General features: G+C 74.8%; 42 protein-coding genes. 30 read left to right on the top strand and 12 right to left on the bottom strand.

Annotation, left to right across the window (positions count from 1 at the left end; all coding sequences use genetic code 11):
• Nucleotides 1-60: 60 nt before the first annotated feature.
• Complete coding sequence (locus G6556_RS02115) at nt 61-912, bottom strand: helix-turn-helix domain-containing protein (RefSeq protein WP_166938172.1); 852 nt, start codon at nt 910-912, stop codon at nt 61-63.
• 101 nt (nt 913-1,013) lie between these two features.
• On the opposite strand from G6556_RS02115, the gene G6556_RS02110 reads away from it, so the two are divergent.
• Complete coding sequence (locus G6556_RS02110) at nt 1,014-1,778, top strand: SDR family NAD(P)-dependent oxidoreductase (protein WP_166938170.1); 765 nt, start codon at nt 1,014-1,016, stop codon at nt 1,776-1,778.
• Between the two features lie 86 nt (nt 1,779-1,864).
• Here G6556_RS02110 and xseA read toward each other — a convergent pair whose 3' ends face one another.
• Entirely contained in the window at nt 1,865-3,181 is a 1,317-nt protein-coding gene (gene xseA / locus G6556_RS02105; protein WP_166938168.1) for an exodeoxyribonuclease VII large subunit, read from the bottom strand.
• Nucleotides 3,182-3,353: 172 nt separating this feature from the next.
• Between xseA and G6556_RS02100 the strand changes: the two genes are divergently transcribed.
• Entirely contained in the window at nt 3,354-4,394 is a 1,041-nt protein-coding gene (locus tag G6556_RS02100) for a 4-hydroxy-3-methylbut-2-enyl diphosphate reductase (protein WP_166938167.1), read from the top strand.
• Nucleotides 4,395-4,469: 75 nt separating this feature from the next.
• On the opposite strand, the gene G6556_RS02095 is transcribed toward G6556_RS02100, so the two are convergent.
• The gene (locus tag G6556_RS02095; protein ID WP_166938165.1) at nt 4,470-5,855 is read right to left on the bottom strand and encodes a DNA recombination protein RmuC; all 1,386 of its coding nucleotides are present in this window, start codon (nt 5,853-5,855) and stop codon (nt 4,470-4,472) included.
• A 51-nt stretch (nt 5,856-5,906) separates the two neighbouring features.
• Between G6556_RS02095 and G6556_RS02090 the strand changes: the two genes are divergently transcribed.
• The 6 genes from G6556_RS02090 (at nt 5,907) to G6556_RS02065 (ending at nt 11,181) form a co-directional block, all read left to right on the top strand.
• On the top strand, nt 5,907-6,674 hold the full coding sequence (locus G6556_RS02090; protein WP_166938163.1) for an ABC transporter ATP-binding protein: 768 nt from the start codon (nt 5,907-5,909) through the stop codon (nt 6,672-6,674).
• A complete protein-coding gene (locus tag G6556_RS02085) occupies nt 6,650-8,215 on the top strand; it encodes a hypothetical protein (protein WP_166938160.1) in 1,566 nt (521 codons plus the stop codon). The genes G6556_RS02090 and G6556_RS02085 overlap by 25 nt, the downstream gene beginning before the upstream one ends.
• Nucleotides 8,216-8,243: 28 nt before the next feature.
• Nucleotides 8,244-9,329 carry a redox-regulated ATPase YchF gene (ychF, locus tag G6556_RS02080; protein WP_166938159.1) on the top strand — a complete coding sequence of 362 codons (1,086 nt, stop codon included), beginning with the start codon at nt 8,244-8,246 and terminating at the stop codon, nt 9,327-9,329.
• 69 nt (nt 9,330-9,398) lie between these two features.
• Entirely contained in the window at nt 9,399-9,632 is a 234-nt protein-coding gene (locus G6556_RS02075) for a toxin-antitoxin system (RefSeq protein WP_166938157.1), read from the top strand.
• Nucleotides 9,629-10,048, top strand: coding sequence for a type II toxin-antitoxin system VapC family toxin (locus G6556_RS02070; protein ID WP_166938155.1), 420 nt, complete (start codon nt 9,629-9,631; stop codon nt 10,046-10,048). Before G6556_RS02075 ends, G6556_RS02070 begins: the two co-directional genes overlap by 4 nt.
• Nucleotides 10,045-11,181, top strand: coding sequence for a methyltransferase (locus G6556_RS02065; protein ID WP_166938178.1), 1,137 nt, complete (start codon nt 10,045-10,047; stop codon nt 11,179-11,181). The genes G6556_RS02070 and G6556_RS02065 overlap by 4 nt, the downstream gene beginning before the upstream one ends.
• Before the next feature lie 36 nt (nt 11,182-11,217).
• Here G6556_RS02065 and G6556_RS02060 read toward each other — a convergent pair whose 3' ends face one another.
• Nucleotides 11,218-12,009: an SDR family oxidoreductase gene (locus G6556_RS02060; protein WP_166938153.1), complete on the bottom strand. Its 792-nt coding sequence runs from the start codon at nt 12,007-12,009 to the stop codon at nt 11,218-11,220.
• 106 nt (nt 12,010-12,115) lie between these two features.
• Here G6556_RS02060 and G6556_RS02055 point away from each other — a divergent pair, with 106 nt between their 5' ends.
• Complete coding sequence (locus G6556_RS02055) at nt 12,116-12,625, top strand: MarR family transcriptional regulator (RefSeq protein WP_166938151.1); 510 nt, start codon at nt 12,116-12,118, stop codon at nt 12,623-12,625.
• Between the two features lie 4 nt (nt 12,626-12,629).
• Here G6556_RS02055 and G6556_RS02050 read toward each other — a convergent pair whose 3' ends face one another.
• The 4 genes from G6556_RS02050 to G6556_RS02035 all read right to left on the bottom strand — a co-directional run bounded on the left by G6556_RS02050 (nt 12,630) and on the right by G6556_RS02035 (nt 15,993).
• Entirely contained in the window at nt 12,630-13,073 is a 444-nt protein-coding gene (locus tag G6556_RS02050) for a DUF1801 domain-containing protein (RefSeq protein ID WP_166938149.1), read from the bottom strand.
• An 89-nt stretch (nt 13,074-13,162) separates the two neighbouring features.
• A complete protein-coding gene (locus G6556_RS02045; RefSeq protein WP_166938147.1) occupies nt 13,163-13,624 on the bottom strand; it encodes a hypothetical protein in 462 nt (153 codons plus the stop codon).
• Nucleotides 13,621-15,225, bottom strand: a complete 1,605-nt coding sequence (locus G6556_RS02040) for an APC family permease (RefSeq protein ID WP_166938145.1) — start codon at nt 15,223-15,225, stop codon at nt 13,621-13,623. Before G6556_RS02040 ends, G6556_RS02045 begins: the two co-directional genes overlap by 4 nt.
• Nucleotides 15,226-15,324: 99 nt before the next feature.
• Entirely contained in the window at nt 15,325-15,993 is a 669-nt protein-coding gene (locus tag G6556_RS02035; RefSeq protein WP_166938143.1) for a hemerythrin domain-containing protein, read from the bottom strand.
• Between the two features lie 110 nt (nt 15,994-16,103).
• Here G6556_RS02035 and G6556_RS19055 point away from each other — a divergent pair, with 110 nt between their 5' ends.
• From G6556_RS19055 to G6556_RS02010, 5 genes are all read left to right on the top strand, one after another.
• The gene (locus G6556_RS19055) at nt 16,104-16,640 is read left to right on the top strand and encodes a CGNR zinc finger domain-containing protein (protein WP_205692889.1); all 537 of its coding nucleotides are present in this window, start codon (nt 16,104-16,106) and stop codon (nt 16,638-16,640) included.
• 101 nt (nt 16,641-16,741) lie between these two features.
• Nucleotides 16,742-17,158: a VOC family protein gene (locus tag G6556_RS02025; RefSeq protein WP_166938141.1), complete on the top strand. Its 417-nt coding sequence runs from the start codon at nt 16,742-16,744 to the stop codon at nt 17,156-17,158.
• 495 nt (nt 17,159-17,653) lie between these two features.
• Complete coding sequence (locus G6556_RS02020) at nt 17,654-19,504, top strand: ABC transporter family substrate-binding protein (RefSeq protein WP_166938139.1); 1,851 nt, start codon at nt 17,654-17,656, stop codon at nt 19,502-19,504.
• Nucleotides 19,505-19,710: 206 nt separating this feature from the next.
• A complete protein-coding gene (locus G6556_RS02015; protein ID WP_166938137.1) occupies nt 19,711-21,327 on the top strand; it encodes an ABC transporter permease in 1,617 nt (538 codons plus the stop codon).
• Nucleotides 21,324-22,397 (top strand): ABC transporter permease, encoded by a 1,074-nt coding sequence (locus G6556_RS02010; protein WP_166938135.1) that lies wholly within the window; start codon nt 21,324-21,326, stop codon nt 22,395-22,397. The genes G6556_RS02015 and G6556_RS02010 overlap by 4 nt, the downstream gene beginning before the upstream one ends.
• Before the next feature lie 4 nt (nt 22,398-22,401).
• Here the strand turns inward: G6556_RS02010 and G6556_RS02005 are convergent, their stop codons facing one another.
• Nucleotides 22,402-23,016: a PH domain-containing protein gene (locus G6556_RS02005; protein WP_166938133.1), complete on the bottom strand. Its 615-nt coding sequence runs from the start codon at nt 23,014-23,016 to the stop codon at nt 22,402-22,404.
• A gap of 93 nt (nt 23,017-23,109) precedes the next feature.
• Between G6556_RS02005 and G6556_RS02000 the strand changes: the two genes are divergently transcribed.
• From G6556_RS02000 to G6556_RS01975, 6 genes are all read left to right on the top strand, one after another.
• A complete protein-coding gene (locus G6556_RS02000) occupies nt 23,110-25,026 on the top strand; it encodes an ABC transporter ATP-binding protein (protein WP_166938131.1) in 1,917 nt (638 codons plus the stop codon).
• Between the two features lie 139 nt (nt 25,027-25,165).
• Entirely contained in the window at nt 25,166-27,103 is a 1,938-nt protein-coding gene (gene typA / locus G6556_RS01995; protein WP_166938129.1) for a translational GTPase TypA, read from the top strand.
• A 10-nt stretch (nt 27,104-27,113) separates the two neighbouring features.
• The gene (locus G6556_RS01990; protein ID WP_166938127.1) at nt 27,114-28,166 is read left to right on the top strand and encodes a PIG-L family deacetylase; all 1,053 of its coding nucleotides are present in this window, start codon (nt 27,114-27,116) and stop codon (nt 28,164-28,166) included.
• Between the two features lie 100 nt (nt 28,167-28,266).
• Complete coding sequence (locus tag G6556_RS01985) at nt 28,267-28,656, top strand: hypothetical protein (protein WP_166938125.1); 390 nt, start codon at nt 28,267-28,269, stop codon at nt 28,654-28,656.
• On the top strand, nt 28,653-29,189 hold the full coding sequence (locus G6556_RS01980; RefSeq protein WP_346774669.1) for a flavin reductase family protein: 537 nt from the start codon (nt 28,653-28,655) through the stop codon (nt 29,187-29,189). Before G6556_RS01985 ends, G6556_RS01980 begins: the two co-directional genes overlap by 4 nt.
• Before the next feature lie 249 nt (nt 29,190-29,438).
• Nucleotides 29,439-31,229: a VanW family protein gene (locus G6556_RS01975; RefSeq protein WP_166938123.1), complete on the top strand. Its 1,791-nt coding sequence runs from the start codon at nt 29,439-29,441 to the stop codon at nt 31,227-31,229.
• 9 nt (nt 31,230-31,238) lie between these two features.
• Here G6556_RS01975 and G6556_RS01970 read toward each other — a convergent pair whose 3' ends face one another.
• Nucleotides 31,239-31,532 carry a hypothetical protein gene (locus G6556_RS01970; protein ID WP_166938100.1) on the bottom strand — a complete coding sequence of 98 codons (294 nt, stop codon included), beginning with the start codon at nt 31,530-31,532 and terminating at the stop codon, nt 31,239-31,241.
• Between the two features lie 126 nt (nt 31,533-31,658).
• Here G6556_RS01970 and fdxA point away from each other — a divergent pair, with 126 nt between their 5' ends.
• From fdxA to G6556_RS19845, 5 genes are all read left to right on the top strand, one after another.
• Complete coding sequence (fdxA, locus tag G6556_RS01965; RefSeq protein ID WP_166938121.1) at nt 31,659-31,985, top strand: ferredoxin; 327 nt, start codon at nt 31,659-31,661, stop codon at nt 31,983-31,985.
• 4 nt (nt 31,986-31,989) lie between these two features.
• The gene (gene dapC / locus G6556_RS01960) at nt 31,990-33,147 is read left to right on the top strand and encodes a succinyldiaminopimelate transaminase (protein ID WP_166938119.1); all 1,158 of its coding nucleotides are present in this window, start codon (nt 31,990-31,992) and stop codon (nt 33,145-33,147) included.
• Between the two features lie 237 nt (nt 33,148-33,384).
• Entirely contained in the window at nt 33,385-34,683 is a 1,299-nt protein-coding gene (locus G6556_RS01955) for a citrate synthase (protein ID WP_166938118.1), read from the top strand.
• 90 nt (nt 34,684-34,773) lie between these two features.
• A complete protein-coding gene (locus tag G6556_RS01950; RefSeq protein ID WP_166938116.1) occupies nt 34,774-35,388 on the top strand; it encodes a PAS domain-containing protein in 615 nt (204 codons plus the stop codon).
• Nucleotides 35,385-36,305 (top strand): methyl-accepting chemotaxis protein, encoded by a 921-nt coding sequence (locus G6556_RS19845; protein ID WP_166938114.1) that lies wholly within the window; start codon nt 35,385-35,387, stop codon nt 36,303-36,305. Before G6556_RS01950 ends, G6556_RS19845 begins: the two co-directional genes overlap by 4 nt.
• Nucleotides 36,306-36,320: 15 nt before the next feature.
• Here G6556_RS19845 and G6556_RS01940 read toward each other — a convergent pair whose 3' ends face one another.
• Both G6556_RS01940 and dapD read right to left on the bottom strand, forming a co-directional pair.
• Complete coding sequence (locus G6556_RS01940; RefSeq protein ID WP_166938112.1) at nt 36,321-37,241, bottom strand: hypothetical protein; 921 nt, start codon at nt 37,239-37,241, stop codon at nt 36,321-36,323.
• Between the two features lie 4 nt (nt 37,242-37,245).
• Nucleotides 37,246-38,196: a 2,3,4,5-tetrahydropyridine-2,6-dicarboxylate N-succinyltransferase gene (gene dapD / locus G6556_RS01935; protein WP_166938110.1), complete on the bottom strand. Its 951-nt coding sequence runs from the start codon at nt 38,194-38,196 to the stop codon at nt 37,246-37,248.
• Between the two features lie 59 nt (nt 38,197-38,255).
• On the opposite strand from dapD, the gene dapE reads away from it, so the two are divergent.
• The 5 genes from dapE to G6556_RS01910 all read left to right on the top strand — a co-directional run bounded on the left by dapE (nt 38,256) and on the right by G6556_RS01910 (nt 42,880).
• Nucleotides 38,256-39,359, top strand: a complete 1,104-nt coding sequence (gene dapE, locus G6556_RS01930) for a succinyl-diaminopimelate desuccinylase (RefSeq protein ID WP_166938108.1) — start codon at nt 38,256-38,258, stop codon at nt 39,357-39,359.
• Between the two features lie 81 nt (nt 39,360-39,440).
• Nucleotides 39,441-40,292: a TIGR00730 family Rossman fold protein gene (locus tag G6556_RS01925; protein WP_166938106.1), complete on the top strand. Its 852-nt coding sequence runs from the start codon at nt 39,441-39,443 to the stop codon at nt 40,290-40,292.
• Nucleotides 40,282-41,226, top strand: a complete 945-nt coding sequence (folP, locus tag G6556_RS01920) for a dihydropteroate synthase (protein ID WP_166938104.1) — start codon at nt 40,282-40,284, stop codon at nt 41,224-41,226. The genes G6556_RS01925 and folP overlap by 11 nt, the downstream gene beginning before the upstream one ends.
• A complete protein-coding gene (locus tag G6556_RS01915) occupies nt 41,223-42,506 on the top strand; it encodes a hypothetical protein (RefSeq protein WP_166938102.1) in 1,284 nt (427 codons plus the stop codon). Before folP ends, G6556_RS01915 begins: the two co-directional genes overlap by 4 nt.
• Nucleotides 42,507-42,712: 206 nt before the next feature.
• Nucleotides 42,713-42,880: a DUF3117 domain-containing protein gene (locus G6556_RS01910; protein WP_082812748.1), complete on the top strand. Its 168-nt coding sequence runs from the start codon at nt 42,713-42,715 to the stop codon at nt 42,878-42,880.
• The last annotated feature ends 50 nt before the right edge of the window (nt 42,881-42,930 follow it).

The following is a 42,930-nucleotide window of genomic DNA, read 5'->3' as shown; positions in this document are numbered from 1 at the left end:
GGACGGGGGAGGTGTCGCTCACGAGCACCATCTAACCAACGACCGCCGACCCCGCGCCGCTCAGCCCTCCCGCGCCGCGAACTCCTGCGTCCCGAGCACGCCCAGCAGCCGCAGCCGGCCCTCCGCCTCGCTGCGCGGCGCGGCCGTGAGCACGAGCAGCGTCTGCGCGCCGTCCTCGGTGAACAGCGCCTGGCAGTCGACCTCGATCGGCCCGACCCGGGGGTGCACCAGCGTCTTGTGGTCCTCGAACCGCCGGGACACCTCGTGCGCCTCCCAGATCGCGACGAACTCCGGGCTGCGGGCGGACAGCGCGCGCACCAGCTCGGCCGCCCGGGACCGCGGGCCCTCCGCCCCGAGCGTCGCGCGCAGCGAGGCGACCTGCGCGCGGCTCTGCCGGTCGCGGTCCTCCTCCGGGTACATCAGCCGCTCGGTCGCCGGGTGCGCGAACCAGCGGTAGATCGCGCTGCGCTCCCACCCGGTCAGCTGCTCGACGGGGCCGAACAGGGCGCGGGCGAGGTCGTTCTGCACCAGGGTCCGGCCGAGCCCGTCGAGGATCAGCGCCGGGGAGTCCGTGATCCGGTCCAGCACCCGGAGCAGGCCCGGGGCGACGTAGTCCTCGCGGGCGGCCCGGTCGGGCGCGCTGTGGCCGGCGACCCGGTACAGGTAGTCGCGCTCGTCGGGCGTGAGCCGCAGCGCCCGGGCGAGCGAGCCGAGCATCTGGGTGCTCGGCTGCGGGCCGCGCCGCTGCTCCAGCCGGGTGTAGTAGTCCGTCGACATGACGGCCAGCTGCGCGACCTCCTCGCGGCGCAGGCCGGGCGCCCGCCGCCGCGCGCCCGGCGGCAGCCCGACGTCGTCCGGGCGCAGCGCCTCCCGGTGCCGGAGCAGGAAGTCGGCCAGCGCGTCGCGATCCACCCGAGCAGTATCGGCGGGCGCGACCCGGCGGAACCAGGGATCGGCGGTCCCCCGACAACCGCTCTCTGGCGGGGCCGCGCGGGCCGCCGAAGACTCGGGGCATGCGAATCACAGGGAACACCGTCTTCATCCCCGGCGCGACGAGCGGCATCGGCCTGGCGCTCGCCGTCGCCCTGCACGAGCGCGGGAACGAGGTGATCGTCGGCGGCCGGCGCACCGAGCTGCTGGACCGCGTGACGGCCGAGCACCCGGGCATCCACGCCTACCGGATCGACACCGCGGACGCCGAGGACGTCGCCGAGGTCGCGAAGCGGGTGATCGCCGAGCACCCCGAGGTGAACGTCCTGGTCCCGATGGCCGGCATCATGCGCGTCGAGGACTGGACCGACCCGGCCGGGTTCCTCGACACCGCGGAGCAGACCGTGACCACCAACGTGCTCGGTCCGATCCGGCTGATCGCGGCGTTCGTCGAGCACCTGCAGACCCGCCCGGACGCGACGATCCTCACCGTGTCGTCGGGGCTCGCGTTCGCCCCGCTCCAGGTCACCCCGACCTACAACGCGAGCAAGGCGTTCATCCACATGCTCAGCGAGTCGGTCCGGCTGCAGCTGGCGGGCACGAGCGTGCGCGTGGTCGAGCTCGAGCCGCCGTCGGTGCAGACGGACCTCATGCCGGGGCACCGGGAGAACGCCGACGCCATGCCGCTCGACGCGTTCGTCGCGGAGGTCATGGCGCTGCTGGAGGCGCAGCCCGACGCGACCGAGATCCAGGTCGAGCGCGTGAAGTTCCTCCGGTACGGCGAGGCCCGCGGGGACTACCCGCAGGTGGTGGCGGCGCTGAACGCGCGGGACCCGCACGGGAAGTGACGCCGGGTCGCGGGCGCGCGGTGCGCCGCCGTGCGCCCGCGCCGCGCGGCCCGCGACCTGCGGCCGGGTGCGTGGGCGCGCGCCCGTCAGGCGTCCGCGTCGTCCTCGGCGGCCGGGCGCTTGCGGGCGGGTGCGACCGCCAGCACCGTCGCCATGAGCTCGCCGCGGGACACCCGGATCCGCAGCGAGTCCTTCGCCGCGACCTCGGTCGCCTCGCGCACCACCCGCCCGTCGGACGTCTGCACCACGGCGTAGCCGCGGTCCAGCGTCGCGGCGGGGGACAGCGCCCGGACCTGCGCGGCCAGCGCGCGGGTCGAGGTCACCGCGCCGGCGAGCGCGTGGTCGAGGCTGCGCCGGGCGTGGTCCCGGGCGCGCAGCACCTCGGCCTCGCGGGTGTCGACCATCGTGTGCGGTCGCGCGAGCACGGGGCGGCTGCGCACCTGCTCCAGCCCGGCGGCCTCGCGCGCCACCCGGTGCTCGACGGCCGACCGGATGCGGGCGCGGGCCTGGGTCACCCGGGCGCGCTCCTCGCCGACGTCCGGCACGATCCGCTTCGCCGCGTCCGTCGGGGTGGACGCGCGGTAGTCGGCGACCAGGTCCAGCAGCGGGGTGTCGGTCTCGTGGCCGATCGCGGACACCAGCGGCGTGCGGCAGGCGGCGGCCGCCCGGACCATCGCCTCGTTGCTGAACGGCAGCAGGTCCTCGACCGAGCCACCGCCGCGCGCGACCACGATCACCTCGACCCGCGGGTCCGCGTCGAGCTCCGCGATCGCCCGGCTGACCTGGGGCACCGCGCCGACGCCCTGCACCGCGACCTCGCGGATCACGAACTCGACCTGCGGCCAGCGCGCGCGGGCGTTCACCACCACGTCGTGCTCCGCCTTGGACTCCCGCCCGCACACCAGGCCGACGACCCGGGGGAGGAACGGCAGCGGCACCCGGCGGTCCGCGTCGAACAGGCCCTCCGCGGCCAGCACCCGCTTGAGGTGCTCGATCCGGGCCAGCAGCTCGCCCACGCCGACCGCGCGCACCTCGTCGGCGTTCAGCTGCAGCGTGCCGCGCTTGGTCCAGAACGTCGGGCGCGCGTGCACCACGACGTGCGCGCCCTCGGCGAGCGGGGCAGCGGCACCCGACAGCACGCCCGCGGGCATGGACACCGGCAGCGACATGTCCGTGTCCGTGTCCCGCAGCGTGAGGAAGGCGATGTTCGCGCCGGGGCGGCGGTTGAGCTGCACGACCTGGCCCTCGACCCACAGGGGCGACATCTTCGCGACGTAGTCGGCGATCTTCACCGAGAGCAGCCGCACCGGCCACGGGCGCTCGGCGGTGGTCTCGTTCGCGCGGGCGGGCAGCTCGGCGGGCGCGCCCGGGGCCGGGGTCGTGGGGGAGGACTGCTGCTGCACGGGCCCACCCTGCCACGCGCGCCCGACACCGGGCGGCGGCCGACCGCCGCGGCGCTGCGCCGAGTTCGGTGGCCCCCGCCGAGTTCGGTGCTCACAGCCGCCGAACTCGGCTGGACCCACCGAACCGGCCGTGGGGCGCACCCGCGCCGGGCGCGCGACCTACGATGGGCCCGTGACCGTCGGCACCGAGCACGGCGCGGCCCCCGCGGGCCGGCGCGTGCTGCTGGCCGCCCCGCGCGGGTACTGCGCCGGCGTGGACCGCGCGGTCGTCGCCGTCGAGCAGGCCCTGGAGCACTACGGCGCGCCGGTGTACGTCCGCAAGGAGATCGTGCACAACCGGCACGTCGTGGACACCCTCGCGGCGCGCGGCGCGGTGTTCGTCGACGAGACCGACGAGGTCCCCGAGGGCGCCCGGGTGGTGTTCTCCGCGCACGGGGTGTCCCCGGCGGTGCGGGCCGCGGCGGAGGCCCGGTCGCTGCGGACGATCGACGCGACCTGCCCCCTGGTGACCAAGGTGCACAAGGAGGCGGTGCGGTTCGCGGCGGCCGACCTCGACATCCTGCTGATCGGGCACACCGGCCACGAGGAGGTCGAGGGCACCCAGGGCGAGGCGCCCGCCCACGTCCAGGTGGTCGACTCCCCAGACGCGGTCGCCGACGTGGTGGTCCGGGACGAGAGCCGGGTGGTGTGGATCTCGCAGACCACGCTGTCGGTGGACGAGACGATGGAGACGGTGCGCCGGCTGCGCGAGCGGTTCCCGCTGCTCCAGGACCCGCCGAGCGACGACATCTGCTACGCCACCCAGAACCGGCAGGTCGCGGTCAAGAAGCTCGCGCCGGAGTGCGACGTGGTGATCACCGTCGGCTCGGCGAACTCGTCGAACTCGGTGCGGCTGGCCGAGGTCGCGCTCGAGTACGGCGCCCGCGCGTCGTACCGGGTGGACACCGCCGCGCAGGTGGACCCGGCCTGGCTCGTCGGCGCGCGGACCGTCGGCGTCACCTCGGGCGCCTCGGTGCCGGAGATCCTGGTGCGGGACGTCCTGGACCTGCTGGCGGCGCACGGGTTCGGCGACGTCGAGGAGGTGCGGACCGCGACCGAGGACCTCATGTTCTCGCTGCCCCGCGAGCTCCGTGCCGACCTGCGCGCGGCCGGTGGGGACGACCCGCGCCCGCGCCGCGGCGACCGCCCCGACCTGGCCGTCCGCCCGGTCTGACGGCTCCGGCCCACGTCGGCTCGGCGCCTGACTCGTCAGACCGCACCCGGCCGCCCCAGACCGCGGCCGGACGCCTCAGACCGCGCCCGGCCCCGCCTCCGGCGGACGCACGTCCCCGAGCACCGCGTCGTCCAGCGCCCCGAGCGCGTCGGCCGCCCGCCGCCCCGTCCCGGGCGCGGTGGGCCCGTCCGGCCCCAGCCCCACGACCTGCTGCGTCTCCCACGCCACGAGCTCGGGCGCGGTCACGACGGACAGCCGCCGCTCGACCGACGGCGGCGTCTCCAGCCCGCCGTCCACGACCCGCAGGTCGGCGAACTTCCGCGCGCTCACCAGCACCCGCGACTCCAGCGACGCGACCGACTGGTTGTACGCCGTGGCGGCCGAGTCGATGGCCCGGCCGACCTTGGACAGGTGCCCGCCGAGCGTCGCGATCCGGCCGTGCAGCTCCTTGCCCAGGTCGAGCACCGCCTGCGCGTTGCTGGCCAGCGCGTCCTGCCGCCAGGCGTAGGCGACGGTGCGCAGCAGCGCGAGCAGCGTCATCGGCGTCGCGATGACGACGTCCTTCTCGAACGCGCGCTCCACGATCGCCGGGTCCACGTCGATCGCCGCGTGCAGGAACGCCTCCGCCGGCACGAACATGACGACGAACTCCGGCGACGGGCTGAACTGGTCCCAGTACCGCTTGGCCGCGAGCTGGTCGACGTGCGCGCGCAGGTGCCGGGCGTGCGCGGCGAGCCGGCGCTCGCGCTCGGCCGGGTCGGTCGCCTCGGCGGCCTCGAGGAACCCGAGGAACGGCACCTTCGCGTCGACCACGACCCGCTTGCCGCCGGCGAGGTGCACGACCATGTCCGGTCGCAGCAGGCCGTCGTCGGTGCGCACCTGGTCCTGCTCGGCGAAGTCGACGTGCGGCAGCATCCCCGCGGCCTCGACCACGCGGCGCAGCTGCACCTCGCCCCACCGGCCGCGGACCTGGGACGCGCGCAGCGAGGTGACGAGCTGGGCGGTCTGCTCCCGGAGCCGGCCGGCCTCCTCGTGCATCTGCCGCACCTGCTCGCCCAGCGCGGCGTCGTGCTGCGCCCGGCTCTGCTCCGCGGTGCGCAGCTCGGCCCGCACCGCGTCGAGGGTGCGGGCCAGCGGATCGACCATCGCGCGGACCGCCTGCTCCCGCTGCGCGAGGTCGCCGGACTGCTCCTGGTGCCGCGCCGCGAGGCTCTGGTGGGCGAGGGCGAGGAACTGCTCGCTGCTCTGCGCGAGCGCGTCGGCGGCCAGCGCGCGGAACCGCTCCGCCTGCCGGTCCGCGTCGACGCTCCCGCCGCCGAGCTCCGCGGCCGTGCGCCACCGCGCGGCCTCCACCTCCGCCCGGCGCAGCCGCGCGCCGGACCGCCCGGCGGCGAGGAGCCAGCCGAGGGCGAGCCCCGCGAGGAGCGCCCCGGCGAGGGCGAGCACGATTCCGGTGTCCATGACCCGCAGATTGCCAGGCGCCACCGACACGCACGCCCCTATGCTGGGTCGATGGAGCCGATGTCCGCTTTGTCCATCCAAGGGCTGTGGAAGAGGTTCGGCACGAAGATCGCCGTGGCGGGCGTCGACCTGGAGGTCCCCGCCGGGTCCTTCTACGGCCTCGTCGGACCGAACGGCGCCGGCAAGACCACCACGCTGTCGATGGCGACCGGGCTGCTGCGCCCGGACTTCGGCCGGGTGCTCGTGCGGGGGCAGGACCTGTGGGCGGACCCGCCCGCGGTCAAGGCCGGGCTCGGCGTGCTGCCCGACGGCGTGCGGCTGTTCGACCGGCTGACCGGCGCGCAGCTCGTCACCTACGCGGGGCTGCTGCGCGGCCTGGACCGGGACACCGTCCGGGACCGCACCGCCGACCTGCTGCGCACCTTCGACCTCACCGCCGACGCCGACACCCTGGTGGTCGACTACTCGGCGGGCATGACCAAGAAGATCGGCCTAGCGTGCGCCCTCGTGCACGCCCCGCGCGTCCTGGTGCTGGACGAGCCCTTCGAGGCCGTCGACCCGGTGTCCGCCGCGAACATCCGGGACATCCTGTCGGCCTACGCCGCGGGCGGCGGCACCGTCGTCGTCTCCTCGCACGTGATGGACCTGGTGCAGCGGATGTGCGACCACGTCGCCGTGATCGCCGGCGGGCACGTGCTCGCCCAGGGCACCGTCGACCAGGTCCGCGGCGACGCCTCGCTCGAGGACCGGTTCGTCGAGCTGGTCGGCGGGCGGCGCACGGAGGGGGCGCTCGCGTGGTTGCGCACCTCGTCCGACTGAAGCTCACGCTGCTGCGCAACGGCCTGCGGCGCAGCGTGTGGAAGGTCGTCGCGCTCCTGCTGTCCGTCCTGTACGCGCTGTTCCTGCTGGGGCTCGCGGTCGTGGGCCTGGTGGCGCTCGGCGCGCACGACGACCCGGAGCTGTCCCGCACCGTCGTCGTGCTCGCCGGCGCGCTGCTGGTGGCGGGCTGGTGGCTGCTGCCGCTGGTCGCGTTCGGCGTGGACAGCACCCTCGACCCCGAACGGTTCCAGCTGTTCGCGATCCGGCGCCGGCACCTGCTGACCGGGCTCACGCTCGCCGGCCTGGTGGGCGTCCCCGGCGCCGCGACCCTCGTGCTCGGCGGCGCGTCCGCCCTGGCGTGGTGGCGGGAGCCCGCGGCCCTGCTGGCCGGGCTGGTCGGCGGCGCGCTGGGCGTCGCCGCCTGCGTCATCGGCTCCCGCGCGTTCACGACCATGCTCGCGCCGCTGGTCGGCGGCCGCCGGTTCCGCGAGGTCGCGGCCGTCCTCGCGATCGTCCCGCTCATGCTGCTCGGCCCCCTCCTGCTGGGCGCGACCGCCGGGCTGCAGGCGGTCGCCGACGCGCTGCCCGAGGTCGGGGTCGTCGTCGGGTGGACGCCGCTCGGGGCGCCGTGGGCGCTCGCGGCCGACGTCCAGGACGGCGCCTGGCTCGCCGCCCTGGGCAAGCTCGCCGTCTCGGGCGCGACGCTCGCGGTGCTCGTCGGCGTCTGGGACCGCGCCCTCTCGGCGGCCCTCGTGCGGTCGCCCGGCGGCGCGGGCCACGTCGCGCGCAGCGAGGGGCTCGGCTTCTTCGCCCGGTTCCCGGCGACCCCCACCGGCGCGGTCGCCGCGCGCAGCCTCACCTACTGGCTCCGGGACCCGCGGTACGCCGCGGCGGTCGCCGTCGTGCCGGTCATGGTGCTGCTGCTGTGGTTCGTCGGCCGGGGTGGCGGGCTGCTGCTCGGCGCCGGCGTCGTGGTCGCGTTCGTCATGGGCTGGTCGCTGTCCGCCGACATCTCCTACGACGACACCGCGTTCTGGACCCACGTGGCCGCGCCGGTCGACGGCCGGGTGGACCGCGCGGGCCGCGCGCTCGCCGGGATGCTCGTCGGCGGCGCCGTCGTGCTCGCCACCGACCTGCTCGTGCTCGGCGTCTCCGGCCGCTGGGACGCCACGGTGCCCGTCCTCGGCATGTCGCTCGGCGTGCTGGCCGTCGGCGTGGGCGCGTCGTCGATCTACTCGGCCCGCCTCGTCTACCCGGTGCCGAAGCCGGGGGACAACCCGTTCTCCACGCCGCAGGGCTCCTCGCTCGCGGTGATGCTCACGCAGTCGCTGGGGATGCTGCTGCTGCTCGTCGTGTGCCTGCCGGCGGTCGGGCTCGGCATCGCCGCAGTCGTGACCGGGCACCCGCTGCTGCAGGTGCTCACGCTGCTCGTCGGCCTCGGCTCGGGCGCCGCCGCGCTGGTCGTGGGCGTGCGGGTCGGCGGCGGGCTGTACGACCGGCGCGCGCCGGAGCTGCTGCAGACCATCCGCTCGTTCGCCTGAGGCGGCTCGCCCCCTAGGATGGTCGCCCGTGGCACTCACCATCGGCATCGTCGGCCTGCCCAACGTCGGCAAGAGCACGCTCTTCAACGCCCTGACCCGCGCGCAGGTGCTCGCGGCGAACTACCCGTTCGCCACGATCGAGCCCAACGTCGGCGTCGTGCCGCTGCCGGACCCGCGGCTGGACACGCTCGCGGAGATCTTCGGCAGCGAGAAGATCCTCCCGGCGACGGTGTCGTTCGTCGACATCGCCGGCATAGTCAAGGGCGCCAGCGAGGGCGAGGGCCTGGGCAACAAGTTCCTCGCCAACATCCGCGAGGCCGACGCCATCTGCCAGGTGACCCGCGCGTTCGCCGACCCCGACGTCGTGCACGTCGACGGCCGCGTGTCGCCCAAGGACGACATCGAGACGATCAACACCGAGCTGGTCCTCGCTGACCTGCAGACGCTCGAGAAGGTCGTCCCGCGCCTGGAGAAGGAGGTGCGCATCAAGAAGGCGGACCCCGCCGAGCTCGCCGCCGCGCAGGCCGCGCAGGCCGTGCTGGAGTCCGGCCAGACGCTGTTCCAGGGCGCGAAGGCCGCGGGTCTCGACCTGGCCGACCTCGCCTCGCTGCAGCTGATGACGGCCAAGCCGTTCATCTACGTGTTCAACACCGACGACGCCGGCCTCGCCGACACCGCGATGCAGGACGAGCTGCGCGCCTTCGTCGCGCCGGCGGACGCGATCTTCCTCGACGCCAAGTTCGAGTCCGACCTGGTCGAGCTCGAGCCCGACGAGGCCAAGGAGATGCTCGCCGAGAACGGCCAGGAGGAGGCGGGGCTCGACCAGCTGGCCCGCGTCGGGTTCCACACCCTCGGCCTGCAGACCTACCTGACCGCCGGCCCGAAGGAGTCGAGGGCCTGGACGATCCACCAGGGGTGGACCGCGCCGCAGGCGGCCGGGGTCATCCACACGGACTTCCAGAAGGGCTTCATCAAGGCCGAGGTCATCTCGTTCGACGACCTGGTCGAGGCCGGCTCGGTCGCGGCCGCCCGCTCCGCCGGCAAGGCGCGCATCGAGGGCAAGGAGTACGTGATGGCCGACGGCGACGTGGTGGAGTTCCGCTTCAACGTGTGACCGGCCGGTCGGGCGCGGCGTCCCCGGACTGCTAGCATCAGCGATAGCAGTCCCGGGGAGGTCGCCAGCATGTCCGCCATCGTCGTCCGCGGGCTCGACGAGTCCGTGAAGCAGCAGCTCGCCGCCCAGGCCAAGGAGCACGGCCGCTCCATGGAGGCCGAGGCGCGCGACATCCTCACCCGGGCCGCGCGCCGGCCGCACATCGGCGTGGCCCTGCTCCGGGCGGCTCGGCAGGTCGGCGGGGTCGACGACCTCGTCGTGCCGGAGCGCACGGACGACGCCCGGGCGGTGGACTTCGGGTGATCGTGCTCGACACGAACGTCGTCTCGGAGGTCTTCCGCCCCGTCCCCGAGCCCCGGGTCGTGACCTGGCTCGAGGGTCTCACCGGGGAGGTCGCGGTCGCCGCCGTCACCCTCGCCGAGCTCCTCGCCGGTGTGCGGCGGCTGCCGGACGAGCAGCGCCGGTCCGCGCTCGCCGAGCAGGTCCACCTGGCCCTCGAGCCCTACCGAGCGACGCGCGCGATCCTCCCGTTCGACGTCGCGGCCGCGGAGCAGTACGCGGAGGTGCTCGCCGCCCGCGAGCGCGCGGGCCGGCCGATCCACACCGCCGACGCCCAGATCGCGGCGATCTGCCGGGTGCACGACGCGACGTGCGCGACGCGCAACGTCAAGGACTTCGACGGGACGGGGGTCGACGTCGTCGACCCGTGGACCGCATGACCGCCGACCTGCTCGCCGCGCTGCGCTGCGACCCCGAGATCCCCGCGCCGGACCTGGTGGCCGTCGACGCCGCCGACCGGCTGGTCCTCGACGAGGCCGCGCCGCTGCTGGAGGACGCCGCGCCGGGGACGGTCGTGGTGCTCGGCGACCGGTACGGGGCGGTGACGCTCGGCGCGGTCGACCGGTTCGGCCTGACCGGGGTCCGGGCGCACACCGACCGGCTCACCGGCGAGCTGGCGCTGGCGGAGAACGCGGCCCGGCTGGGCGGCGCGGACGCGTTCCGGTCGTCCGCCGGCCTGGACCCGGAGCTGGTCGCCGGTGCCCGGGTCGTGCTGCTCCTGCTGCCGCGCTCGCTGGACGCGCTGGACGAGGTCGCCGGGCTGGTCGCGAGGCACGCCGACCCGGCGGTCGCGGTCGTGGCCGGCGGCCGGGAGAAGCACATGTCCCGGGCGATGAACGAGGTCCTCGCCCGGCACTTCGCGCGGGTGCGGGCCAGCCGCGGCCGGCAGAAGGCCCGGGTGCTGCACGCGGCCGGGCCCCGCGCGGCGGACGGCGCCGCCGACCCCGCCTGGCCCGTCTCAGCGCGGCACGCGGACCTCGGCCTGACGGTGTGCGCGCACGGCGCCGCGTTCGCCGGCGCGCGGGTCGACATCGGCACCCGGTTCCTGGTCGAGCACCTGCCCGATGCCGTGCCCGAGGCCCGCACCGCCGTGGACCTGGGCTGCGGCACCGGGGTGCTCGCGTCCGCGCTCGCCGCGGCCCGCCCGGGCGTCGAGGTCGTCGCGACCGACGAGTCGGCGGCGGCCGTCGCCTCCGCCCGGGCGACCGTCGCGGCGAACGGGCTGGGGGAGCGGGTCCGCGTGCAGCGGGCGCGGGGGACCGCCGGGATCGCCGACGCGAGCGCCGACCTCGTGCTGCTCAACCCGCCGTTCCACGTCGGGGCCGCGGTGCACGACGGCGTGGCACGCGGGCTGTTCGCCGAGGCGGCGCGGGTGCTGCGCCCGGGCGGCGAGCTGTGGTGCGTGTGGAACTCCGGGCTGGGCCACCGGCCGGCGCTGCAGGCGGCGGTGGGGCCGACCCGGCAGGTGGCGCGGAACCCGAAGTTCACGATCACGGCGTCCCGCCGGGCCTGACCGGGCCGCGCGAACGGCCTGCGCGCCCGGCCCCGCTCACAGCAGCGTCGTCAGCACGCCCCCGTCGGCGCGCACCGCGGCACCGTTGGTCGCCGACGACAGCGGGCTCGCCAGGTACACCGCGAGCCGCGCGATCTCCTCGGGCTCGATGAACCGCTGCAGCAGCGACGTCGTCCGGGCGGCGGCGAGCGTGTCCTTGAGGTCCCCGGCCGGCACGCCCTGCGCCCGCGCGATCTGCTCGACCGTGCCCGCGACACCGTCGGACCAGGTCGGCCCGCCGAGGATCGTGTTGACCGTGACCGCGGTGCCCCGGGTGGTCTTCGCGAGGCCGTTGGCGAGGGCCAGCGCCCCGGCCTTCGTCACGCCGTAGTGCACCATGTCCGCCGGCACGTCCACCCCGGACTCGCTGCTGACGAACAGCACCCGGCCCCGGCCGCGCGCGAGCATCGGCGGCAGCAGCCGGCGCGCGAGCCGGACCCCGCTCATCAGGTTGACGTCGAGGTAGCGGTGCCAGTCGGCGTCGGTGATCTCCCCGAACGGTGCCACCTCGAACACGCCCACGTTGTTCACCAGCACGTCGACGTCGCCGAGCCGGTCGAGCAGCCGGTCGACCTGGTCGGCATCCGCGACGTCGGCGGCGATCCCGGACACGACCGCGCCCGGGGCCGCGGCCCGCAGCCGGGACTCCGCGTCCCGCACCCGACCCTCGTCCCGCCCGTGCACGACGACCTCGGCGCCCTCGGCGAGCAACGCCGCGGCGATCGCGTAGCCGATGCCCTGCGTCGAGCCGCTCACGAAGGCGCGGCTCCCGGTCAGCTGCAGGTCCATGGTGTCCTCCCCGTGCCGCCGCACGGTGCGGCGATCACTTGCTCAGGAAAGTCACCGTAGGCGCGGGTCGCTTTCCTGGGCAAGTCATCACGGCTAGGCTGCGGGCATGACGGACGATGCCGCGACCCCCGACGAGCTCGCCGGCGACGACCTCGCGACCTGGTCCGCCCTCGCGACCGTCCTCGAGTGGCTCCCGCCCGCCCTGGACGCGCAGCTGCAGCGGGACGCGGGGATCACGCACTTCGAGTACGGCGTCCTCTACGCGCTCAGCCGGGCCGACGGCGGCACGCTGCGGATGAGCGTGCTGGCCGACTACGCCAACAGCACCCTGTCCCGGCTGTCCCGCGCGGCGGCCCGGCTGGAGGCGCGCGGCTGGCTGCGCCGCGAGCCGGACCCGGCCGACGGGCGGTACACGCTCGCCCTGCTCACCGACGACGGCCGGGCGGCGGTCGCCGCGGCGACGCCCGGGCACGTCGGGACGGTGCGCCGCCTGGTGCTCGACCGGCTGACGGCGGCGCAGGCGCGGCAGCTGCGGGAGATCAGCCTCCGGATCGGACGCGCGGTCCGGGAGGAGGGCGGCTGGCGGCCGCCGGCGCCGAGGACGGGGGAGGGCTAGGCCCTCACCCCTCGCCCGCAGCCCGCCGCACCAGGTCCCGGATCGCCGCCTCCTCGGCGTCGCCGACCCGGGTCAGCGCGTACGCCGTCGGCCACATCGCGCCGTCGTCCAGCCGCGCGTCGTCGTTGAACCCGAGGGTCGCGTACCGGGCCTTGAACTTCGACGCCGGCTGGAAGAACAGCACCGCCTTCGACGCCCCGTACGCCGGCATCCCGTACCAGGTGCGCGGGGTCAGCCCGGGCGCGACCTCGCGGACGATCGCGTGGATCCGTTCGGCCATCGCGCGGTCGTCGTCGGGCAGCTCGGCGATCTTCGCGAGCACCTCGGCCTCGGGGTCGCCGGCCGCCTTGCCGCGCCTGCGGGCGGAGCGCACCTCGGCGGCGCGCTCCTGCATCGCGGCGCGCTCCTCGGCGGTGAAGTTCGCGGTGGTCTCGCGGGTCTCGGCCATGCTCGGTGCCTCCTGGTCGGCGGGGTGGTGCGGTGCTGCGCCCACCGTAGGAGCCCGGGCCGGGGCGGTGCTTCTCCGATCCTGACGGGTCAATACCCCGTCCCGCCGTCGTCCGAATCCGCGAGCTGCAGGTCGTCGACGATCGCCTGCACGTCCTCCAGGTGCTCCGGGCAGTACACCCCCACGATCAGCAGCTCGGCGCGCACGGCGCGGCTCTCGGAGATCGTCGGCCGGTAGCCCGGGCCGGTGGCGCCGTTGGCCAGGCCGGAGAAGATCGCGGCCTTGCCCAGCGCGGACGCCGGGTCGGAGCACGCGACGCCGCCGTCGGTGCCGAGCACGGCCGCGACCCGGTCGACCGACGGCAGCTGCGCGGCGCCGGCGGCCGCCATCTGGTCGACCAGCTGCTGCGCCTTGTCCTGCGCCTCGGCGTCCTGGCGGGCGGAGCGGAACGACAGCAGGGCGATCAGCACCAGCACCGCGAGGACGGCGATGCTCACCCCGTACACCCAGCCGCGCTCGCGGCGGGTCGAGGTCTCGACGGGCACGGTCATGACGCGCTCACCTCCGGCTGCTGCGGTTCCGCGAGGCGCCACGAGGGCTTGCGGAGCCGGTAGAACAGGAACGGCACGAGCAGGCCGAGGCCGAGGGCGCCGCCGCCGACGACCAGGACGTACACCCACGGGCTGCCGGTGCCGAGCTGCGACGGCGGGACGAACCCGACGAGCAGCGCGGCCGCGGAGGCCACGAAGCCGACGCCGCACAGCGTGCGGATGATCGGGGCCTTGTACCCGCGCGGGTGGTCGGCGTGCAGCCGACGCAGCCGGACGGCGGCCACGAACATGAGCAGGTACATGATCAGGTAGACCTGCGTCGTGATCACCGAGAACACCCAGTACGCGCTCGACACCGAGGGGATCAGCGCGTAGCCCAGGGCGATGAGGGTGGTGATCGCGCCCTGGGTGACCAGGATGTTCTGCTGCACGCCGTTCTTGTTGAGCCGCTGCAGGAACGGGGGCAGGTAGCCCTCCTGCCGGGAGATCAGCAGCAGGCCCTTCGACGGCCCGGCGAGCCAGGTCAGCATGCCCGCGACGGACGCGGTGACGAGCATGATCCCGATGACCGGGGTCAGCCACTGCCAGCCGAACTGCGCGAACACCGCGTCGAACGCCTGCATGATCCCGGCGGTGAGCGAGAGCTCCTCGGCGGGCACGAACCACGAGATGGCGAGCGCCGGCAGGATGAAGATGAGCAGCACCATCCCCATCGCCAGGAACATCGACCGCGGGAACTCCCGCGCCGGGTTCCGCAGCGACGACACGTGCACCGCGTTCATCTCCATGCCCGAGTAGGACAGGAAGTTGTTCACGATCAGCACGAGGCTGGACAGGCCGGCCCACGCCGGGAGCAGGTGCTCGGCGTCCATCGGCGCGGCCGACGGGTTGCCCTGCCCGAGGAACACGACGCCGAGCGTCACGAGCAGCACCCCGGGGACCAGGGTGCCGATGATGAGCCCGCCGGAGGCCAGCCCGGCGATCGCCTTGGTGCCGCGGGACGACACCCACACGCCGCTCCAGTACACGATCACGATGACCGCGGCCGTCCACACGCCGCTGGTCGCCAGGTCGGGGTTGATGACGTAGGCGAGGGTGCTCGCCACGAAGCCGAGCAGCGTCGGGTAGTAGAAGATCGTCATCGCGAACTGGCACCAGACGGCGAGGAAGCCGGCGGGCCTCGAGATGCCCTCGGACACCCAGTTGTAGACGCCGCCCTTCCAGCCGGACGCGAGCTCGGCGGACACCAGCGAGGTCGGCAGCAGGAACACGATGGCCGGGACGACGTACAGGAACACCGCGGCGAGCCCGTAGATCGCCATGGTCGGCGCCGCGCGCAGGCTGGCCACCGAGCTGGTGGTCATCATCGCGAGCGCGACCCAGGAGATCCACTGGGCGGCCGGCACGGGGGTGCGCGCCGGGACGGCGTCGGCGGGCGGCGGGTCGGGGGCGTCCCCGGTGCGGTCGACGGGCGCGGCCGGCGTGCCCGGGACGCCGGGCGCGCCGTCGGTGGTGGTGGCGCCCGGGCCGCTGCCGGGCGGCGTCGCCGCCCGGTGCCGCGGCGTGGGCTCGCCGGTGGTGGGTGCGGTCTCCGCGGACATGGTGACCCCCTCTCCGCGCCGTCGCCGGCGACGGGGATCACGCTAGGGAGGGGCCGGAGCGGCCGTCCTCACCCGGCCGGGGTTACCTCCCGCGCCGCGTCACCGCACGCCGTAGACCCGCGCACGGTGCGCGGCGAACCGCCGCCGCCCGACCGTGTGCCACAGCAGCCGGGCCGGTGCGGGCAGGTTGGTGCGCAGCCAGCCGGCGCGCTCGGCGGCCGGGACCGCGTCCAGGATCCAGCCGAGCTGGAGGAGCATCCGGCTCCGCGGGACCGACGCCATGCCGTGCTCGTGCAGCTGGTCCCACTCGCGCTGGCTCAGCACGGAGGAGGCGGTCGGCAGGATGCGCTCCTCCTCCTGGCCGAGGTGCAGCACCAGCAGCGCCTGCAGCCGGTCGAGCGCCGCGGCCACGTCCTCCCGCGCGGCGGCGGACGCCCCGTCCTCCCACGCCGGCAGCACGCCGTCGAGGTCGCGCAGCTGGTCGGCGACGCCCGCGTGCTGCGAGCGCATCAGCCCGACGTGCAGCGCGCAGGCGGGGGAGCGCTGCTCGAGCCGGTCCCACAGCAGCAGGTCCTCGCCCTCGTGGTGGTGGTGCAGGCCGGTCGCCACCTCGCGCACGTGCGCGGCGACGACGCGCATCCGGGCGACGTCGCCGTCGGGCACCCCGCGGACGAGGCCGGGGGCGTCGGCGAACGCGCGCCGGAACAGCTGGTGGATGTGCAGCAGGTCGGAGGTGTCGCACCCGGGTCGGTCGGTGGTCGCGGTCATCGTCGGCTCGCTCTCGCTCGGTGGGGCGGGTGGCGTCCGGCGCCGGTGACGCCGCCCCTGCGGGCGTCACCGGCTATCGCCGAACGGTGGTGACGACTATCCTCAGGGCCATGTCCGCCGTCAAGAGCCCCGACCCGCTCGACGCGTGGGTCGTCCGCGGCGCCGAGCCCGGCGTCGCGCCGGCCGCGACCGAGGGCCTGCGCGCGCTGCTCAACACCGACGACCGGTTCCACGGCGTGGACCGGCTCCGCGGTGCCGGCCCGGCGGCGCTCGTCGAGGCGCGGGACGTCCTGCGCGGCTACCTCGGCGGCGGCGACGCGGCGGCGCTCGGCGCGCTCGCGGCGCGGTACCCGCTCGTGGTCGCGCCCGGCGACCCGGCGGCCGGCGGCGGGCTCGCGCTCGTGCCCGCGCCGGGGGCCGACGGGGACGCCGCGTTGGTCGGGGAGGTGCTGGCCGCGCTGCACCGGGCCGTGGCCACGGGGGACTGGGCGCGGCTCAAGGCGTGCGCCAACCCGGACTGCCAGTGGGTCTACCACGACGGGTCCCGCAACCGGTCCGGCCGGTGGTGCTCGATGGACGAGTGCGGCGACGTGATGAAGGCGCGGGCCTACCGCCGGCGCTCGCGGGCGGGGACGGCCCCGGCCTGACGTGGTGGCCGAGCGGCCGAGCACCCGGCGCTGCGACCGCCCCGCCGTACGCTCGCCACGCCGGTCGGTCGACCGTCGGCCGACCCGCGCTGGAGGCGACGATGCTGTCCGACCACCCCGCGATGCCCTGCCTCGCCGTGCGGGACCTGGGCCGTGCGCGCCAGTTCTACGAGCAGACCCTGGGCTTCCGGAAGGCGGAGCTGCCGGGGTTCACCGACGCCGAGGAGATGACGGGCGTCGTCTACGCGACGAAGCAGGGCGGGCTGCTGGTGTACCCGTCCTCCTACGCCGGCACCAACCAGGCGACCGCGGTGACGTTCCAGGTCGCCGACGAGGCGTTCGACGCGGAGGTCGCCGCGCTGCGCTCCGGCGGCATCGAGTTCCAGACCTTCGCGCTGCCGTCGGGGTCGTGGTCCGACGGCGTGCTGACGGACGGGCCGATGCGGTCGGTGTGGTTCGCCGACCCGGACGGGAACATCCTCAACGTCGAGGCGGTGCGCGTGGCCGCCGCCGTCTGACCGCCGGCGCTCGCACCCACGGGCCGCCCCGCCCGCCCGGGCCGGGCGGCCCCGTCGTGCCCGCGGCCACCGGCGCTCCCGCCAGGGGGTGCCGAACGCGGCCGGTCGTGCGATCCTCGTCACACCTCGTGCCCCGCCGACGACGTCGGAGCGCGGGGGACGGGTGCCGTGCAGGCGCCCCGCATAGCACAGGACCGTGGCCCCGCGCCGGGACGACGGCTCCGGACGAGGGCGGCCGCGAGACGCGGGTGCCCCGAGCGGCATGTTTCCGCGATGTTACCGGCGCGTTCCGTCTTGAATGCTGGACACTACTGCTCAGTATCGATCCGGTAACGATCACCCGCAGCGGGGGGATGTGTCCGAATTGTCCTGACTGGGGTCACTACCGTTGCCCCATCCACGGCGGGACCGCACGTCTGCCGCGCTCGGGACGACCTCGCCAGGCCGGCCCACGCGGCGCGAGGACGGGTGGGCGCCACCTTCACAGGAGGAACATTGAAGATCAGGCGAATCAGCGCCGCGGCGGCTGCGGTGGCGGCGGGGGCCCTCGTGCTCACGGCGTGCTCGAGCCCCGCTCCGCAGAGCGAGATCGACGAGACGACGTCGGTCAACGTCAGCTGGAACCAGCCGATGTTCTCGACGAACAACCTCACGTCGAACGGCAACGCGACCGCGAACGCGAACGTCATCTACCTGATGACCTCGTTCTTCAACTACTACGACGGCGACCTGAACCTCGCGAAGAACGAGGACTTCGGGACGTACGAGGTCGAGTCCGAGGACCCGCTGGTCGTCAAGTACACGATCAACGACGGCGTCACGTGGTCCGACGGCGAGCCCGTCGACGCGGCCGACATGATCCTCTGGTGGGGCGCCCAGAACGACATGTTCGACACCGCCTCCGGCGACGACGTCGAGTCCGGCGACGACGGCTCGGTCACCGCGCCGGAGGGCTCGGTCTACTTCGACTCGTCCTCCCCGGCGATGAACCTGATCACCGACTTCCCGGAGATCAGCGACGACAACAAGTCGGTCACCTTCCACTACACCGAGCCCCGCTCGGACTGGGAGGTCTCGATGAGCCAGCCGTCCCCGATCGCGGCGCACGCCGTGGCGGAGATCGCGCTCGGCATCGACGACCCGACCGAGGCGAAGAACGCCCTGATCGACGCGTTCAAGAACAACGACGCGGCGGCCCTGGCCCCGATCTCGGAGACCTGGAACAACGGCTTCAACTTCACGTCGCTGCCGGACGACGAGCGTCTCTACCTCTCGTACGGCGCGTACATCATCTCGGACTACGTCGAGAACCAGTACGTCACGCTGACGAAGAACCCCGACTACACCTGGGGCCCGGAGCCCAAGGTGGACTCGATCACGATCCGCTACACCGAGGACCCGCTGGCCGCGGTCACCGCGCTCCAGAACGGTGAGGTCGACCTGATCGCCCCGCAGTCCTCCGTGGACGTGCTGGCCACCCTCGAGGGCATCGACGGCGTCTCCTACTCCACCGAGCAGGAGGGCACCTACGAGCACGTCGACCTGACGTTCAACAACGGCGGCCCGTTCGACCCGGCGACCTACGGCGGCGACGCCGACAAGGCGCTCAAGGTCCGCCAGGCCTTCCTCAAGACGATCCCGCGCCAGGAGATCATCGAGAAGCTCATCCAGCCGCTGCAGGAGGACGCCACCACGCGTGACTCCTTCACCGTGGTCCCGGGCTCCCCGAACTACGACGAGGTCGTCGCGAACAACGACTCCTCGCTCTGGGCGGACGTCGACATCGAGGGCGCCAAGGCCCTGCTCGCCGAGGCCGGCGTGACCACCCCGGTGGACGTGCGCTTCCTCTACGGCAAGTCCAACGTGCGCCGTGCGAACGAGTACCAGCTCATCGCGCAGTCCGCGTCGCAGGCCGGCTTCAACGTCATCGACAACGGTGACGACAACTGGTCCTCGCTGCTCGGTGGCGGCACCTACGACGCCTCGCTGTTCGGCTGGCAGTCGACCAACACGTTCGCCCTGAACTCCGAGGCGAACTACATCACCGACGGCGTGAACAACTTCGGCGGCTACTCGAACCCGGCCATCGACGAGCTGTACGGCCAGATGTCGACGAACACGGACCCGGACGTCGAGACCCAGCTGACGATCGACATCGAGAAGCAGCTGAACGCGGACGCCTTCGGCGTCAACATCTTCCAGTTCCCCGGTGTGGTCGCGCACCGTGACGTCCTCCAGGGCGTCTCGACCATCGCGCTCTCGCCGACGATCTTCTGGAACTACTGGGACTGGGAGATCAGCGCGTCCGACTCCCTCGACGCGCCGAGCGCGACCGAGACCGAGTGACGCTCTGACGCAGCACTGACGCTCCACCAGCGAGCGACGCCGGCACGGGGGTACCGCGGCCACCGCGGTACCCCCGTTGCCGTGCCCCTAGTACCACAGCCGTAGCGGCACTCACGGCCGACCCCGGCCCGAGGCGCAGCACCCCTACCGGGAGTGCCTACACTTGCGCTTTGCGAGTACCCCCCTTCCCGTGAGGCAAGGACCCCATGGCCACCTCTGTGACGACCCGTGCCTCCGGCGCGCGCTCCGCGCCCGACGCACCGGTCACGGCCCGCCGTTCCTGGTTCAGGAACGCGGCGCCCACCCTGACCTTCCTCGGGCGACGCCTCGTGTCGTCCGCGATCGTGCTGCTCGGAGCGACGTTCATCGTCTACATGCTCCTCGCGTACTCCCTCGACCCCCTCGAGGAGCTGCGGACCAGCACCGCCCCCAACAAGGAGGCGCTGATCGCGGCACGGATCCAGGCGCTGGACCTGGACACCCCGCCGGTCATCCGGTACTTCAAGTGGCTGGGCTCGCTGCTCACCGGTGACCTCGGCTCCAGCTGGGTCACGGGGCAGCCGGTGTCCGCCCTGCTCAGCACCGCGATCCCGAGCACCGTGCAGCTCGTCGCCGCGTCGACGTTCCTCGCGATCGGCCTCGGCGTGCTCGTCGGCATCGTCTCGGCGCTGCGCCAGTACACGCGGTTCGACTACAGCGTGACGTTCATGTCGTTCGTCCTGTACTCGCTGCCGTCCTTCTGGGTCGCCGTGCTCCTCAAGCTCTGGGGCGCCATCGGCTTCAACGACTTCCTCGCGAACCCGCACGTCCCGCCGCTGTGGATCGCGCTGCTGTCCGTGATCTCCGGCGTGCTGTGGTCGTCGATCATCGGCGGCACGACGCGCACCCGGTGGGTGTCGTTCGGCGCCGCGGTCGTCGCGACCGCCGGCGCGCTGCTGTTCATCTCGAACACCGGCTGGCTGCTGGACCCGAGCCTCGGCCTGGTGGGCGTGCTCGCCCTCGGCGTCGGCATCGCGTTCGGCATCGTGGCGCTGACCGCCGGCCTGCAGAACCGCCGCGCGCTCTACGCCTCCCTGACCACCGCCGTGATCGGTGCCGCGCTCTACTACCCGCTGCAGTACGCGTTCGTGAACGCGAGCTGGGGCCTGATGGCGCTGCTCGCCGTCGCCGCCCTCGCGGTGGGCCTCGTGGTCGGCTACCTGTTCGGCGGCTACGACCGCGTCGTCTCGATGCGTGCCGCCGCGGTCACCGCGATCGGCGTCGGCGTGCTGCTGTTCGTCGACCGCGTCATGGCGGTCTGGTACCCGTACTCGAACGCCTCGCAGATCAACGGCCGGCCCATCGCGACCATCGGGTCGCAGACGCCGGGCCTGTCCGGCGACTTCTGGGTCCAGTCGCTCGACAAGTTCACGCACCTGGTCCTGCCGACGATCGCCCTGATCCTCATCTCGTTCGCGAGCTACACCCGGTACTCCCGGGCGAGCCTGCTCGAGGTCATGAACCAGGACTACATCCGCACCGCGCGGGCCAAGGGCCTGTCCGAGCGGGTCGTCACCACGCGGCACGCGTTCCGCAACGCGCTCATCCCGCTGGCCACCGTCGTGCCGCTCGACATCGCGGCCCTGTTCGGCGGCGCGATCATCACCGAGCGCATCTTCTCGTGGAGCGGCATGGGCGCGCTGTTCATCAAGTCCCTCGGCGCCAAGGACGCGGACCCGATCATGGGGTACTTCCTCGTGACCGGCACGCTCCTCGTCCTCGCCAACATCGTCGTCGACTTCGTGTACGCGGCGCTCGACCCCCGGATCCGGGTGAACTCATGAGCATCACTCCTCCCCTCGAGCCGAACGAGGGCATCACCGACCCGAAGGCCACGATCGAGAACACCGAGAACGCGATCGAGCTCAAGGAGGTCGAGGGCCTGTCGCAGGGCCGCATCGTCCTGCGGCGGTTCCTCCGGCACCGCGGCGCGATGATCTCCGCGATCGTGCTGCTCGGCGTCGTCATCCTGGTGACCACGTCCATCGGCTGGGGCCCGATCCCCGGCTGGTGGAAGTACGGCTACCGCGAGACCAGCGACATCGTGAACGCCGGCGGCGCCCCGACGATGGGCTTCGAGAACGGCGGCTTCACGTTCGGCGAGCACCCGTTCGGCCAGGACAACATCGGCCACGACGGCTTCGCCCTCGTGATGCGCGGGACGCAGCAGTCGCTGACCGTCATGGTCGTCATCGGCCTGCTGTCCACCACGATCGGCGTGCTGGTCGGCGCCGCGGCCGGGTTCTTCCGCGGCCGCCTGGACGACCTGCTCATGCGGTTCACCGACATGATCATCACGATCCCGGTCATCATGATCGGCGCCATCCTCGGCGTTCTGGTCGGCGGCGCGAACCCCTGGTCGCTGGCCATCGCTCTGTCGCTGGTGTCGTGGACGAACATGGCGCGGCTCGTGCGCGGCCAGTTCCTCACCCTGCGCGAGCGGGAGTTCGTGGACGCGGCCCGCGTGGCCGGCGCCTCCAACGGCCGGATCATGTTCAAGCACATCCTGCCGAACGCCGTCGGCGTGATCATCGTCAACGCGACGCTGCTCATGGCCTCGGCGATCCTGCTGGAGACCGCGCTGTCCTACCTGGGCTTCGGCATCAACAGCCCCGAGGTGTCGCTGGGCCAGCTCATCAACGAGTACCAGACCGCGTTCGCCACGCGGCCCTGGCTGTTCTGGTGGCCCGGCCTGTTCATCGTGACGATCGCGCTGTGCGTGAACTTCATCGGCGACGGCCTCCGGGACGCCTTCGACCCGCGGCAGCGGCGCATCCCGACCAAGCGGGCCCTCGCCCGCGCGGACGCGCGGAAGGCCAAGAAGTCCCAGGCGCGGGCCGCGGCCAGGGCCTGACGTGTCAGAGCGCCACGGCCAGCACGCTGGCCGCGATCAGCACGACGATCGCGGCCAGCGTGCCGGCGTGCCAGCGCACCCGCGGGGTGGCGCGCTCGAGGCGGGGGTCGTCCAGGACGCCCGCGTCGCGCAGCTCCTCCCAGCGGGCCCGCACGATGATCGCCGCCTGACCGGAGGCGCTCGACGCGAGGTCGCCGGGGCGCACCGTCCCGCCGGGGCCGTAGGTCGAGCCGGGGAGGTTCGCCACGTCGTCCTTGCCGGCGGTGGCCACCCGGGCCCGGCTCGGCGCGGGTGCGGCCCACGCGGCGTAGTCGCCGTAGGCGGTGTGCAGCGTGAGCGCGTAGCGGGTGTCCACCCGCTGGATCGTCGGCCAGGGCAGCTCGATCGTCCGGGTCACGTTCCGCAGCTCGACGCCCGCGGGGCTGACGAGCACGGCGGGGCGCCAGTAGGCCGCCCACACCCAGAGCACCACCAGCAGCACCGGTGCCACGTAGGGCCACGTGGCCCCCGCGTCGGCCACCAGCCCGGTCACGAGGCCACCGAGGCCCAGGACCGCCACGACCACCGCCAGAACCCGGCCGAAGGCCGGCCTGTACTCCACCACGTCCGCCGAGACCATGCGGCCATCGTCCCAGACCAGCGGACGACCGCCCCTCTCGACGTCGCGCGGCCCGCCCACATCGGGTCGTCCCACGGAAGGATCTCGTGAACCGTGACCACTGACTACGCCACCGCCCCCGGCGGCCCGGGCGTCGACGCCAAGGCGCCGATCCTCGAGGTCCGCGACCTCACGGTCGAGTTCTTCGTCGACGGCGAGTGGTTCCCGGCCGCCCAGGACGTCAGCTACGACGTCCGCCCGGGCGAGGTCCTCGCGATCGTCGGCGAGTCCGGCTCCGGCAAGACGCAGTCGTCGATGTCGCTGATCGGCCTGCTGCCCCCGAACGGCCGCTCGTCGGGCTCGGCGAAGCTGGCCGGCCGCGAGCTGCTCGGGCTGAACCACAAGCAGCTCAGCCGGGTGCGCGGCAACGAGGTCGCCGTCATCTTCCAGGAGCCGATGACCGCGCTGAACCCGGTCTACACCGTCGGGTTCCAGATCATCGAGACCCTGCGCGTGCACTTCGACATGACGCCGAAGCAGGCGCGCGAGCGCGCGATCGAGCTGCTGCGCCTGGTCGACCTGCCGAGCCCGGAGGAGTCGGTCGACAAGTACCCGCACCAGCTGTCCGGCGGCCAGCGCCAGCGCGCGATGATCGCCCAGGCGCTCGCCTGCGAGCCGAAGCTGCTCATCGCCGACGAGCCGACCACGGCCCTCGACGTGACCGTCCAGGCCGAGATCCTCAAGCTCATGCGCGACCTGCGGCACCGCGTCGACGCCGGCATCATCCTCATCACCCACGACATGGGCGTGGTCGCGGACCTGTCCGACCGCGTCATGGTGATGAAGAACGGCCGCGTCGTGGAGTCGGGCTCGGCGGACGAGGTGTTCAACCGCCCGCAGCACGAGTACACGCGCCAGCTGCTGGACGCCGTCCCGCACCTCGGGTCCGAGACCTACGCCGCGCAGGGCCTGAACGGCGAGCACCCGGTCGCCGTGGCCGAGGGCACCGCGCAGGTGACCGAGCGCGCGGGCGTCGACCCGTTCGGCACCGCCGCGCCGGCCGCCGCCCCGGGCTTCGCGCTCGAGGCCAAGGGCCTGGTCATCGAGTACCCGGGCCGTGGCCGCGTGCCCGCGTTCCGCGCCATCAACGGCATCGACCTGACCATCGGCAAGGGCGAGGTCGTCGGCCTGGTCGGCGAGTCCGGCTCCGGCAAGACCACCGTCGGCCGCGCCGCGGTCGGCCTGCTGCCGGTCGCCGGCGGCTCGCTCTCGGTCAACGGCGTCGAGCTCGCCGGCATCAAGCCGAAGGACCTGCGCGCCGTCCGCCAGGACGTGTCGATCGTGTTCCAGGACCCGGGCTCCTCGCTGAACCCGCGGCTGCCGATCGGCGAGTCCATCGGCGAGCCGCTCAAGCTGCACAAGATCGCCTCGGGCGCCGACCTGGACCGCCGCGTCGAGTCGCTGCTCGACCGGGTGCACCTGCCGCGCGCCATGCGGAACCGCTACCCGCACGAGCTGTCCGGCGGCCAGCGCCAGCGCGTCGGCATCGCCCGCGCCCTGGCCCTGTCGCCCAAGCTGCTCATCGCCGACGAGCCGACCTCCGCGCTGGACGTGTCGGTGCAGGCGCGCGTGCTCGAGCTGTTCCAGGAGCTGCAGCGCGAGTACGGGTTCGCCTGCCTGTTCATCAGCCACGACCTCGCGGTCGTGGAGATCCTGTCCAACCGGATCGCCGTGATGAGCAAGGGCGACCTCGTCGAGGTCGGCCCGCGCGAGCAGATCCTCCGCTCGCCGCAGCAGGACTACACCCGGCGGCTGCTCGCCGCGGTGCCCGTGCCGAACCCGGCCGAGCAGAAGCTGCGCCGCGAGGAGCGCGACCGGCTGCTCGCCGCGGCCGCGCCGGCCGGCACGTCCGCCGCCGAGCACGCGGTGGCCGACGGGCAGCGCGTCCAGGCGTTCGAGGACGAGCAGATCACGAACGCGGGCCGGTACGACGGCAACATCCGCCCGCGCGGCGGCGGCGACGGGGCCTGACCCGCCCCGCTCAGCACCACCGCGCGCGCCCCGGCACGACCCCTCCTCGTGCCGGGGCGCGCGTGCGCGTACACTTGATCGGCGCTCGACGTCGTCGCGCCCCTCATCTCCCCACTTCCTCGCGGAAACGAGTCCTGACATGACTGTGCCCACCTCGCCCACGGGCACGCGCGTGCGCGGCGACCTGCGCAACGTCGCGATCGTCGCGCACGTCGACCACGGCAAGACCACGCTGGTCGACGCGATGCTCCACCAGTCCGGCGCCTTCGGCGCGCACGCGCACGTGGACGAGCGCGCGATGGACTCCGGTGACCTCGAGCGCGAGAAGGGCATCACGATCCTCGCGAAGAACACCGCGGTCCGGTACGCCGGCCCCGCGGCGGCCGCGGTGGGCGAGCCCGACGGCATCACGATCAACGTCATCGACACCCCGGGCCACGCCGACTTCGGCGGCGAGGTCGAGCGCGGCCTGTCGATGGTCGACGGCGTCGTGCTGCTGGTCGACGCGTCCGAGGGCCCGCTGCCCCAGACCCGGTTCGTGCTGCGCAAGGCGCTCGCCGCGAAGCTGCCGGTGATCCTGGTCGTCAACAAGGTCGACCGCCCCGACTCCCGGATCACCGAGGTCGTCGCCGAGGCCACGGACCTGCTGCTGGGCCTGGCCTCCGACCTGCACGACGAGGTCGAGGACCTGGACCTCGACGCGATCCTGGACGTCCCGGTCGTGTACGCCGCCGCCAAGGCCGGCCGCGCGTCGCTGACCCAGCCCGCCGACGGCGGCCTGCCGGACTCGGAGGACCTGGAGCCGCTGTTCCGGACGATCCTCGAGAAGATCCCGGCGCCGACGTACACCGAGGGCGCGCCGCTGCAGGCGCACGTCACCAACCTCGACGCCTCGCCGTTCCTCGGCCGGCTCGCGCTGCTGCGCATCTTCAACGGCGAGCTCACCAAGGGCCAGACCGTGGCCTGGGCCCGGCACGACGGCACGATGCAGAACGTCCGCATCACCGAGCTGCTCGAGACCAAGGCGCTCGACCGCGTCCCGACCGACAAGGCCGGCCCCGGCGACATCGTCGCCGTCGCGGGCATCGCCGACATCACCATCGGCGAGACGCTGACCGACCCCGACGACCCGCGGCCGCTGCCGCTCATCACGGTCGACGACCCGGCCATCTCCATGACCATCGGCATCAACACCTCGCCGCTGGCGGGCAAGGGCGGCAAGGGCCACAAGGTCACCGCGCGCCAGGTCAAGGACCGCCTCGACTCGGAGCTCATCGGCAACGTGTCGCTCCGCGTCGTCCCGACCGACCGCCCCGACGCCTGGGAGGTGCAGGGCCGCGGCGAGCTGGCGCTGGCGATCCTGGTCGAGCAGATGCGCCGCGAGGGCTTCGAGCTCACCGTCGGCAAGCCGCAGGTCGTCACCAAGAAGATCGACGGCAAGGTGCACGAGCCGGTCGAGCGCATGACGATCGACGTCCCCGAGGAGTACCTGGGCGCCGTCACGCAGCTGCTCGCGCAGCGCAAGGGCCGCATGGAGACGATGTCGAACCACGGCACCGGCTGGGTCCGCATGGAGTTCCTGGTCCCGTCGCGCGGCCTCATCGGCTTCCGCACCCGGTTCCTCACCGACACCCGCGGCACCGGCATCGCGTCCTCGATCGCCGAGGGCTACGAGCCGTGGGCCGGCCCCATCGAGACGCGGGTCGCCGGCTCGCTGGTCGCCGACCGCGCCGGCGTCGTGACGCCGTTCGCGATGATCAACCTGCAGGAGCGCGGGTCGTTCTTCGTCGACCCGACGCAGGAGGTCTACGAGGGCATGATCGTCGGCGAGAACTCCCGCGCCGAGGACATGGACGTCAACATCACCAAGGAGAAGAAGCTCACCAACATGCGCTCCTCCACGGCCGACAACTTCGAGAACCTGGTGCCGCCGCGGCACCTGACCCTCGAGGAGTCGCTGGAGTTCGCCCGCGAGGACGAGTGCGTCGAGGTGACCCCCGAGGTGGTGCGGATCCGCAAGGTGATCCTGGACCAGACGGAGCGCGCCCGGGCCGTGGCCCGCACCAAGCGCGCCTGACGCCCCGCGCATGAGCACGACCGCGAGCACGCCGACCCGCACGGGTGGCGTGCTCGCGGTGCATGCGCACCCGGACGACGAGACGCTGTCCACCGGCGCGCTCCTGGCCACCTGGGCCGCGGCCGGGCTGCCCGCGACGGTCGTGACCTGCACCCGCGGCGAGCGCGGCGAGGTCATCGGCGCCGCGCTGGCCGCCCTGGAGGGCGACGGTCCCGCGCTGGCCGGGCACCGGGAGTCCGAGATCGCGGCCGCGGCCGCCGCCCTGGGCGCGACCCAGCTGTTCCTGGACACCCTCCCGCTCCCCGTAGACCTCGCCGAGCGGGCAGCAGATGTCCCCTCCGGGCGGGTCGAGGGGACGTCTGCTGCCCGGTCGGCGCACGGGACCCGGTACGAGGACTCGGGGATGGCCTGGGTCGGGACCGGGCGGGCCGGGGCCGCGGCGGACGTCCCCGCGGGGGCGCTCGTGGCGGTGCCGCTGGACGAGGCCGCGGGGCGGCTGGCCCTGCTGCTGCGCGCACGGCGGCCGGACGTGGTCGTGACCTACGAGCCGGGCGGGGGCTACGGGCACCCGGACCACGTGCGGGCGCACGCGATCACGATGCGGGCGGTCGAGCTGGCCGCGGGCGCGGGTCCGGACTCGGGAGCCGGCGAGGACCGCTGGGCGCCGGCCGTCGCGTGGGCCGTCGCGCCCGCCGCCGCCCTCCGCGCGGGGTACGCCGCCCTCGCGACCGACCCCGTGTCCCGCGCCGTGCTGGCCGCCGCCGCCGACGACCGCCGCGCGACCCGCGAGGCCCCGCTCACGCTGCCCGACCCGACAGGGCCGCTGCCGTCCGTCGCGACCGACGCGCCCGCGGACCTGGTCGTCGACGTGCTGCCCGTCCGGGACCGCGTGCTGGCCGCGCTGCGCGCGCACGCCACCCAGGTGCAGGCCGTGACGCCGCTCGACCACCCGGACGCGGTGGCCTGCTACGCCCTGTCCAACCTCGTCCTGGCCCCGGTGCTCCCGACGGAGTCGTACACCTGGGCCCCGGGCCGCGCCCCGGCCGCCCCGCTCCCGCTCTGAGCCCGGCCGCCCGAGTTCGGCAGCCCGGTGCCGAGGTCGGCAGCTGGAGGTGCCGACCTCGCGCGCGGACTGCCGAGCTCGGCGGGGTAGCCTGGCGCGCGTGCAGCCCCTGACGACCCGGATGGTCCTCCGCGCCCTCGGCGCCCTGCTGCTCGGCGTCCTCGTCGGCGCCGTCGGCACCGTGATGCACCGGTCCGTCCGGCCCTGGGGGCTCGTCGTCTGCCTGCTGCTCGTGCTCGCCGCCTCGGTGACCGCGCGGGCGTGGGGCGGCTGGGTCGCGTCGGTGGGGCTGCTGGTGGGGCTGTTCGGCAGCGTGCAGGTGCTGTCCGGGTTCGGCCCGGGCGGGGACGTGCTGGTGCCGGGCGGCGACGCGGTCCTCGGCTGGACCTGGGCGCTCGGCGCGCTGGCGGTCGCGCTCGCCGTGGCGCTGGCCCCGCGCCGCTGGTTCGCCGACGTGCCGCTGCGCGGGCGCCGCCCGAGCGCGTCGTGACCGAGGTCGACCCGCTCTACGGGGACGGGTCCGCGCCGCCCGGGTCCGCCGCGGCCACGGACGCGTTCCGGGCCGCGATGGGTCGGCTGCCGGCGGGCGTGGTCGTGGTGTCCGTGCGCTGGAAGGGCACCGACCACGCGATGACCGCCTCGGCGCTGACCTCCGTGTCGCTGGACCCGCCGATGCTGCTGCTCTGCGTGCACCAGGACGCGCGGCTGCGGGACGCCCTCGACGACGTCGACACCTGGGCGGTCAGCGTGCTCGCGGACGACCAGGCCCCGGTCGCGGACTGGCTCGCCTCGCCCGGACGACCCGCCGTCGGGCAGCTGGACCGGGTGCCGCACGTGGCGGCGCCGCGGTCGGGTGCCGCCTGGGTGTCCGACGCGGCCGCGTGGTTCGAGTGCCGGACCTCCCGGATCGTGCCCGCCGGGGACCACGACGTCGTGCTGGCGGACGTCCTGGAGTCGCGCGAGGGCGACCCGGCGGCGGGCTCCCTCGTCCACCTGCGCCGACGGGTGCGCGGGCTGCGCTGACCCGCACCCCGGCCCGCGCCGGGACCCGACCCGAGCCCGCGCCCAGACCCGCACCCCGGCCCGCGCCGAGACCCGACCCAGGCCCGCGCTCGGCGGGGTCGGCACCGGCGCCGACGTCGTTGCGAAGTCGTGACCTGCGAACCGGCCCAAACCGGGGCACCGGCGCGGGTCGCCGGCGGGTGGCGGCCGTAGAATCGGCGGTCGCGGCGCCCTGATCCCGGCGCCGCGCACTCGCGAGGGGGAACCTGGATGGCGAAGGGCAGCGCGGAGGGCACCGAGCCCGTCGTGGACGGCGAGGGGCCCGCGGAGTCGTGGTCCCCGCTGGACGAGTTCGAGCCCGACCGCCCGCGGCGCCGCTGGCTGCGCACGACGCTGATCGTCGGCGGGGTCGTCGTGGTCCTCGCGGGCGCCTACGTCGGCGCGGCCTTCGCCCTGGCCGACCGGGTCCCGCGCGGCACGACCGTCGCCGGCGTCGAGATCGGCGGCATGACCGCCGCCCGCGCCGAGCAGGCCCTGACCGACGGGCTCGGCGACCTCGCGACCGAGCCCGTGCCGGTCAGCGCGCAGGACATGTCCGGCACGGTCGACCCGGCCACCGCGGGCCTCACGTTCGACGCGTCCGCCACCGTCGACCGGCTCACCGGCGCGGACCTGCGCCCGCAGCGGCTGTGGCGGCACCTCGTGGGCGGCGGCGCGGAGGACCCGGTCACGGTCGTCGACGAGCCGGCGCTGGACGCCGCCGTCGAGCAGCTGTCCGGGTCGCTGACCCTGGCGCCGGTCGACGGCTCGATCGCGTTCGCGGACGGCGAGGCGCACGCGGTCGCCGCCGAGGACGGCTGGGCGCTGGACGACGACGCGGCGCGGGCGACGCTGGTCGACACCTGGCTGACCGCGGCGCGCCCGCTCGAGCTCGCCACCGAGGTGGTCGCGCCGGCGATCACCCAGGAGGCCACCGACGCCGCGCTGCAGGACGTCGCGTCGCGCGTGGTGGCCGCCCCGGTCGCCGTCCAGGTCGCCGGCCAGACGGTCGAGCTGCCCGTGGACGTGCTCGCCGCGGCGGCGTCGATGGTGCCGCAGGACGACGAGCTGGTGCTGCAGATGGACGGCGCCGCGCTGGTCGAGGCCGTGCTCGCGCGGTCCACGAACCTGCTCACCACCGCCTCGGACGCGCGGTTCGAGTTCCAGGACGGCTCCCCGGTGATCGTCCCCGGGACGCCCGGCACCACGCTGGACCCGGCGACGCTCGCCACGGCGGTCGCGGACGCGACCCAGGCGGACCAGCGGGACGCCGCGGTCGAGCTGGTCGAGTCCGACCCCGCGCAGACCACCGAGGCGCTGCAGGCGCTCGGCGTGACCACGGTCGTCTCGGAGTTCTCCACCCCGCTGACCTCCGAGCCGCGCCGCACGCAGAACATCGCCGCGGGCGCCGCCGCCATCTCCGGCACGCTGGTCCGGCCGGGGGAGACCTTCAGCCTGACCGACGCGCTCGGCCCGATCGACGCCGCGCACGGCTTCACCACCGCCGGCGCGATCGTCAGCGGCGAGCACACGGACGCCTGGGGCGGCGGGCTGTCCCAGCTGTCGACCACCACGTACAACGCCGCGTACTTCGCCGGCATGGAGGACGTGGAGCACAAGCCGCACTCCGAGTGGTTCACCCGGTACCCGGCCGGCCGCGAGGCGACGCTGTTCACCGGCACGCTCGACATGCGGTGGAAGAACACCACCCCCTACGGCGCGCTGGTCCAGGCGTACGTCGCCGACGGCAAGACCTGGGTCCGGATCTGGAGCACCCCGTACTTCGAGGTGACCACCGAGGCCGGCCCGAAGACCAACGTCGTGCAGCCGACCACGGTGTACTCGCAGTCCGCGACGTGCTCGCCGCAGTCCGCGGGCAACCCGGGCTTCCGGATCACGAACACCCGGACCATCAAGCTCAACGGCGAGGTCGTCGCCGTCGAGCCGTCGACCTGGACCTACAAGGCGCAGAACAAGGTGGTCTGCGGGGCGGACCCGGCGACGGCGGCCCCGGCGGGCTGAGCCGGGCGGTCAGCGCCGCGGGCGCCGCTGCGGGGCGGGCGGCACGACCTTGCCCAGCGCGATCTCCGCGCCGGGCACGCGCACGTCGCCCGCTCGTCGGGTGCGCACGGTGACGCCGTCGTCGTCCACCGCGACGAGGTCGCCCAGGACGTCGGTGTACGGCTGCGGCTCGCCCGGCGGCTGGCGGCGGCGGACGACGACGCGCTGACCGACCCGCCACGCGCGCCACGGGGCGTGCGCCGGGCCGTCCCCGGGACCGCCCTGCCCGCGGGCGTCGGCGGGGCCCGCGTCGTCGCTGCTCACGTGTGGTCCCCGTCTCGTCGTCCCCTGCTGCGCCGGTCGTGCGCAGGTGAGCGATACTAGGAGCAGCCAGCCCGAGCCGACCCGGACCGCGCCCGACCGACGAGGCCGGGGCGCGTGGAGGACACCGTGACGTATGTGATCGCCCAGCCCTGCGTGGACGTCAAGGACAAGGCGTGCATCGAGGAGTGCCCGGTCGACTGCATCTACGAGGGCAAGCGGTCGCTGTACATCCACCCCGACGAGTGCGTGGACTGCGGCGCCTGCGAGCCGGTGTGCCCGGTCGAGGCCATCTACTACGAGGACGACGTCCCCGAGCAGTGGAGCGAGTACTACAAGGCGAACGTCGAGTTCTTCGACGACCTGGGCTCGCCGGGCGGCGCGGCCAAGATGGGCGTGATCGAGAAGGACCACCCCGTCATCGCCACGCTGCCGCTCCAGGTGCGCGGCGAGTAGGCGCGTGGGTCTGCACACCGGCGCGCTGCCGGACTTCCCCTGGGACACCCTGACGGCGTACGGGGACCGGGCGCGCGCGCACCCGGACGGCATCGTCGACCTGTCCGTGGGCACGCCCGTGGACCCGACGCCCGAGGTGGTCCGGCGCGCGCTGGCGGACGCCGCCGACGCGCCCGGCTACCCGCAGACCTGGGGCACGCCCGCGCTGCGCGAGGCCGTCGTCGCCTGGTACGCCCGGCGCCGCGGCGTCCCCGGCCTGGACCCGGCGGGCGTGCTGCCGACCGTCGGCTCGAAGGAGCTCGTCGCCCTGCTGCCCGCGCTGCTGCGCCTGGGCGCGGGGGACCTGGTCGCGCACCCGGCCGCCGCCTACCCGACGTACGACGTCGGTGCGCGGCTGGCCGGCGCGGAGCCGGTCGCGACCGACGACCCGGCCGCGCTGCTCGCCGGCCCAGACGGCGACCGCGTGCGGCTGGTGTGGCTGAACTGCCCGGGCAACCCGGACGGCCGGGTGCTCGGCGTCGACGAGCTGCGCGCCGTGGTCGACGCCGCCCGCGCCGCCGCGGCGCGCACCGGCCGGCCCGTCGTGGTGGCGTCGGACGAGTGCTACGCCGAGCTGGCGTGGGACGAGCCCTGGGCGTCCGACGGCGTGCCGAGCGTGCTGGACCCGCGGGTGACCGGCGGCGACGTGACCGGCCTGCTCGCGCTGTACTCGCTGTCCAAGCAGTCCAACCTCGCGGGCTACCGCGCGGCCTTCGCGGCGGGCGACCCGGCGCTGGTGGCCGACCTGCTCGCGACCCGCAAGCACGTCGGCATGATCGTGCCGGCACCGGTGCAGGCCGCGATGACGGCCGCGCTGGGCGACGACGCGCACGTGGCCGAGCAGCGCGAGCGGTACCGCGCGCGGCGGACCGCCCTGCTGGCGGCCCTCGCGGGCGCCGGGCTGGTCGTCGACCGGTCGGCGGCCGGGCTGTACCTGTGGGCGCGGCCGGCCGAGGGCGACGACGACTGCTGGGCCACCGTGGGCCGCCTGGCCGAGCGCGGCGTCCTCGTCGCGCCCGGGTCGTTCTACGGCGCGCCGAGGCACGTGCGGATCGCGCTCACCGGGACCGACGAGCGGATCGCGGCGGCGGCTGCGCGGCTGGCGGCGGTCGGCGCGCGCTGACCCGCCCGGTCGCTCGCCGCGGGGCGCGCGACCTGCGAGCGAGCGTGTGACCCTCGTCACAGCGCCTCGCGCCGCTCCCGGGATGGTTCCGCCCCCGGACGGCACGTAGCCTCGACGCAGGCCGAGCCACCCCCGTGGTGCGCGCCCGCACCGCAGCGGCCGCCGGCAACCTGACCTGCACGACCTCGCGGACCGGACCGAGGTCCGAGCCCCGCACACCGCCCGAGGAGGAGCGCCATGTCCGACGTCACCACCGAGCCTGTCCAGCTGGTCGTCGACGGCACCCCGCACGACCTGCCGGTGGTGCGCGCGACCGAGGGCAACGACGGCGTCGTCGTGTCGTCGCTGCTGCGCGAGACCGGCCTGGTCACCGTCGACCCCGGCTTCATGAACACCGCGTCCTGCGAGTCGCAGATCACCTACATCGACGGCGACGCCGGCATCCTGCGCTACCGCGGGTACCCGATCGACCAGCTCGCGGAGCGGTCGTCGTTCCTCGAGGTCGCCTACCTGCTCATCAACGGCGAGCTGCCCACGACGGACCAGCTCGAGGCGTTCGTCGAGCGGATCAACCGGCACACGTTCGTGCACGAGAACTTCCGCACCTTCATGGGCACCTTCCCCTCGGGCGCGCACCCGATGGCGGTCATGTCGTCGGCGATCAACGCGCTGCCGACGTTCTACCCGGAGTCGCTCGACCCGTTCGACCCCGCGACCGTCGAGCTCGCGACCGTGCTCATCCTCGCGAAGACCCGCACCATCACGTCGTACCTGCACCGCACGTCCCGGGGCGAGCCGCTGCTGTACCCGGACTACTCGCGCGGGTACATCGAGGACTTCCTGCGGATGACGTTCGCCGTCCCGTACCAGCAGTACGACGTCGACCCCACCGTCGTCCGTGCCCTCGACAAGCTGCTCATCCTGCACGCCGACCACGAGCAGAACTGCTCGACCTCGACCGTGCGGATCGTCGGCTCCAGCCACGCGAACCTGTACGCGTCGGTCGCCGCGGGCATCAACGCCCTGTCCGGCCCGCTGCACGGCGGCGCCAACGAGGCCGTGCTGAAGATGCTCGCCGAGATCCAGGCGAACGGCGGCGACGCCACGGAGTTCATGCGCCGGGTCAAGAACAAGGAGCAGGGCGTCCGGCTCATGGGCTTCGGGCACCGGGTCTACAAGAACTACGACCCGCGCGCCGCCATCGTGAAGGAGAGCGCCGACGCGGTGCTCGCCGCGCTCGGCAAGGACAACGAGCTGCTGGACATCGCGCGCACCCTCGAGGAGATCGCGCTGTCCGACGAGTACTTCATCTCGCGCAAGCTCTACCCGAACGTCGACTTCTACACCGGCCTGATCTACAAGGCGATGGGCTTCGACGAGCGCATGTTCACGCCGCTGTTCGCGCTCGGCCGGATGCCCGGCTGGATCGCGCAGTGGCGGGAGATGATGACCGACCCGCAGACCAAGATCGGCCGCCCGCGCCAGGTGTACTCGGGCTCGCCGGAGCGGACCTTCGTCCCGGTCGAGGAGCGCTGACCCCGCGCTCGCCCGACCGGGCGAGCGCTTCCCCCGGATCGAGCCGGACGAACCGGTCAGAACCCGACGAGCCGGACCGATCCGGGGGGCATGTCGCCCACCGAGGCCGCGCACCGGCGCGGTACCGGCCGGCGGCCAGGACCCGCGCGTGGGCGACGCGCGGTACGGCCGACCGGCGTCGAGCGGGCCTTCGGGCCCGAGGAGATCATCGTCTCCAAGACGGACCCCCACGGGGTCGTCACGTACGCGAACGACGTGTTCGTGCGCGTCAGCGGGTACGCCGAGGACGAGATCCTCGGCGCCCCGCACAACCTCATCCGGCACCCGGCCATGCCGCGGGCGGTGTTCCGGCTCATGTGGGACGTCATCCCCACGGGTCAGGAGCTGTTCGCGTACGTGCTGAACCTCGCGGCGGACGGCGGGCACTACTGGGTGCTCGCGCACGTCACCGCCTCGCGCGGCCGGGACGGCCAGGTGGTCGGGTACCACTCGAACCGCCGCTGGGTGCCGCCGGGCACGCGGCGCACCGTCGCCGACCTGTACGCCCGGGTGCGGGCGGCGGAGGACGCGCAGGGCAGCACGCCGGACGCGCTCGCCGCGGGGGCGGCCGCGCTGGGTGCGGCACTGGACGACGCCGGGCTGACGTACGACGCGTGGGTGTGGTCGCTCGCCGGCCGCGACGACGCCGACGGGGGTGCCGCATGACCGCGAGGACGAGGCGAGCGCCGGCGGTGGTGCCGGGGGAGCACCACTCGACCGAGGCGGCCGCGCTGGAGGCGATCGCCGCGTTCTGCGAGCGGATCGCGGCGGGGGACCTCGAGGGCCGGCTGCCGGCGCTCGGGGACGACCCCGCCGTGCGCCGCGCCCGCGCGTCGCTGAACCGGCTGGCCGATCTGGTCGACGCCTACGTCCGCGAGTCCCAGGCGTCGCTGACCGCGGCGGGCGAGGGCCGGTTCCACCGCCGGTTCCTGCGGCGCGGGATGCCGGGGGCGTTCCGGGAGGGCGCGGCGCGGATCGACGGCGCGCGGGCGGACCTGGGGCGGGCGGCGTCCGCCACCGCGCGGGACCGGGCGGAGCGGGCCGACCTGGCCGAGCGGATGGTCGCGGTCGCCGAGCGGGTCGCCGAGAGCGCCCAGCGGCTCGCGTCCTCGGCCGCCGCCCTCGGTGCCGCGGCCGAGCAGGCCACCACCGCCGCGCGGGACTCCCGGGCCACGGTCCGGGAGCTCGCCGACACCTCCGGGCAGATCGACGAGGCCGCCGGGCTGGTCAAGGCGATCGCCAGCCGCACGCGGCTGCTCGCGCTCAACGCGACCATCGAGGCGGCGCGGGCGGGAGAGGCGGGGCGTGGGTTCGCGGTCGTCGCCCAGGAGGTGCGGGCCCTCGCCGACGACTCCGCCGGCCGTTCGGACGACATCGCGCGGCAGGTGTCCGAGGCGCAGGCCGTCGCCGACCAGGCCGGCCGCGCGATCGGGCGGATCGACGAGATCGTGGCGGGCATGTCCGGCCAGGTCGAGGCGGTCGCGGCGGCCGCGGGCGGCGGCTCGGACGCCCAGGGCGCGGGTCTGGCCGAGCTCGCGGAGCAGCTCCGCGAGGAGATCACCGCCTTCGCGTCCCTCCGCTGACCGCCGGGCCGGGCGTCAGGGGGCCGCGGCCAGGGTGAGGGCGACCGTGCCCTCCGGGACCGCACCGGCGTCGGCCGCCGCGCCGCCCGCGACCCACCCCTCGCCGCCGCGCTCCCACCGGCTGTCCCCGACCTCGACCGCCTCGACGGCCAGCGCCTCCGCCACGGCGACCGACCACTGCGCCACCGCCCAGGACGCGCGCACCGGGTCGCCGCCGGTCGCGGCCGTCAGCCCCGCGACGTCGAGCAGCACCACGGGGCCCGTCGACCCGTCGGCCGAGCCGTCGACGGCCGTCGACACCGACCCGCCGAAGTCCCGCTGCACGCGCGCGGCTACCGTGTCGACGTTCCCGGGCCCCGTCGCCGGGTCGAGGTCGCAGTCCAGCGTCGCGGGCGTCCAGCCGGTCAGCGCCGACGCCCACGCCCGGGACCGGCCCTCGTGCTGGGCGTACGCGTCCGGGAACCCGGACCGCTGCACGGCCTGAGCGGCCTCGGTCACCGGGAGCTCGGTGTACCCGGGCACGGCGACCAGCCCGTCGTAGAACTTCCCGGTCGAGTACACCGGGTCCATGATCTGCTCGACGGTGCCCCAGCCCTGGGAGGGGCGCTGCTGGAACAGCCCGACGGAGTCGCGGTCGCCGTAGTCGATGTTGATCAGCCGGGACTCCTGCAGCGCGGTCGCGAGCCCGATGGTCGCGGCGCGCGCGGGCAGGCCCCGCTGCGCGGAGGTCGCGGCGATCAGCGCGGCGTTGTCCGCCTGGTCGGCCGACAGCGCCCACGCGGTGCCATCGACGGTCGCGGTGCACCGCCGGGACGCCGGTGCGGGCGAGGTCCCGCCGAGCGCCCAGACCACCGCGCCGACGGCACCGGCCAGCAGGACGACGGCGGCGAGCGCGGCGCAGCCGAGGCGCGAGGCCGTGCTGCTGCGGCGGGCCACGGCGTCAGTTCGCGTGCAGGGCGGCGTTGAGCGTGATGCCGGTGCCGGTGCGCGCGACGGCCTCGACGCCGCCGGTGAGCGAGTTGCGCCGGAACAGCACGCCGTCGGAGCCGGAGAGCTCGCGGGCCTTGACGACGCGCGGGGCGCCGTCCTCGCCGGTCTGGCCGACCAGGGTCACCTTGGTGCCGGCGGTCAGGTACAGGCCGGCCTCCACGACGCAGTCGTCGCCGAGCGTGATGCCGAGGCCGGCGTTCGCGCCGAGCAGCGACCGCTCGCCGATCGACACCCGCTCGCGCCCGCCGCCGGACAGCGTGCCCATGATGGACGCGCCGCCGCCGATGTCGCTGCCCTCGCCGACGACGACGCCCTGCGAGATGCGGCCCTCGACCATCGACGTGCCGAGCGTGCCGGCGTTGAAGTTCACGAAGCCCTCGTGCATCACCGTGGTGCCGGCGGCGAGGTGCGCCCCGAGCCGGACGCGGTCGGCGTCGGCGACCCGCACGCCCGAGGGGAGCACGTAGTCGACCATCCGCGGGAACTTGTCGACGCCGTACACCGTGACGGGACGACCGGTCGCGGCGCGCAGGCGGGCGCGGGTGGTCTCGAAGCCGTCGACCGCGCAGGGCCCGTGGTCGGTCCACACCACGTTCGGCAGCGCGGCGAAGATGCCGTCGAGGTTGAGCGTGTTCGGCGCCGCGAGCCGGTGGGACAGCAGGTGCAGCCGGAGGTACGCGTCGGCGGTGTCGACCGGCTCGGCGTCCAGGTCGATCACGGTCAGCACGGTCTCGGTGCGCGTGCCGCGGGCCGGGTCCGTCGTGACCAGCGCCGCCAGCTCCTCGGGGCACTCCGCGGCCGGCGGCACCTCGCCCAGCGCGGGCTGGGGGTACCAGGTGTCCAGCACGAGGGAGTCGGAGACGGTGGCCAGGCCCCAGGCCCAGGCGGTGCGGTCGGTCATGGCGTCCAGCCTAGGGGCCGCCGGCGAGGCGGGGACCGTCCGCGGGTAGGGTCGCGGGCGTGACGACGACCACCCCGCTCGACCTGACCGCCGACCTCACGACCCTCACCGCCGCGATCTGCGACATCGCCTCCGTGAGCGGCGACGAGGCGGCGCTGGCCGACGCGGTGGAGGCCGCCCTGCGCGGGTACCCGCACCTCGAGGTGCTGCGCGACGGCGACGCGGTGGTCGCCCGGACGCACCTGGGCCGGGCCGCGCGGGTCGTGGTCGCCGGGCACATCGACACCGTGCCGCTGACCACGGACCCCGCGAACCTGCCGACCCGGCTCGAGGGCGCCGGCGCGGACGCGGTGCTCTGGGGCCGCGGGACGGTCGACATGAAGGGCGGGGTCGCGGTGCAGCTGGCGCTCGCGGCCGCGCTGACCGAGCCGACGCGGGACGTCACCTGGGTGTTCTACGACCACGAGGAGGTCGAGGCGTCGCTCAACGGCCTGGGCCGGATCGCGCGGGAGCACCCCGACTGGCTCGCGGCCGACTTCGCGGTGCTGTGCGAGCCGACGGACGCGGGCCTGGAGGGCGGGTGCAACGGCACGCTGCGTGCCGAGGTCCGGGTGCCGGGCGTCGCCGCGCACTCGGCGCGCGCCTGGACCGGGGTGAACGCGATCCACGGGGCCGCGCCGGTGCTCGCGCGGCTGGCGGCGTACGAGCCGGCGTCGGTCGAGGTGGACGGCCTGGTGTACCGCGAGGGGCTCAACGCGGTGCTGATCAGCGGCGGCGTCGCGACCAACGTGGTGCCCGACCGCTGCGTCGTGACCGTGAACTACCGGTTCGCGCCGTCCCGGTCCGTCGCCGAGGCGGAGGCGCACGTGCGCGACCTGCTCGACGGCTTCGAGGTCGTCGTCACCGACTCCGCCGCCGGTGCGCGCCCCGGGCTGGACGACCCGGCCGCGGCCGAGTTCGCCGCCGCGGTGCTCGGCGTCACCGGCGGGGCCCCGGCGCCGAAGTACGGCTGGACGGACGTCGCCCGGTTCTCGGAGCTCGGGGTGCCCGCGGTCAACTTCGGCCCCGGCGACCCGCTGCTCGCGCACAAGGACGACGAGCGCCTGCCGGTCGCCCAGCTCGCGCTGTGCCACGACGCGCTCCGGGCCTGGCTGACGGCCTGACCCAGCCGGTCACGCGGGGTTCACCCGGCCGCCGCCGGGTGCCCCGGTGCGTGCACCGCCACGGACCGTAGAGTCGGGGCCATGAGCGACGACGGCGTTCCCGTGCCGGGTTCGGGCTACCGCAAGGGCCCCGTGCTGCTGCGGCGCGGGCAGATCCCGACCACCACGTCCGACCAGCGGCTGCTGTCCGGCGGCGACGGCGCCGACTGGTTGCACGGCGACCCGTGGCGGGTCATGCGGATCCAGAGCGAGTTCGTCGAGGGCTTCGGCGCCCTCGCGGAGCTCGGCCCCGCCGTCAGCGTGTTCGGCTCCGCGCGCACGCTGCCCGAGCACCCGGACTTCGCGCTCGGCGAGGAGGTCGGCCGGCGGCTGGCCGAGGCCGGCTACGCGGTCATCACCGGCGGCGGGCCCGGCATCATGTCCGCCGCGAACAAGGGCGCCTCGGAGGCCGGCGGGCTGTCGGTCGGGCTCGGCATCGAGCTGCCGTTCGAGCAGGGCATGAACCCGTGGGTCGACCTCGGGGTCAACTTCCGGTACTTCTTCGCCCGCAAGACGATGTTCGTGAAGTACGCCGAGGGCTTCATCGTGCTGCCCGGCGGGTTCGGCACCTTCGACGAGCTGTTCGAGGCGCTGACGCTGGTGCAGACGCACAAGGTCACCGAGTTCCCGATCGTCCTGGTCGGGACCGACTACTGGCAGGGGCTGCTCGACTGGCTGCGTGGCCCGGTGCTGGAGCGCGGCATGATCCGCGAGGCCGACCTCGCGCTGATCCGGCTGGTCGACGACCCGGAGGAGGCCGTGCAGATCGTGCGCGACCGGGGCGTGGAGCTGCGGGCCGCCGAGCGCGCGGCGGCGGCGGAGGCGGAGCGGGCGCAGGAGGAGGCCGAGGCGGAGGTGGCGGACGAGGCGGAGGACGCCCCGGGTGGGCGCTGAGCCCGCCGGCGGCGCGGGCGTCCCCGCGCCGGGTGCGCCGCTGCTGCTCCGCGGCCGCTGGTTCGGGCCCGGCCGCCCCGTCGTGATGGCGGTCGTGAACCGCACGCCCGACTCGTTCTACGCCGCCGCCCGGTACGACGACGCCGGGGCCGACGCGGCCGTCGCGCGCGCCGAGGAGGAGGGCGCCGACCTGGTCGACCTCGGTGGCGTGCGCGCCGGGCGCGGCCCGGCCGTCGACGCGGCGGAGGAGATCGCGCGGGTCGTCCCGCTGGTCGAGCGGGTCCGCCGCCGGCACCCCGACCTCCTGGTCAGCGTGGACACCTGGCGGGCGGAGGTCGCGCGCGCCGCCGCCGACGCTGGCGCTGACCTGCTCAACGACACCTGGGCCGGGCACGACCCGGCGCTCGTCGAGGTCGCCGCGGAGCGCGGGCTGGGCGTGGTGTGCTCGCACACGGGCGGGCTGCCGCCGCGCACCGACCCGCTGCGGGTGTCGTACCCGCTGCCCGACGACGCCCCCGCGGACGCGGACCCCCGGGACGGGGTGCTGCTCGACGTCCTCGCGACGCTGCGGGCGGCGGCGTCGCGGGCCGTCGACCTCGGCGTGCACCCGGCGAGCGTGCTGGTGGACCCGACGCACGACTTCGGCAAGAGCACCTGGCACTCGCTGCACCTGGTGCGGCGCACGGCCGCGCTGACCGCGCTCGGGCACCCGGTGCTGGTCGCGCTGTCCCGCAAGGACTTCGTCGGGGAGACGCTCGACCTGCCGCCCGAGGACCGGCTGGAGGGCACCCTCGCCGCGACCTCGCTGGCCGCCTGGCTCGGCGCGCGGGTGTTCCGGGCGCACGACGTCCGGGCGACGCGGCGCACCGTCGACATGGTCGCGGCGATCCGCGGCGACGCCCCGCCGGCGCGGGCCGTGCGGGGTCTCGCGTGACGGCCGGCCCCGGGGCGGCGGGGCCCGGCGCGGACGGCTCCGGCGGCGCCGCGCCGGCGGACGCCCCCGCGCGGCGCGCCCTCGACCCCCGCACCTGGCCGTGGTGGGCGCAGGCGCTCGCGGTGTACGGCGCCGCCCGCGCGTTCTCCGCCGTCGTGCTGCTCGTCGTCGCCACCCGGCAGGCGGCCAGCGGCTGGACCGACGCCTCCCCGGGCTACGCGGACTACACGGGCCTGATGTGGGACGCGACCTGGTACCGGACCATCGCCGAGGGCGGGTACCCCGCGCAGCTGCCGGTCGGCGTCGACGGCGTCGTGCAGCAGAACGCGTGGGCGTTCTTCCCGCTGTACCCGTTCCTGGTGCGCGCGCTGATGACGGTCACCGGCGGGTCGTGGGCCGTGGTCGCACCCACCGTGTCCCTGCTCGCGGGGGCCGGGGCGGTGCTGCTGGTGCACCGCGTGGTGGTGCGCGGGGCGCCTCGCGCCGTGGCCGCGCGCCCGGGGCTGCCGCTGGCCACGGTGCTGCTGGTCAGCGTGTTCCCGACGTCGGTGGTGCTCCAGGTCGGCTACACGGAGTCGCTCGCCCTGCTCCTGGTCGCCGCTTCGCTGCTCGCGATCGTCACCCGGCGGTACGGCTGGGCGTGCGCCGCGGTGCTCGCGCTGGGGTTCACCCGCGCCGTCGCGCTCCCCGTGGCCGTCGTCGTCGCGGTGCACGCGCTGGTGCGCTGGCGCGAGTGGCGCGCGGCGGGGGAGCGGCCCCCGGGTCGCGACCTCGCCGGCATCGCGGCCGTGGGGGTCGCCGCGGTGGTGTCGGGGTTCGCGTGGCTCGCGATCTGCGGCTGGGTCACCGGGGTGCCCGACGCGTACCTGCAGACCCAGGAGGCGTGGCGCGGCGCCGCGACGACCGCGCCGTTCGCGGGCTGGACGTACGTGCCCGCGTTCTGGTTCGGGGGCGCGGCGCCCCTGGTGGTGCTCGCGGCCGCCGCGTTCGTGGTCGCGTGCCTGGTCACGCCGTCGGCCTGGCGGCTCGGCCGGGAGCTGCACGCCTGGTCGGCCGCCTACCTGCTGTACCTCGCGGCCGCGGTCGAGCCCGGCAGCAGCCTGGCGCGGTTCCTGCTGCTGGCGTTCCCGCTCGGCGCCGCCACGGCGGGCCTCGTCACGCGGCCGCGCGCCGCGCGGTGGGCGTGGACCGGCGGCGTCGTGGTCCTCATGCTCGTGCTCCAGGTGGTCTGGGTCTGGCACATCTGGCGGTTCGTGCCGCCGTCCGGGTGGCCGCCGTGACCCCCGCGCGTCCGCGCCGCAGGGGCCTGACGAGGGGGTTGACGCGCCCGCCGCGCGCGGACGGCCCCGCCTTGTCGCCCCGGTGAACTAGACTGCGGGTTGGACATCCGGGAGCCGGAGGCCCGCTCCTGCCCGCCCCGCCCCCCGCGGACGCGGAGGTGACGGGCGCCCGGAGGCCCAGCTGACGACGCGAAGGAGAGCCACGCATGGCCGCGATGAAGCCGAGGACTGGTGACGGTCCGCTCGAGGTGACCAAGGAGGGCCGCGGCATCGTCATGCGGGTCCCGCTCGAGGGCGGTGGCCGACTCGTCGTCGAGCTCAACGCGACCGAGGCGCAGGAGCTGGGCGAGGCCCTCACCTCCGTCGTCTCCTGACGGCGCGGGGCTCGCTCACGCCGTGGCTCGTTCCCTGACCCCGCCCCCCC

Source organism: Cellulomonas sp. IC4_254 (assembly GCF_011603975.1).
GTDB lineage: Bacteria > Actinomycetota > Actinomycetes > Actinomycetales > Cellulomonadaceae > Cellulomonas.
Note: the sequence above shows the minus strand (reverse complement) of the source record. Positions and strands in the feature narration are given on the sequence as shown.

Coding starts and splice junctions, on each gene's coding strand:
- G6556_RS02090 (WP_166938163.1), top strand. CDS start 5,907: ATGGAGCCGATGTCCGCTTTGTCCATCCAAGGGCTGTGGAAGAGGTTC.
- G6556_RS02040 (WP_166938145.1), bottom strand. CDS start 15,225: ATGTCCGCGGAGACCGCACCCACCACCGGCGAGCCCACGCCGCGGCAC.
- G6556_RS02025 (WP_166938141.1), top strand. CDS start 16,742: ATGCTGTCCGACCACCCCGCGATGCCCTGCCTCGCCGTGCGGGACCTG.
- G6556_RS02005 (WP_166938133.1), bottom strand. CDS start 23,016: ATGGTCTCGGCGGACGTGGTGGAGTACAGGCCGGCCTTCGGCCGGGTT.
- G6556_RS01975 (WP_166938123.1), top strand. CDS start 29,439: ATGGCGAAGGGCAGCGCGGAGGGCACCGAGCCCGTCGTGGACGGCGAG.
- G6556_RS02035 (WP_166938143.1), bottom strand. CDS start 15,993: ATGACCGCGACCACCGACCGACCCGGGTGCGACACCTCCGACCTGCTG.
- G6556_RS02055 (WP_166938151.1), top strand. CDS start 12,116: ATGACGGACGATGCCGCGACCCCCGACGAGCTCGCCGGCGACGACCTC.
- G6556_RS01950 (WP_166938116.1), top strand. CDS start 34,774: ATGTCGCCCACCGAGGCCGCGCACCGGCGCGGTACCGGCCGGCGGCCA.
- G6556_RS01990 (WP_166938127.1), top strand. CDS start 27,114: ATGAGCACGACCGCGAGCACGCCGACCCGCACGGGTGGCGTGCTCGCG.
- typA (WP_166938129.1), top strand. CDS start 25,166: ATGACTGTGCCCACCTCGCCCACGGGCACGCGCGTGCGCGGCGACCTG.
- G6556_RS02045 (WP_166938147.1), bottom strand. CDS start 13,624: ATGACCGTGCCCGTCGAGACCTCGACCCGCCGCGAGCGCGGCTGGGTG.
- G6556_RS19055 (WP_205692889.1), top strand. CDS start 16,104: ATGTCCGCCGTCAAGAGCCCCGACCCGCTCGACGCGTGGGTCGTCCGC.
- G6556_RS02095 (WP_166938165.1), bottom strand. CDS start 5,855: ATGGACACCGGAATCGTGCTCGCCCTCGCCGGGGCGCTCCTCGCGGGG.
- G6556_RS02110 (WP_166938170.1), top strand. CDS start 1,014: ATGCGAATCACAGGGAACACCGTCTTCATCCCCGGCGCGACGAGCGGC.
- G6556_RS02065 (WP_166938178.1), top strand. CDS start 10,045: ATGACCGCCGACCTGCTCGCCGCGCTGCGCTGCGACCCCGAGATCCCC.
- G6556_RS01910 (WP_082812748.1), top strand. CDS start 42,713: ATGGCCGCGATGAAGCCGAGGACTGGTGACGGTCCGCTCGAGGTGACC.
- G6556_RS02075 (WP_166938157.1), top strand. CDS start 9,399: ATGTCCGCCATCGTCGTCCGCGGGCTCGACGAGTCCGTGAAGCAGCAG.
- G6556_RS02015 (WP_166938137.1), top strand. CDS start 19,711: ATGGCCACCTCTGTGACGACCCGTGCCTCCGGCGCGCGCTCCGCGCCC.
- G6556_RS02050 (WP_166938149.1), bottom strand. CDS start 13,073: ATGGCCGAGACCCGCGAGACCACCGCGAACTTCACCGCCGAGGAGCGC.
- G6556_RS19845 (WP_166938114.1), top strand. CDS start 35,385: ATGACCGCGAGGACGAGGCGAGCGCCGGCGGTGGTGCCGGGGGAGCAC.
- G6556_RS01925 (WP_166938106.1), top strand. CDS start 39,441: ATGAGCGACGACGGCGTTCCCGTGCCGGGTTCGGGCTACCGCAAGGGC.
- G6556_RS02010 (WP_166938135.1), top strand. CDS start 21,324: ATGAGCATCACTCCTCCCCTCGAGCCGAACGAGGGCATCACCGACCCG.
- dapD (WP_166938110.1), bottom strand. CDS start 38,196: ATGACCGACCGCACCGCCTGGGCCTGGGGCCTGGCCACCGTCTCCGAC.
- G6556_RS02060 (WP_166938153.1), bottom strand. CDS start 12,009: ATGGACCTGCAGCTGACCGGGAGCCGCGCCTTCGTGAGCGGCTCGACG.
- G6556_RS01955 (WP_166938118.1), top strand. CDS start 33,385: ATGTCCGACGTCACCACCGAGCCTGTCCAGCTGGTCGTCGACGGCACC.